Below are 56,623 nucleotides of genomic sequence, written 5' to 3'. Positions count from 1 at the left end.
CATCAAGGACGGCGCGGTGGAACTGTCGCCCTTCACCAACATGCCCGACGACGTGAAGGCCATGGCCGAAGCCACCAAGAAGAAGATCGCTGACGGCTGGAACCCCTTCACCGGTCCGGTCTTCAAGCAGGACGGCTCGCAGTGGCTGAAGGACGGCGAAGTGGCCGACGACGGCACGCTTCTCGGCTTGAACTTCTACGTCAAGGGCGTGGACGACAAGCTGCCTCAGTAAGCAGGCTGCATCAGAAAGCAGGAAAGGGCGCCGGGTGGCGCCCTTTCTTTTGATCGTCCTAGTAATTTACCCGCTGATCGTTGAGATCAGACCGCCTGACCGTAAAGATCGTAGGCGTCGGCGCGGTCGATCTTGACCGTCACGATGTCGCCGGCCCGCACCGGGCGGCGCGACTGGATATGCACGGCGCCATCGATCTCAGGCGCGTCGTATTTCGTGCGGCCCTTCGCGGCGGTGCCGTTGGCCTCGTCGACGATGACGGACAGGCGTTTGCCGACCTTCTTCTGCAACTGCGCGGCCGAGATCTTCTGCTGGCGCTGCATGAAGCGATGCCAGCGGGCCTCCTTGACCTCCTGCGGCACCGGCTCCAGACCCATGTCGTTGGAGCGCGCGCCGGCAACGGGTTCGTACTTGAAGCAGCCGGCGCGATCGATCTTCGCCTCGTCCAGCCAGTCGAGCAGCATCTGGAAGTCTTCCTCCGTCTCGCCGGGGAAACCGACGATGAAGGTCGAGCGGATGGCGAGGTCAGGACAGGTCTCGCGCCATGAGCGGATGCGTTCCAGCGTCTTTTCGCCGTGCGCGGGCCGCCGCATATTCTTCAGCACCTGCGGGGAGGCATGCTGGAAGGGGATGTCGAGATAGGGCAGGATTTTTCCGTCCGCCATCAACGGAATGACGTCGGCGACATGCGGGTAGGGGTAGACATAGTGTAGCCGCACCCAGATGCCGAGCTTACCCAGTTCCTCCGCGAGGTCGAGGAACTTCGCCCGCACTTCGCGTTCGCCGAACAGCGACGTCTGGTACTTGATATCGATGCCGTAGGCGCTGGTGTCCTGCGAGATGACGAGCAATTCCTTCACGCCCGCCCTGGCCAGCTTCTCGGCCTCGCGCAGCACGTCCGCAGCAGGGCGTGAGACGAGATCGCCGCGCAGGGCAGGGATGATGCAGAAGGTGCAGCGATTGTTGCAACCCTCTGAAATCTTGAGATAGGCGTAGTGGCGCGGCGTGAGCTTGACGCCTTGCGGCGGCAGCAGGTCCACAAACGGATCGTGGGCCGGCGGCGCCGCTTCATGCACCGCCTCCATGACGCTTTCATAGGCCTGCGGCCCGGTGATGGCGAGCACGTTGGGGTGCTTGTCACGGATCAGGTCGGGCGTGGCGCCCATGCAGCCGGTGACGATGACCTTGCCGTTCTCCTTCAGCGCCGTGCCGATGGCACCGAGCGATTCCTCGCGGGCGGAATCGAGGAAACCGCAGGTGTTGACGACGACGAGGTCGGCGCCGTCGTGCTTGCGCGCGATCTCGTAGCCTTCCGCTCGCAGCCGCGTGATGATGCGCTCCGAATCCACGAGCGCCTTCGGGCATCCGAGGCTGACGAAGCTGACGCGAGGGGCTGACATCGGCGGGAAACTTTCAGTTTTTCTGGAAACCGCGGCGCAGTACCACAGTTTTTGCCGCTTGTAATTCGTAGCGTGAAAGGATGCGCCGGCTCAGCCCACGACGCCGTTCACATGCGGCCAGACTTCCAGCGCACCGCGATAGATCATGTCGAGCGCCACGTAGAGGATGATGAGCAGGCCGATATAGGCGATCCAGCGGTGGCGGTGCAGCAGCTTGGCGATGAAGGATGCGGCGAGGCCCATCAATGCGATGGACAGGATGAGGCCGATGATAAGCACGGAGAAATGATCGCGCGCGGCGCCGGCGACGGCGAGCACGTTATCCAGCGACATCGACACGTCGGCGATGACGATCTGCGTGGCGGCCTGCATCAGGGTCTTGCGCGGCGCGCGGCCGGCGACCGTCTTGTCGTTGTTCAGGTCGGCATCCGACAGCGCTTCCGTCGCTTCATGCTCATCTTCGTGCGAAGTGCGCAGTTCGCGCCACATCTTCCAGCACACCCACAGAAGCAGGATGCCGCCTGCCAGCAACAGGCCGACTATGGCAAGCAGCTTGACGGTGATGGAGGCAAACAGGATGCGCAGTACGGTGGCGGCAAGGACGCCGATCAGAATTGCCTTCTTGCGCTGATCGACCGGCAGGCCGGCCGCGGCAAGACCGATAACGATGGCATTGTCCCCGGCAAGGACGAGATCGATGGCGATGACCTGAAGGAGTGCCGCGAAACCCGCTGCGGTAAAGACTTCCATCGTCCAGGGCACCCCAAGGTTGTCGTGTCAGTGTTTCAATCGGCTACTGCTTCGCCTTGCCCCCTGTCAAGGAAGTTGACGGCCCCGCCCGCCGTGCGAGACTACAGGGGGATGTTGTCGTGCTTCTTCCAAGGGTTCTGCAAATCCTTGTTGCGCAGCATGCGAAGCGCCCGCGCCACCCGGCGCCGCGTCGAATGCGGCATGATGACCTCGTCGACATAACCGCGCTCGGCCGCCACGAAAGGCGACAGGAAGCGATCCTCGTAGCGCTTGGTATGAGCGGCGATCTTGTCCGCGTCGCCGATATCCTTGCGATAGATGATCTCGACCGCGCCCTTGGCACCCATCACCGCGATCTGAGCCGTCGGCCAGGCGTAGTTCATGTCGCCGCGCAGGTGTTTCGATGCCATGACGTCATAGGCGCCGCCGAAGGCCTTGCGCGTGATCACAGTCACCTTCGGCACCGTGGCCTCGGCATAGGCGAACAGAAGCTTGGCGCCGTGCTTGATGAGGCCGCCATATTCCTGCGCCGTGCCCGGCAGGAAGCCCGGCACGTCGACGAACGTGACGAGGGGGATGTTGAAGCAGTCGCAGAAGCGCACGAAGCGCGCCGCCTTGCGGCTGGCGTCGGAATCCAGAACGCCCGCCAGCACCATCGGCTGGTTGGCGACGAATCCGACCGTGCGGCCCTCGACACGGCCGAAGCCGGTGACGATGTTCCTGGCGAAGGACGGCTGGATCTCGAAGAAATCACCTTCGTCGCAGGTCTTGAGGATCAGCTCCTTGATATCGTAGGGTTTATTGGCGTTCTCCGGGATCAGCCGGTCGAGCGACATATCGTGCTCGGTGATCGGCTCGTAGCATTCGACTTCCGGGATTTCGGCCGTGTTCGACGCCGGTAACAGATCGACCAGCCGGCGCATCTGCAACAGCGCCTCGACGTCGTTGTCATAGGCGCCGTCGGCGATGGAGGATTTCGTCGTGTGCACGGAAGCCCCGCCGAGTTCCTCGGCCGTCACCGTCTCGTTGGTGACGGTCTTCACCACGTCCGGCCCGGTGACGAACATGTAGGACGTGTCGCGCACCATGAAGATGAAGTCGGTCATCGCCGGCGAATAGACGTCGCCGCCGGCGCAGGGGCCCATGATCAGCGAAATCTGCGGGATGACACCGGAAGCCAGCACGTTGCGCTGAAAAATTTCGGCATAGCCGCCGAGCGCCGCCACGCCCTCCTGGATGCGGGCGCCGCCGGCGTCGTAGAGGCCGATGATCGGCGCGCGGTTGCGCAGCGCCATATCCTGCACCTTCATCACCTTCTCGGCGTGCGCTTCCGAAAGCGAGCCACCGAACACGGTGAAATCCTTAGCGAAAAGATAGACCGGGCGGCCGTTGACCGTGCCCCAGCCCGTAACGACGCCGTCACCGGCGATCTTCATTTTCTCCATGCCGAAGTCGGTCGAGCGGTGCTCGACATACATATCGAACTCCTCGAACGAACCCTCGTCGAGGAATATCTCGATGCGTTCCCGCGCCGTCAGCTTGCCCTTCTTGTGCTGGGCATCGATGCGGACCTGACCGCCTCCCGCGCGCGCCATGGCGCGGCGGCGCTCGAGTTCCTGCAACACGTCTTTCATGATGTCCTCCGGGGCGGGTCCTGTCTTGGTAACCACAGGGCGCAGCCTGTGCAAGCGCGGCTTTTGTCCTAGGTCCGGCGTGTTTCGTCAGGCGGGTTTTGCTGCGTTGCAACATAATGCCCTTGCTTTCCGTCGCCGACTCCTCCATATGCACAGGCACAAGGCGCTTGGGCCGGCGAAGGAAGCCGGCTTTCTCTTGAGATTGAGACTGGTTGCGTCTGTTTCCGCCCCGAGAAGATCGGCCGGCGGAAAAGCCCCGCGGCGGGATGCCGTGGGCACGACAGCGCAGCCGAGCGGACAATGCGTCCGCCGCCTTGTCGTTCACAAAATCCATTGCATCCGGCGGGTTGCGCCCCGCCGCGATCCTGTTTGCGGCCATGAGACCGCTTGAAAGAAGAAACGTTTTGACCAACGAAAACAATGCGGAGCCGACAGGCTTCGCCGCACTCGGAATTTCCGGCCAGCTTTTGAAGGCCACTCACGCCGCCGGCTTCACCGAACCGAAGCCGATCCAGGTCGAGGCCATTCCGGCCCAGCTGGAGGGCCGCGACGTTCTCGGCATCGCCCAGACCGGCTCGGGCAAGACGGCCGCCTTCGCACTGCCGATCCTGTCGAAGATCATGGCGCTCGGCACCAGGCGCCGGCCGAAGACGGCGCGCGCGCTGATCCTTGCACCCACACGCGAGCTCGCCGTGCAGATCGAAGATACCATCAAGATCCTGGCCAAAGGCGCGCATGTCTCCACAGCCCTGGTACTCGGCGGCGTCTCCCGCTTCAGCCAGGTCAAGCGCATCGCGCCCGGCGTCGATTTCCTCGTCGCCACGCCCGGCCGCTTGACCGACCTGGTGCGCGAGAAGGACGTCGATCTCTCCGACACCACCTGGCTGGTGCTGGACGAGGCCGACCGCATGCTCGACATGGGCTTCATCAACGATGTGCGCCGCATCGCCAAGGGCACCCATCCGGGCCGCCAGACGGCGCTGTTCTCGGCCACCATGCCGCAGGAGATCGCCGACCTCGCCAAGGGCCTGCTGCGCGACCCGCTGCGTGTCGAGGTCGCCCCGCAGGGCACGACGGCTGCGGAAATCAAGCAGAGCGTCATCCTCGCCCGCACAAAGCAGAAGCGTCGGCTGCTGTCCGCCATGCTGGCCGACGAGGCGATGCGCTCCGTCATCGTCTTTGCCCGCACCAAGCACGGTGCCGACCGTGTCACCAAGGATCTGGAGCGCGACGGCTTTGAAGCCGCCGTCATCCACGGCAACAAGAGCCAGAATGCCCGCCAGAAGGCGCTCAACGGTTTTCGCGACGGTTCGGTGCGCATTCTGGTTGCGACGGACATCGCCGCGCGCGGCATCGACGTGCCCGGCATCAGCCATGTCGTCAACTTCGACCTGCCGGACGAGGCGGAAAGCTACGTCCACCGCATCGGTCGCACAGGCCGCAATGGGCAGGACGGCGTGGCGATCACGCTAGTCGACCCGACCGAGAACGCCAAGCTGCGCCAGGTCGAGAAGATCATCCGCATGAAGCTGCCGGTGATCGCCGATCATCTCGGCGAGCCAGACCCCGCACGCGAACCGCGCCAGGACGGCGAGCGCCGCCTGGAGGCTGCCAACGACCGTCGGCCGCAGCCGCAGGGCCGCAAACCCGGTAATGGCGGACGGAACGAAAGCCGCGGTGAAGCCGGACAGGGCGAGCGTCGTGAGGGCGGGTTCGGCAAGAAGCGCTTCGGCGGCAAGCCGAACGGAAAGCCGGCCTTCGCCAAGAAAAGCGGAGCCGAACGTCCCGTCGACAACGGCAACGCCAAGCCGTTCCGCGGCAAGAAGCGTTTCGGCGGTCGCAACCGGCCGGCGCGCGCGGCCTGACCTGTCGCCCGACATTTCCCGGCGAGATGCGGTTCCTCAGGAACGCGGGCGTCTCGTCCGGGGAAGGCTCGGCCGCGTTTTCCAGCCTGTGAAAGCCGTGATGAGCCGATGGCGAAGCGAACTGGGCAGCAGCGCCAGTCCCTTCAGCCCGTAGACCAGCCGTCCCGGAAAGGCGATTTCGAAACCGCCGCTTGCGATGCCCTTGCGGATACGGTGTGCCGCATCGCCGGCCGCCATCAGGGCGGGGAGCTTGAAATTGGTCCTCTGCGTCAGCGGCGTATCGATGAAGCCGGGATTGACGACCTGAAGGCGGATGTTGACGCGGTCGAAATCGAACCGCAGCGACTGCGCCATGGCGTTGAGGGCGGCTTTGGTCGCGCCGTAGGCGGCTGTGGTCGGCCAACCGAAATAGGCGCTGATCGACCCTATCATGACCACCTGGCCCTTGCCGCGCTGGCGCATGCGCCCGGCGACCGGCACCAGCCCATGCACGACGCCCATGACGTTGACGTCGAAGCTGCGGCTGAACTTACGCACCGAGAGATTTTCCCCGGACACCGGCACGTAGGCGCCGGCATTGAAGACGGCGAGCACGATCGGCTCGCCGCTCGCTTCAATCGCATCGACGGTGGCCGCCATGCCCTGTTCGTCGCAGACATCGCAGGGGTAGGAGAGGACGCGGCCCGGCAGATCCCTCGTTTCCTCGATCAGGGAATCGATGGGGTCTTCCTCCCGCGCCGTGACGGCGACGGTGAACCCTTCCGCGGCGAGCTCTCTGGCCAGCGCACGGCCAATCCCTGAACTACCGCCGGTAATCCAGGCAATGCCGTCCTTCGGGCTGGCCCGGTAGAGTGCCATTCGCTGTCCTGCTGAAGGTTGCCCCACAAGTGCTCTAGCCGGGGACAAGGCGGAAGGAAAGGATTTTTGCCGCGACAAGGATCAAGTCACCACAAGAACGCCTCCAGTGGGATTCCATGGATAGCCATGCCACTGGTCCAGAGAAAATCCTTCCTTGAAACCGCCGCCTCAGGTTTTTAGACCTGTGGTATTGCAGCACGGAAGGAAAAAACATGCATCGTTCGGTTATCGAGGCGATCGGCAACACGCCGCTCATTCGGCTGCGGCGAGCATCGCAAGCGACCGGCTGCGAGATTCTCGGCAAGGCCGAGTTCATGAATCCCGGCCAGTCGGTCAAGGACCGCGCCGGCCTGTTCATCATCCGGGACGCCGAGAAGCGCGGCCTGCTCAAGCCCGGCGGCGTCATCGTCGAAGGCACGGCCGGCAACACCGGCATCGGCTTGACGCTGGTGGCCAAGGCGCTCGGCTACCGGACCGTCATCGTCATTCCCGAGACGCAGAGCCAGGAAAAGAAGGACACCATCCGCCTGCTCGGCGCCGAATTGATCGAGGTCCCGGCGGTCCCGTACAAGAACCCGAACAACTACGTGAAGCTTTCCGGCCGGCTGGCCGAGCAGATGGCGAAGAGCGAACCGAACGGTGCGATCTGGGCCAATCAGTTCGACAACGTCGCCAACCGCGACGGCCATATCACCACCACCGCGCAGGAAATCTGGGACCAGACCGGCGGCAAGGTCGATGGCTTCGTCTCGGCTGTCGGTTCGGGCGGCACCCTGGCCGGCATCGCCGCCGGCCTGCGCGGCCATAGCAAGGACGTGAAGATCGCCCTTGCCGATCCGCTGGGAGCAGCGCTCTACAATTTCTACACCGACGGCGAATTGAAGTCCGAAGGCAGTTCCATCACCGAGGGCATCGGGCAGGGGCGCATCACCGCCAATCTCGAAGGATTCCAGCCGGATTTCTCCTACCAGATCAAGGACGAGGAGGCGCTGCCCATCGTCTTCGACCTGATTCAGGAAGAGGGGCTTTGCGTTGGCGGCTCGACCGGCGTCAACATCGCCGGAGCCATTCGTCTGGCGCGGGAACTCGGCCCCGGCCACACCATCGTGACCATCCTGGCCGACTACGGCACTCGCTACCAGTCCAAGCTGTTCAACCCCGAATTCCTGCGCGGCAAGAACCTGCCGGTACCGACCTGGATGGAAGGCAAGAGCGACATTTCGGTTCCGTTCGCGGAGACGCCGTGATGGCGTTCCGGACCGAGGCGCTGTTTCGCGACGACGCCTACCTGAAAACCACCGAGGCTGAAGTCGTAGCGCTGACCGAGCGCGGCGGCATCGTGCTGGACCGCACGATCTTCTATGCCACGTCGGGCGGCCAGCCGGGCGACACAGGCTCCTTCGAACGCACCGATGGCGGCCGCGTCGCCATCGCCGCCACCGTGACGGGCGAAACGAAGGAGGAGATCATCCATCTGCCGGTGGACGGGCAGGCGTTGCCCGTGGTCGGCGAAAAGGTGAGGCTCTCCATCGACTGGCCGCGCCGACATCTCCTCATGCGCATGCACGCGGCCTGCCATCTGCTCAGCGTCGTCTGTCCGTTCCCGATCACCGGCGCTTCGGTCGCCGAAAACGACTCGCGCGTCGATTTCGACATTCCCGATACCGGCTACGCCAAGGAAGAGGTGACGGCGCGGCTGATGGAACTGGTCCATGCCGACCACCCGATCTTCATCCGCTGGATTTCCGACGAGGAATTCGCCGCCAATCCGGGCCTCGTGAAATCGAAGAACGTGCGCCCGCCAAGCGGCACTGGCCGCATCCGGCTGGTCTGCATCGGCGAGAACGCCACCGTGGACAGCCAGCCTTGCGGCGGCACACATGTGGCGAGCACCGGCGAGGTGGGCGAAATCCACATCGGCAAGATCGAGAAAAAGGGACGCGAGAACCGCCGCTTCCGCATCAGGTTCGGACCGCCACCGGTGAATTGATCCATACCCCGGCTCCTGTGTATGAAGAAGCCTGAAGCAGGAGAACGCACATGGCCGAGGACAGCCCCTTCACCGTCCACGCCGACTGGCTCGAACAACGGCTCGGCCAACCGGGACTGAGCATCGTCGATGCCTCGTGGTATCTGCCCGCGCAAAAGCGCGACGCCCGGGCCGAATACGAGGCCACGCACATTCCCGGCGCCGTGTTCTTCGATCAGGACAACATTTCCGATCCGGACTCGCCCTTGCCGCATACGCTGGCGTCGCCGCAGCATTTTGCCCAGTATGTCGGCGCCAGAGGCATATCGGCCGACGACACCATAGTCGTCTACGACGGTCCCGGTTTCTTCTCGGCGCCGCGCGCCTGGTGGATGTTCCGCATCATGGGCGTTTTCCAGGTCTTCATCCTCGAAGGCGGACTGGACGGCTGGAAGGCGGCGGGACGCAAGGTCACCAACGAGCAAACCAGGATCGCCCCTTGCGTCTTCCACGCGGATTTCGACGCCGGGCGCGTTGCCGGTCTGGACGACATGCGCCGGATCGTCGAGGCCGGTGAGGTCCAGGTGGCGGACGCCCGCTCGCCTGGCCGCTTCGCCGGCATCGATCCGGAGCCGCGCGCTGGCGTGCGTGGCGGCCATATGCCTGGCGCCCGTAACGTGCCGGCCTCCGCGCTTTCGGAAAACGGCATGCTCCTGCCGAAGAGTCGGCTGAGGGAAATTGTCGAAGGCGCCGGCATCGACCTGTCGCGTCCGGTCGTCACCTCCTGCGGTTCCGGCATCACAGCGGCTGCGATCACGCTTGCACTGGAAACGCTCGGGCACACCGATAACCGGCTCTACGACGGGTCGTGGACGGAATGGGGTGGTCGCACTGACACGCCGGTGGCGACCGGACCGGCCACGGCAGGCAAGAAGTGACGAAAGCAGCGATGGACACGCCCGAACCCATTCAGGTGACGGTCACTTTCCTGGAGATGGCGACGCCGCCAGCGCATTACCCGCCGCTGCCCTACGGCCGACAGATCGCACTGCTGCGCACGCACGACATACCGCTGCACTTCTATCGCTACCTGCTGGATCGGGTGGGACGCAAATGGCACTGGGTCAATGCGCTCAGGCTCTCCGACGAGGAACTGGTGGCGGGCCTGCACCGCGAGGATCGCGACATCCGCGTGCTTTATCTCGATGGCGCTCCCGCCGGCTTCTTCGACGTCAAGCCGCACCTGCCGCAAGAGGCCGATCTTGCCTATTTCGGCATGATGGAGCACGCGACGGGACAGGGGCTCGGCCGCTGGTTCCTCGGTGCCGCCATCGAGGCCTGCTGGTCGCATGGGCCGAAGCGGGTCACGGTGCAGACCTGCACCCTCGACCATCCCGCAGCCCTTCCGCTCTACCAGAAGCTCGGCTTCCAGCCCGTCGCGCAGAAAAAGGAAGTCGTCCAGCCGATGACGTTCACCGAGCGCTCGCAAAGCGTGATGCGGTAACCATTCCTTAACCATATCGGGTCAGGATTGATCCTGACCGTCATCGACCTGTAACATTGATGCAGTAGACGGAAAGCGTCGAGGAAATGCCGACCGCGGATGAACCGGCGGCGCCACGACGGACGAGGAAGCGGGGCTTTTGCTCCGCTTTTTTGTTGCCCACTTTCGACCCATGCCCCAAAAAGAAATTGCCCGCCGGAAACCGGCGGGCAACAGGGAGTTGGCTGTATTTGGCGGTCAGGCCGCGAGAACGGCTTTCGGCTCTGCCATTTCATAACCGAGCGATTCGGCAACGGCTCGGTTGGTGATCTTGCCCTTGTGAACGTTCAGGCCGTTGCGCAGGTGCTGGTCGTCGACGATCGCCTTCAGCCCCTTGTCGGCGAGCTGGAGCCCGTAGTGCAGGGTGGCATTGTTGAGCGCATGGGCCGAAGTGACCGGCACGGCGCCCGGCATGTTGGCCACGCAGTAGTGGATGACGCCGTCGACCTCATAGGTGGGGTCGGCGTGGGTGGTGGCATGCGACGTCTCGAAGCAGCCGCCCTGGTCGATGGCGACGTCGACGAGCACGGAGCCCTTCTTCATGCCTGACAGCATCTCGCGGCTGACCAGTTTGGGAGCTGCGGCGCCGGGGATGAGCACCGCACCGACGACGATGTCGGCGGAGAAGCATTCCTCTTCCAAAGCCTCCACAGTCGAATAGCGGGTGTGGACTCGGCCGTTGAAGAGGTCGTCGAGCACACGCAGGCGCGGAATCGAACGGTCGATGATGGTGACGTCGGCTCCGAGGCCGGCCGCCATCTTGGCCGCCTGCAGGCCGACGACACCGCCGCCCAGCACCGTAACCTTGCCCGGCAGCACGCCCGGGACGCCGCCGAGCAGCACGCCGCGGCCGCCATTGGGCTTCTGCAAGGCCGTGGCGCCGGCCTGGATGGCGAGGCGGCCGGCAACCTCCGACATCGGCGCCAGAAGGGGAAGCCCGCCGCGATCGTCGGTCACGGTCTCGTAGGCGACAGCCGTGACGCCCGAGGCGATCAGCCCCTTGGTCTGCTCCGGATCAGGCGCGAGGTGGAGGTAGGTATAGAGGATCTGGCCTTCGCGGAGCTGCGCCCACTCGCCCGGCTGCGGTTCCTTCACTTTGACGATCATGTCCGACTTGGCAAACACCTCCGCCGCCGTCCTGGCGATCTGCGCACCCGCCGCGCGATAGGCGTTGTCATCGGCGCTGATACCGGCGCCGGCGCCCGTCTCGACGAGCACTTCATGGCCGTGCGCGACATATTCGCGGACAGAACCGGGAGTCAGGCCGACGCGGTATTCGTTGTTCTTGATTTCCTTGGGGCAACCGACGCGCATTGCTTTAGTCTCCTCCTGCAGGCCGTTCAGGCCATTTTCTGTATCAACGCATTGGACCATGAAAACGCCCGCATGTGTTTGCGAAATAAGCTTGCATGACGAGCTTTGGATCAATAATCCTTGCGCGAAATTGGAAATTATTCGCAGGATTCACGAAGAATGGCGCTTGATAGGATCGATATCGCTATTCTGGACACACTCCAGAAGGATGGCCGCATTCCCAATGCCGCCCTTGCCGAGAAGATCGGCCTGTCGCAATCGGCCTGCTCCCGGCGGCTCGACAACCTCGAAAAGTCGGGCACCATCCGCGGCTATCACGCCCGTCTTTCCAACGCGGCGCTCGGTCACCAGATGACGGTGATCGTCCATATATCGCTGTCGGGCCAGTTCGAGAAGACGCTGTCCGACTTCGAAGCGGCGATCAAGCGCTGCCCGAACGTCCTGTCGTGCCACTTGATGTCGGGCGAATACGACTATGTGCTGCGCATCGCCGCCCGAGACCTTGCCGACTACGAGCGCATCCACAAGGAATGGCTATCGGCCATGCCGCATGTGACGAAGATCAATTCGTCCTTTGCGTTGCGCGAAATCGTCGATCGCACCGCGCTCGGCCTGAAACCGGAGATGGCCTGACCGCTGTCAGGCCCGGAAAGCTTCGCTGACGAAGCGGTTCATCGGAATATCGTACTGCTGCGGATAGATGGTCGGAATGCGCTGCAATTCGTAGCCGATGCCGATGACCAGCGGCTTGCGCGGCATCGCCGCCAGCGTGCGGTCGTAGAAACCGCCGCCGTAGCCGAGGCGATAATTGTCCGGATCGATGCCGACGACGGGCGAGATGACGATATCGGGCAGGACCGGGTCGCCCTGCGACGGGATTGGGATGTTCCACACGCCCTTTTCCAGCGGCTCGCCCGTCTTCCAGGCGCGGAAGACCAGCGGCCGGCCTTTCTCGACGACGAGCGGCAGGGCGGTGCGGCCGCCGCGCGTATTCACCGAAGCCATCCATGGCCTCATGTCCGGCTCGCCGCGGAACGGCCAATAAAGGCTCACCATCTTGCCGGCGACGTCGCCGATCACCGCATCGAGCCCCTCGGCGATACGGGCTGCCATGGCCGCACGCGCGTCGGCCGACACGGCCAGGCGTGCCTGGATCAGCCGTTCGCGCTCGGCCTTGCGCCAGCGCCGCACCTCGGCCGGCATGGTCGCCGGAGCGCGGAAGGCCGGATCCAGCTCATGCATGAAGCAGGGCGGCGAGGCGTATTGTGCCGGTATGTCGTCGTCGCTTGTTGCCATCTTCGCCTCCCGTTCGTCACCCGAAGCCTATGCCTCCGTCAATGGCGGCGGTTGTCCTATTGCGACATAGGGGCTCGTGTCGGCAGCGCAAAAGCCGTTCTGGCTGGGCGATGCAAAATGCGCTAAAAAGCAACTGGATGTCTTGCTGGTGGCGAACCCCGAGGGATTTCCGGCATGCGCTACGTCATCGTCGTCGTCGGCTTTGCAGCCTTTCTGATCTGGGACGGAGTTTATAACGACAGCCACTACATCGACGCCGGCGTCAGAAGCCTGCGGCACGTCGTTGGCTACGTCGCCAGGTAAGCGTGACCGGCCCCGTATCGACACAATCGCCTAACGAAAGCCGAGGCACGAAAGAACCGTCACCACAACCACGCCGACAACACCGGCATAGAGCGCGTACTGCATTGCAATCTCCGAATTTGGACGAGTTCTCGGAGCTTGTTAGCCGAGCAGCGGCCCGGCCACTTTGATCTGGCGCAAATTTGCTGTTCCGGTCGGAACGCGCTTGCGAAACAAGCGGTTGCGCTGGCGGTGCCACGATAATGGCCGAGCCGCGAGCATTCGAAGGCCAGAACCATCCCCGGCGATTGAGGCCAAAGTGGCCGGCGAGATAATTAAATCATTGTAATCTTGCGCCTATTCTCACCTCAGGACGTTGTCTCTCCACAATGCTGCTGAAATCGCGGCGCCAGTGGTCGCGCGAGTCCATGGCCACGCCATAGAAAAGCAGGAGGGCTACGCCGTGCATAAGAGGATCATTGCGGGCCTGGTTGCCATCGCCCTCGTGCTAGGTCTGGTCGTCGTGGTGGGTCCCGGAATCGCGGCGCGCTATCGGTCCGGTCAGGCGTCAGTCCAAAATGTTCAAGCAAAGAGCGGCCCGAGACCGACCGCAGTCGTCACGGCGGCGGCCGAAACAACGGACTTTCCCGTCATGCGCACCACCACCGGGTTCCTGTCGTCGCCTGCGGTGGTCGATATCGGCTCGCGCATATCCAGCCAGATCATGGAAATTCCGGTCAAGGACGGCCAGACGGTCAAGCCGGGCGACGTGCTGTTCAGGCTCGACGACCGCGCCCTCAAGGCGCAACTCGCCAAGGACCGGGCAGGCCTGGCCAAAGACCAGGCGGCGGCCGTCAGTGCGCAGGCCGATCTCGACCGGGCACGCGATATCCTTGCCAAGGGCGCCGGCACCCAGCAGGCTTACGACGAGCAGCTTGCGACCACCAAAGGGCTGGAAGCGGCGGTGCAGGCGGATCAGGCCGCCATCCAGGTCGACCAGGTACAGCTTGCCTATGCGACGATCGCCGCTCCGACCTCCGGACGCCTCGGCCTCATCAACGCATCGGTCGGCGATCTCGTCGGCTCGGGCAATGGCCAGTCGGGCGCAGGCTCGGGACAGCAATCGAGTTCTTCCCAACCGCTCGTCACCATCACGCAGATGAATCCGCTGACGGTGACCTTCACCCTGCCTGAAACGGATCTCGGCCTTCTGCAGACCGCTATCGCCTCGCCCGGGCAGGCGACGGTGTCGCTTAGCAGCAAGGACGGTGCGCCACTCGCGCAGGGCGTACTGGATTTCCTCGATTCTTCGGTCGACACGGCGTCCGGCACGATCGCCGCCCGCGCCTCGGTGAACAACGCAGACGGCAAGCTGTGGCCCGGCCTTTATGTCGATGTGACGATCCGGTTCGGAACGCTGAAGGACGCGGTGACGGTGCCGACCGTCGCCCTACAAGCCGGTCAGAAGGGACCGTATGTCTTCGTCGTCGGCCCCGATGGCAAGGTCGCCATGAAGACCGTGACGATTGCCATGTCGAACGACCGGCAGACGGCTCTTTCGTCCGGTTTGGGCGCGGGTGAGAAGGTGGTGGTGGAAGGGCAAGGGCGCCTTAAAGACGGCACCCCGGTCACCGAGGACAAGGGAGCGGTCAAGGCGGATGTGACCAAGGCGACCACCGCCGGGGCGGAGAAACGGGGATGATTTCCGAATTCTGCATCCGCCGGCCGGTGGCGACGCTATTGATGTCGATTGCCCTGGTCCTCGCCGGCGCCTTCGCCTACCGGCTGCTGCCGGTGGCGGCACTGCCAAGCGCCGAGTTTCCGGTGGTCAACGTCTCGGCCTCACTGCCGGGCGCTTCGCCCGAGACGATGGCGACCTCGGTCGCCACGCCGCTCATCAAGCAGCTGTCCACCATCGCCGGCATAGACACCATTTCCACCAGCAACACCCTGGGCAACACCTCCATCGCCATCCAGTTCGCGCTCGGTCGCGACATCGACGCGGCCGCCGCCGACGTGCAGGCCGCGCTGGCGCGCACACAGCGCCAGTTGCCGCCGCAGATGACCAGCCCGCCCAGCTATCGCAAGGTCAATCCGGCCGATGCGCCGATCCTCATACTTGCCCTGACAAGCGGGGTTACGCCGCTGACCCAGTTGGACGCTTTCGCGCAGAACGTCATTTCGCCTGCGCTGTCGACAATCGACGGAGTCGCCCAGGTACAGCTTTTCGGCAGCCGCGAATACGCGGTGCGCATCCAGGTCGATCCCAACCTGCTGGCCGCCCGCAACATCTCCGTCTCGCAGTTGCAAGCCGCCATCTCCAACGCCAACAGCCAGACGCCTCTCGGCACACTCAGCGACAAGCAGCAGCAGCTGACGATCACCGCCAACACCGAGCTCGAGAACGCAGCCCAATTCGGCAAACTGGTCATCGCCGATACCAACGGCAAGCCGGTGCATCTGGCCGACGTCGCCCGCGTCATCGATTCCGTCGCCGTCACCACCTCGGGAAGCTGGTACGACGGAACACCGTCCATCCTCATGGCCGTGCAGCGCCAGCCCGACGCCAACACCGTCGATGTCGTGCGGCGCGTCAAGGCGATGCTGCCGAGTTTCGCCGACCAGCTGCCGCCCCAGGCGGACCTGAAAACGCTGAACGATCGCTCCACCTCGATCCAGTCGGCAGTCAGCGACGTGCAGTTCACCCTGACGCTGACAATCATCCTGGTGATCGGCGTCATCTTCCTGTTTCTGCGCCGCGTCGCCGCCACCGTCATCCCGGCGGTCGCCGTGCCGATCTCGCTGATCGCCACGCTGGCGGTGATGTATCTGCTGGGCGCGTCGATAGACAATATCTCGCTCATGGGCATGACGCTGTCGGTCGGCCTTGTCGTCGACGATGCCATCGTCATGCTGGAGAACATCTTCCGGCACATGGAAGAGGAAGGCCTTTCGGCCTTTGAGGCCGCGCTGAAGGGCTCCCGCGAAATTGGTTTCACCATCATCTCGATCTCGATTTCGCTGGTCGCCGTATTCCTGCCCATCTTGTTGATGGGCGGCGTCGTCGGCCGCATCCTCAACGAGTTCGCGCTGGTCGTCACGGTCGCCATCCTGGCGTCCATGGTCGTGTCGCTGACCCTGACGCCGATGCTGTGCTCGCGCCTGCTCCGCGCGCCGAAGAAAAAAACGGGCAAGAAAGAATACGGGCTGGTCCTGCGCGGCTACGGCGCGGCACTCGGCTTCTGCCTGAGGAACACCGCGCTGATCGGCCTGCTCTTTATCGCGACAACGGCCATGTCCATCTGGCTGCTCGAAAGCTCGCCAAAGGGCTTTTTCCCGCAGGAAGACATCGGCCAGCTGTCCGTCAGCACGCAGGCGCGGCAGGACATTTCCTACGACCAGATGGTGGCCTTGCAGACTCGCGTCGCCGCGATCTTTTCCAAATTGCCTTATGTGGCACATGTCGCCCAGTCGGCCGGTTCCAACAATGGCGGCGCGCTGAACAACGGCCGTTTATTCGTAGAGCTGAAGCCGAAGGACCAGCGGCCGCCGCTCGAACAGGTGCTGTCGGAACTGCGTCGCCAGACCAGCCAGGTCGCCGGCATCAACGTCTTCATGACGCCGGTGCAGAACCTCCGACTCGGATCGCGAGCTTCGGCCAGCCAATATCAGCTCGTCGTACAGGCGCTGGACAACGGCACGACGGACGAATGGGCAGGCAAGATAGCCGACGCCATGAGCGAGGACCGCGCGCATTTCGTCGATGTCGCGACCGATCTCAGCAACAACGCGCTGCAGGCAACCGTCAAGGTCGACCCCGACAAGGCGGCTGCGCTCGGCGTCTCCAACGACGTCCTGCGCTCGACGCTCTATTCGTCCTTCGGCACGCAGCAGGCCGCAACCATCTTCGAAAGCGCCGACAGCTATCCCGTCATCCTGGAAGCCGATCCGCGCATTCCGTGGTCGCCGGATTCGCTGCTCGGCCTGAAGGTGGCCGGCGCCAATGGCAATCTCGTTCCGCTCGGCGCCTTCGCCACCGTGGAGCGCACCGCCGGTCCGCTGGCCGTCAACCAGCTCGGCCAGTTGCCGGCCGTGACCATTTCCTTCAACCTGCCGGCGGGCGTGTCTCTGGGAACCAGCACCGACCGCATCGAGGCGATCAAGGCGGAACTGCATCTGCCGCAGACCGTGTCCACGACCTATGCCGGCACGGCCAGGACGTTTCAGGATTCCGCCGCCAACCAGGGCCTGCTCATCCTCGCCGCCATCCTGACGATCTACATCGTGCTCGGCATGCTCTACGAGAGCTTCGTCCACCCGCTGACGATCCTCTCCGGCCTGCCTTCGGCGGTGCTGGGCGCGCTGCTGGCACTGAGACTGGCCGGCATGGACATCTCCATCATCGCACTGATTGGCATCCTGATGCTGATCGGCATCGTCAAGAAGAACGGTATCATGATGGTCGACGTGGCAATCGAGTTGCGCCGCGGCGGCATGCCTCCCGTCGATGCGATCCACCGCGCCTGCCTGATGCGGTTCAGGCCTATCCTGATGACGACGCTGGCGGCGCTGATGGGCACGCTGCCGATCGCGCTCGGCGCCGGGGCCAGCGCCGAATTGCGCCAGCCGCTCGGCGTCGCGGTGGTCGGCGGCCTTCTGGTGTCGCAGCCGCTGACGCTGTTCGTGACGCCGGTCATCTATCTCTATCTGGAGCGCCTTTCCAACTGGCTGGGTCGCGGTTTCGCGCGCCGCGAAGAAGGGGCAGGCGAGACAAAGCCGGCGTAGCGACAGCGCGACCCGACGGCTCCTGGATGTCCGATGCCTGTCGTGCCGGGTAGGGCGGCCTACCGCGAATCTCCCTGGCTCAACCGCACATGGCGCGAACGATCTTCCCGGTTTTCGGATCGGTTTCGATCGTCACCCGCTCCCGCCTGTAATCCATGGTGACACCTTGGCCCGGCTTTATCTGGCGAACGATAGTCGCGCCGGTCAGCCGTTTCGCCCGGCTATCGGTGATCCGGCGCTTGCCGGCCAGTGCCTCGGCCGCCGCCCGGTTGCAGACGCCGGCCTTCGGCGCTGCATTGACGGTCTCGCTTTGACCGACGGCGAAAATCAAGCCGATCACTGCGAGAAAGAGAATTCTGCGTCGATCCATGTCATCACTCCATGGTTTGCACCGTGGCACCATTCGACAGCATGGAAGATGACTGTTTCCTGAACGGCAAACGGAAGCCGCTGACAATGTATGTCTGAGAGGCGGGAACCTGTGCAATCGCCGGATTCCGAGGATTCTGGCGGCAAATGGCTCCCCGGGCCGGATTCGAACCAGCGACCAACCGGTTAACAGCCGGTTGCTCTACCACTGAGCTACCGGGGAACGGAGGCTCGTCGTGCGGGGCAGCCTATAGCAAACCCATTTCGGCTTTGCAAAGCGACAATCCGCATTTTTTTGCAAAGCTTAGCGCTTTTATCCGACAAGCGGCTCGGGCATAAATTTCCGAGCCGAGCTTGCAGTGGCGCAACCGCTGCCCACATTGAGCCTCCATGAAACCGGATAGATCGTCCGAGATGAGTGCAGATATCGAAACGGACGCCATTCCGGCGCGCAAGATCGCCGTTTTCGGCCGCGAATTCACCATGCCGCGTTCGCGTGGCCTGCGCATCGCCATCGGCGTCGTACTGGTTATCCTCGGCATCTTCGGCTTCCTGCCGATCCTCGGCTTCTGGATGATTCCCCTCGGCCTGCTCGTGCTGTCCTACGAATTCGCCATGGTGCGCCGCTGGCGCAGGCGCGTGGTCGTATGGTGGGAACGGCGCCGGCGCCCGCGCGAGTAGGCGCGGAATTGGGTGAGGTAAGAGAATCTTCGCCTTTCCTACGCCTTTCAGGGGAATGTTTCGGTCAGCGGGTTTGCGTTCTTGACTGGCATTGCGGCCCAACCTATTGAGTTCGCCGGAAACGCCGGGAGCGATGAGGCCTCGTGGCGGAGTGGTTACGCAGAGGACTGCAAATCCTTGCACCCCGGTTCGATTCCGGGCGAGGCCTCCAAACGCCCCCGGAATTCCGCGCTTGCTGCAGCGATGCGGCATGTGTGTATGATGCGGAAAGATTCGGGGCGCGCGCGGACTGAACCATGAAGGCTGATTTTTCCGAACGTCGCGCCAAGATGGTGGACGGCCAGATCCGCACCGTCGACGTGACCAATGCCGCTCTGCTGGAAGCGCTGCTGACCGTGCCGCGCGAGGCTTTCATAGGCACCGCCAATCCCGATCTCGCCTATATCGACGAGGATTTACGCATCGCCGACGGTCCGGACGGCGCGCGCTACCTGATGGAACCCGGCCCGCTTGCCCGCCTGATCCAGCTTGCCAACGTCGGCCCCCAGGACAATGTGCTCGATGTCGGCGCAGCAACCGGCTACGCCTCGGCGCTCCTGTCGAAGCTCGCGCGCTCGGTCGTGGCGCTGGAAAGTGATTCGGCTCTGGCCGCGCAGGCTGCCGAAATCCTTGCGGCACAGGGGTGCGACAATGTCACCGTCGTAACCGGGCCATTGCGCGAAGGTCATTCCGCCAACGCTCCTTACGACGCGATCGTCTTCGGCGGCAGCGTCGAAGAAGTCCCCCAGGCACTGCTGGACCAGCTCGCGGAAAACGGTCGTCTGGTTGCCGTCGAAGGACATGGCAACGCCGGAATCGCCCGTCTGTTTTTGAAGACTACTGGCGTGGCGACCGGGCGACGTGCATTTAATGCGGCAATAAAGCCACTACCCGGTTTTGAACGTATTCGCGTTTTCGAGTTCTGAGTGATTTTGCCTTGCAGCCGACGCGTTGTCATGTTGGCTAAAGCATAATGATCGTTGCTGAGGCGGTTCTCTTCTCGAGCGGGGCCGCGCAGCAGGAACCGTAGACGCGACATTGGCCCGCCCTTGCGAAGCCGAGGTCGCGTGGTTCCCATGAAACGAATGAGGGACAAGCCGTGCCGTCTGTAACCAAGAGTCTCGCTGCCGTCCTGCTTGTTTCAGCAAGCCTGTTTCCTGCCTTGCCGGCATCCGCCGAAACAATCCTCGGGGCGCTCGCCAAGGCCTATCAGAACAATTCGCAGCTCAATTCAGCTCGCGCCGGTGTTCGCATCACCGACGAGGGCGTCGCCATCGCCAAGTCCGGCTATCGCCCCACCGTCGCCGGTTCGGCCAGCATCGATTATTCCAACACAAGAACCGCCGGACAGACGGTGCGCCTGGGAACAGCCAATTTCGGCATCCAGCTCAACCAGACGCTGTTCGACGGCTTCCAGACCCGCAACAACGTCGCCGCCGCCGAGGCGAAGGTGCAGGCCTCGAACGAAAGCCTGCGCAACACCGAGCAGAACATCCTTCTCGCCGCCGCGACCGCCTATATGGACGTCATCCGCGACCGGCAGATCGCCGCGCTGACGGAGCAGAACCTGAAGGCCCTGACCGAGCAGGTGCGCGCCGCGCGCTCGCGGCTGGAAGTGGGCGAGGGCACGCGCACCGACGTCGCCCAGGCCGATGCGTCACGTTCGGCCGCCGTCGCCAAGGCGAGTGCGGCGCGCGCACAGGCTCTGGCAAGTGCTGCCGCCTACCATCAGCTCGTCGGCGAAGATCCGGGCAAGCTGAAAGCCGCGTCGCCGCTCGCCAGGCTGCTGCCCAGGAGCCTCGAATCGGCGATCGGCATCGCCGCCGCCGAGCATCCGGCGATCCTTGCCAACGAACATCTGGTCGATGCGGCGTCTTTCTCGGTGGAGTCTTCCGAGGGCGCTCTGCTGCCGCAGGTCACCGCCTCTGCCGGCGTCTCGCAACTCTATCGCGACCAGTCGCCACCCGGAGGAACGCCCAACGGCGATTCCACTTCCGCCAGCATCGGCGCCACGCTGACGATCCCGATCTATACCGGCGGCCGCGGCGATGCGCAGGTGCGCCAGGCCAAGGAGACGCTCGGCCAGGCTCGCATTGAGGTCGATGTCAGCCGCGACCAGGTCCGCAACGCGGTCGCTTCCGCCTGGACCCAGTACACGGCCGCCCGCGAGGGCGTCGACGCCAACCGCGCGCTGGTGTCGGCCGCGCAGCTCGCGCTCAACGGCGTCATCGAGGAGCGCAATGTCGGCCAGCGCACGACGCTGGATGTCCTGAACGCCCAGAACGACGTCATCACCGCCCGGATCAACCTGGCGACGTCCGAGCATGACGTCGTGGTGGCGAGCTACTTCATCCTCAACGCCGTCGGCCATCTGACGACGGAGCGGCTCGGCCTGCAGGTGGCCAAGTACCACCCCGAGGAGCACTACAACGCCGTCAAGGACAAGTGGTTCGGCCTGCGTACGCCTGACGGCCGCTGACACCCGCGACGGGCGGCGGCCCATGCGTGACACCAAGGGCATCCTGCTAATCTGTTGAAATCCGAAGCCCACCGAGATTGGGGATTCTCGGTCGGCGATCCGTCGAGTACGCTTACCGAAATGATTCGAGTCGGCCACCGGCCGGGCCGAAATCGGCAATACGGTCACAAGGGCGGCGGATGTGACGATGGCGACGGCAAGCAGCGTACAGCGCGAACCTTCCATGGAAGAGATTCTGGCTTCCATCCGAAGGATCATCGAAGACAGCGATTCTGGCCGCAAGCAGGCCGACGAAGCGATTGAAGCCATCCATGAGCGGGCCGAGGACGAAGTGGTCGCGCCCGTGGTCGAAGCCTTTCGTGCCGAATTGCATGAAACGCACGCCGAAGCTGGAGTGACCGCACATACCGTCGCGCAGGCCGGGCTTTCGGCCGCCAATTCGGCGGAGTCGACGCCACGTCCAGCTATTACGCTGGCCGAAGTAGGCGCCCGCATAGCCGCCGAGCAGGCGGAAACCCCGAAGGAAACCGCCAGTGCCGATGCGATCACGGCGGACTGGCAGCGTGACATCGCGGTCGCCGGCAACTCTTCGCCGGGCGCGGCTCGCCAGGCACCCGTAGAGTTCGACACGAACGAGACCGTCGACGAGCAGGTTTCACCCGAGGTCGTGCAGCAGGTCGCACCGCCGCAGGTGGCGGCAGCAGACGAGACACCGGCGAGATCGGCGCTCGTTTCGGAACAGACCAGCCGGCAGGTCGCCGCCGCCTTTGGCGAATTGTCGGAGGCTTTCGCTTCGCGCAGCCGCAAGAGTTTCGACGAGATGGCCGAAGAGATGCTGCGGCCGATGCTTCAGGATTGGCTGGACAACAACCTGCCCACGCTGGTCGAGCAGCTGGTGCGCGAAGAGATCGAGCGCGTCGCCCGCGGCAGCTGAAGCCGCCGGTTATCGGGGCAGGGGCTCAACCCTGCCCACCATTTCATTACCTGTCCGGATTCACCCGCTTCATCAGCGCCTGAGCGCCAAAAGGCGCTCGAACCTTGCCTTCGGTGATGAAGTAGACGAACACGTCGCGCGGTTTTTCCGGCGCCGTGGTGTCGGTGTCCGCCTTCGGCAGGTCGGCGGGTTCCTTGCCTGCCGCCCAGCTTTTCACCCTGTCTGCCCACTGGTCGAGTCGTGCCGGTTCATAGCAATCCGGGTTGTCGTCCTTGCCGGTCTGCAGACGGGCATAGACGAAATCACCGGTGACGTCGGCGATGTCGGGATAGGCCGCATGGTCGGCATAGACGATCGCGGCTCCGTACTTTCGGACAAGCTCCGGAAACGTGGGCGTCACGAAGCTGTCGTGGCGGACTTCCAGCGCATGCCGCAACGCCACGCCGTCCTGCTTTTGCGGCAGCAGCTTCAGAAAGGCTTCGAAATCGTCGGGGTCGAAGCGCTTGGTCGGAGCGAACTGCCACAGGATCGGGCCGAGTTTCTCGCCGAGCGCCGCAACTCCGGAGTCCAGGAAACGCATCATCGATTCACCGGCCTCGCCGAGCACGCGCCGGTTGGTGACGAAACGGTTGCCTTTGAGCGAAAAAACGAATCCGTCCGGAGACTCGTTCGCCCATTTGACAAACGTCGGCTCCTTGAAGCTGGAATAATAGGTGCCGTTGACTTCAATGGTCGGCACCTGCCGGGACGCATAGTTCAACTGCTTGGCCTTCGGCAATTTGTCGGGATAGAAGGAGGTTTCCCACGGCTCGAAGGTCCAGCCGCCCATGCCGGCGCGGATCGTTCCGTTTTTGCTCATCGAATTCGTCCTTCTGCCGTCAATCCTCGACTTCGTTTGAAGTCACAATGCGTCCCGCGCGGCCGCAGCAAAATCCCGTAGCCGTCCATAGAAACCACGACAGGCCCCGCATCACCATCCGAAAACATTTTTCGTCGTGATGCTCCTGCCAATTCTGGAAGAGGGGCCTCATGGCCGATTGTCTTTGCGACTGGATCGTAAGGCATAAAAGAAGCCAAGTAACCCAAATGGGGTATGCGCAACTTTCCGTTGCACCTTAAAGGTTGATTCTTACGATCCCGGTTCTTTGGCTCGGGGGCATCGCACAGTTCCCAACGGCTGTGCCGGTTGCTATACGCCGGGGGGCGAAACGGGCGGGTCGAAAGGCTCGCCCGTCCTTTTTCAGGACCGGCCGATCACCAACGAGCCCGCCGACAACGGCCGCAGCTATTCAGCCGCTTCGCGCTTGCCTTTCGGCCGCCGCTCCAGAAGTTCCTTCAGGAATTCCCCGGTATAGCTGCGCGGCTCGGCCACGATGTCCTCAGGCGTGCCGCTGGCGACCAGCTCACCACCGCCGTCGCCGCCTTCGGGACCGAGATCGAGAATCCAGTCGGCGGTCTTGATGACCTCCAGATTGTGCTCGATGACGACCACCGTATTGCCCTGGTTGACCAGTTCCTGCAGCACTTCCAAAAGCTTGGCGACATCATGGAAATGCAGGCCGGTCGTCGGCTCGTCGAGGATATAGAGCGTCTTGCCGGTCGCCTTGCGCGACAGTTCCTTGGCCAGCTTGATGCGCTGCGCCTCACCGCCCGACAGCGTGGTCGCCTGCTGGCCGATGTGGATGTAGCCGAGGCCGACATCCTTCAGCGTCTGCAGCTTGTCGCGCACCGCCGGCACGGCCGAGAAGAAGTCGACGCCTTCCTCTACCGTCATGTCGAGCACGTTGGCAATCGACTTGCCCTTGAAGGTCACGTCGAGCGTCTCGCGATTGTAGCGCTTGCCGTGGCAGACGTCGCAGGTGACGTAGACATCAGGCAGGAAGTGCATCTCGATCTTGATGACGCCGTCGCCCTGGCAGGCTTCGCAACGCCCGCCCTTGACGTTGAAGGAGAAGCGGCCGGGCTGGTAGCCGCGCGCCTTGGCTTCAGGCAGGCCGGCGAACCAGTCGCGGATCGGCGTGAAGGCGCCGGTATAGGTGGCCGGGTTGGAGCGCGGGGTGCGGCCGATCGGCGACTGGTCGATGTCGATGACCTTGTCGAGGAATTCCAATCCTTCGATGCGGTCATGCTCGGCCGGATGCTCCCGGCTGCCCATGATGCGTCGCGAGGCCGCCTTGAACAGCGTCTCGATTAGGAAGGTGGACTTGCCGCCGCCCGAAACGCCGGTCACGCAGGCGAAGGTGCCGAGCGGGATTTCCGCCGTGACGTCCTTGAGGTTGTTGCCTCGCGCGCCGACCACCTTGATGCGCTTGCCTTTCTTGCCTGAGCGCCGCTGGTCCGGCACCGCGATCTCCAGTTCGCCCGACAGATATTTGCCGGTGATGGAATTAGGATTGGCCATGATTTCGCGCGGCGTGCCCTGGGCGATGACGCGGCCGCCGTGGATGCCGGCCGCCGGCCCGATATCGACCACATAGTCGGCATGCAGGATTGCATCCTCGTCATGCTCGACGACGATCACCGTATTGCCGATGTCGCGCAGGTGCTTGAGCGTATCGAGCAGGCGGGCATTGTCGCGCTGATGCAGGCCGATGGACGGCTCATCCAGCACGTAGAGCACGCCGGTCAGGCCGGAGCCGATCTGCGAGGCGAGCCGTATGCGCTGGCTCTCGCCGCCCGACAGGGTGCCGGAATTGCGCGCCAGCGTCAGGTAGTCGAGGCCGACATCGTTAAGGAAGCGCAGACGCTCGCGGATCTCCTTGAGCACGCGCACGGCGATCTCGTTCTGCTTTTCGCTCAGTTGCTTCGGCAGTTCTGTGAACCACTGGTCCGCCTTGCGGATCGATTGCTCGGTCACCTCGCCGATATGCTTGCCGGCGATCTTCACTGCCAGCGCTTCAGGCTTCAGACGGTAGCCGTTGCAGGCAGGGCAGGGGGTGGCCGACATGAAGCGCTCGATTTCCTCGCGCATCCAGGCCGATTCCGTCTCCTTCCAGCGCCGTTCGAGGTTCGGGATCACGCCCTCGAAGGTCTTGGTCGTCTTGTAGGAGCGCAGGCCGTCATCGTAGTTGAACGTCACCTCGCGCTCGCCGGTGCCGCGCAGGATGGCGTCCTGCGCTTCCTTCGGCAGATCGGCAAACTTGTCCCCGAGCTTGAATCCGTAGACTTTGCCGAGCGCCTCCAAGGTCTGCACGTAATAGGGCGACGTCGATTTGGCCCACGGTGCGATGGCGCCGTTGCGCAGCGTCGCATTCTCGTCCGGGACCACCAGGTTCGGGTCGATGGCGCGCTGGCTGCCGAGGCCATCGCAGGTCGGACAGGCGCCGAACGGATTGTTGAAGGAGAACAGGCGCGGCTCGATCTCCGGAATGGTGAAGCCGGAGACCGGGCAGGCGAACTTTTCCGAGAACAGGATGCGTTCGTGCGTGTCGTTGGCCGATTTGTTGGCAGCACCGCCTTCAGCGGTCTCTTCCTTCGGCAGCGGGCGGTCGGCGAATTCCGCCACGCACAGGCCGTCCGCCAGTTTCAGTGCCGTCTCGACGGAATCGGCGAGCCGCGTGCCCAGATCCGGCCGCACCGCGATGCGGTCCACCACGACGTCGATGTCGTGCTTGTACTTCTTGTCGAGCGCGGGCACGTCGGCGATCTCGTAGAAGGTGCCATCCACCTTGACGCGCTGAAAGCCCTTCTTCTGCAACTCCAGCAGTTCCTTGCGGTATTCGCCCTTACGGCCGCGCACGATGGGGGCCATGATGTAGAGGCGCGTGCCTTCCTCCAGCGCCAGCACCCGGTCGACCATCTGCGACACGGTCTGGCTCTCGATCGGCAGGCCGGTCGCCGGCGAATAGGGAATGCCGACGCGCGCGAACAGAAGGCGCATGTAATCGTAGATCTCGGTGACGGTGCCCACCGTCGAGCGCGGATTGCGGCTGGTCGTCTTCTGCTCGATGGAGATAGCCGGCGACAGCCCGTCGATCTGGTCGACATCCGGCTTCTGCATCATCTCCAGGAATTGTCGCGCATAGGCAGAAAGGCTCTCGACATAGCGCCTCTGGCCCTCGGCATAAATGGTGTCGAAGGCGAGCGAGGATTTTCCGGACCCCGAAAGGCCGGTCATCACCACCAGCGAATCCCGCGGCAGGTCGATATCGACGTTCTTGAGATTGTGTTCGCGCGCGCCGCGAATGGAAATGAACTTGTGGTCGGCCATAGCCGGTCCGCCGCCTCGATTTTCGCATTGTCGGGATGGCGGGGAGCCCCAGCCAGCCCTTCATGTAGGTATTTTCGCCGCCGCGTCGAGTGACGCCAGCCTCCGGAAAGGGTTTAACCGCCTTTGCCGCGCCCCGGCAAGCACAAAGAACAAAGGCCGAACGAGCTGCTGACAAGGTTATGGCAGGAATGGCGGCGAACCGGCGCGTCCACGGCACGGGAACGAAATCGTTTCGATCACAATTTTGTCGGCTGGCCATCTTCCGGTTGACGCAACGGCATTGCGGTATCAAACTGCAGGCAGTCGATGAAGCCGAGCCTCCGCGAGGCGCTCCGAGCCGACCGGCGGCTTGCGAGGCGCCGCAAGCCACGAAGCAGGCTTCAGACGGCAGACGCGCAACGGACAGAAGGAGCGAGGCATGACTCCACCGGACAGTCCCGAAAGGCTCCGCGTCTAGCTGGAGCCGCGGCGGAAACGGATGCCGTAGCCCAAGGCAAGCGGCGTGATCCATCTGCCGATTTCCCTACAATCAGAGACTGCTGTCGGATCGTCGGCTGAGTGCCGCGAAGCATCCGAATTCGAAAGCCGGTAAAACATTCCCGGCGAAATATTGGGTTGACCCCAGAGAGGCCCCGTCCGCATTGCCAAGGCAGCGGCGGGGCCAATTCATGTCCATCGCCGGCCATTTGGCGAGACGCGGGAACGGACAGGCCGTCGATCCGTAGCGAACGTTACCGCCGAGGCCGCGGCAGCGAACCGACGCCGATATCGATCGTCACGCTTCCGCCGATCCGCACATCCATGTCGCCGATCTTGAACTGGCCGGTTGGTGCGGAAGCGGCATCGTCGTCGGGCTCCGGCGCAGGCCGGACGATCCGATAGTCGCCCTGCACGCCGGGCAATTCCGTCTGCGTGGGGCGTTTAGCCGTCCCAGCGGCGAAAGCCGCCGGCACCATGGCGAAGATCAGGATTGCCGCGAGCGGAAAGGGCGTGGAAAGCGATTTGCCGATCATGGATGAAGTATAGCGCCGAACCAGCGGGCGAGCCAATGGCGGCAGTCGACGATCATCGCGACGCAACCATGTTGGACGCAAGCTGTTCTTGACACTATGCCTCGGCAGAACTAGAACATACAGAGAACAAAAACACTGTGGGTAAGCAGCGGCAGAACAGGCAGGCCAAGCCCTCAAGCTGTATGGTGCCAGAAAATTGGTTTCGGACGAGCGTGGAGAAAGTTCATGGCTGGCAGCGTCAACAAGGTCATTCTGGTCGGTAATCTCGGTGCCGATCCGGAAATCCGCCGGCTGAATTCCGGCGATCCGGTCGTCAATTTCCGCGTCGCCACATCGGAGACGTGGCGCGACAAGAGCTCCGGCGAGCGCCGGGAAAAGACCGAATGGCACAACGTCGTCGTCTTCAACGACCAGTTGGCCAAGGTCGCCGAGCAGTATCTGAAGAAGGGTATGAAGGTCTATGTCGAGGGTCAGTTGCAGACCCGCAAATGGCAGGACCAGAACGGCCAGGACCGTTACACCACCGAGGTGGTGCTGCAAAAGTTCCGCGGCGAGCTGCAGATGCTCGACGCGCGCGGTCAGGGCGGCGAAGGCGGCCAGGTCGGCTATTCCGGCGGCAACCGCGACAGCTTCGGCCAGTCGGACAGCTATGGCGGCCGCGGCGGCGGAAGCCCGGCCCGCAGCGGCGGGGGTGGTGGCGGTGGCGGTGCCTCCCGCGAACTGGATGACGAGATCCCGTTCTGATCACGGCCGTTTTGAAGGCAGGCGGCAACGTTCCGGATAAGGGGATCGACAGTGAGAGCTCGAGTCAAATGGGTCGAGGAGCGCACCTTCGTCGGTGAATCCGGCAGCGGCCATAAGCTCGTCCTGGGGACCGCTTCCAGTCCCGAGGGACACACGCCGGGGCCGAGCCCGATGGAACTGGTGCTGATCGGCACCGGCGGCTGCTCGGCCTATGACGTCGTGCATATCCTGGAAAAGGGACGCGAGGCGATCGAGGATTGCGTTGTCGAACTTGACGCCGACCGCGCCGAGACCGAGCCGAAGGTTTTTACCCGCATCCACATGCACTTCATCGTCAAGGGCAGGGCGCTTTCGCATGACAAGGTCAAGCGGGCCATCGACCTGTCCATCGAGAAATACTGCTCCGCTTCGGCGATGATGGCCAAGACGGCGACGATCACGCACGATTTCGAAGTGGTCGATACGGCCGCGAAATAGTGCCGCCGGCGGCGCTCTATCCCGCCGCCAGTGCCTTGATGCCGTCCGCCACGAACTGCACCGCAAGGGCGGCCAGGATGACGCCGAGCAGGCGCGTCAGGATCGAGCGGCCGGTCTGGCCGAGCGCCTTGTCGATCCATTCGGAGAGCACGAACACCAGATAGGTGATGACCAGGCACAGGAAGATGATGCCGACCAGAACCGCGCGTCCGCCCACGCCGTGAAAGGAATCGGACAAAAGCACCGTCGCTGAGATCGCCCCCGGCCCGGCGATCAGCGGAATCGCCAGCGGGAAGGCGGCGATGTTCTGGATGTGATCGCGGGTGATCGCCACGTCCGAGATCTTCTCCTTGCGGTCCTGCCGCCGCTCGAACACCATTTCGAAGGCGATGAAGAACAGAAGGAAGCCGCCGGCGACGCGGAAGGCCGGCAGCGTGATACCGAACACCGTCAGGATCGAGGCGCCGGCGATGGCGAACAGCGCGATCACGGCGAAGCCGATGATCGAGGCGCGGATCGAGACCTGGCTGCGCTGCTCGCGGTTCATGCCGCGCGTCACGGCCAGGAACAGCGGCGCCAGACCGGGCGGATCGATCGTCACCAATATGGTGACGAAGGCATTGAACAGGCTGTCGAAATTCGGCATGGACGCCCCGCCGGCCTTTTTCCTCGCATCCCATTCGTAAAGCAAAGCGCCGGCCGTGAAAACAAGCTCGCCTGCGAATTCCGCTCCGCCGGGTGGAGTGCCGCACCTGTTCGATAACGGCCGCGCCCGGAGCGGCCGGCTATCTCCGTAAGGGACGTTGCGCGTGATTTCCGACGCCGGATTCACCCTCTCGATCGGTATCGCTATCCAGCGTCGTTCCGAGGCTTGTCGAAGCTTTTTGATTGCCGGCCATATCCTCTTGAAAGAAAAGGCGAAATGAGCGTTGGAAAACCATCGGTTTGAGGGCTGAAAAAGCCCTCTCGCATTGGAGAAACGGGCCGCGTTCCTATATAAGGATCAAGTGATTCCCTTTTCCGTGTGATCCGTTTTGACCGACCAGAAGACACCGCGCGGGCCGGATGGCCCTTCCGGCATAGAACCGGTTTCCATCGTCGAGGAAATGCAGCGCAGCTACCTCGATTACGCCATGAGCGTGATCGTGTCGCGCGCGTTGCCGGACGTGCGCGACGGCATGAAGCCGGTGCACCGGCGCATCCTCTATGCCTCGCACGAGAGCGGCTATCACTGGAACCGCAAGCATGTGAAGTCGGCGCGTCCCGTCTCCGACGTGATGGGTAAATACCATCCGCACGGCGACGCCTCGATTTACGACGCCCTTGTGCGCATGGCGCAGGACTGGTCGTTGCGCGTGCCGCTCATCGACGGGCAGGGCAACTTCGGCTCCATCGACGGTGATCCGCCGGCGGCCATGCGCTATACCGAGGCGCGGCTGACCAAGGTGGCGCACGAGCTCCTGGAGGATATCGACAAGGACACCGTCGATTTCCAGGAGAATTACGACGGCACAGACAGCGAGCCGCGCGTCCTGCCGGCGCGTTTCCCAAACCTGCTGGTCAACGGTGCCGGCGGCATCGCCGTCGGCATGGCCACCAACATCCCGCCGCATAACCTTTCCGAGGTCTGCGACGGCGCGATCGCCGTCATCGACAATCCGGCGATCGACCTGCCGGACCTGATGGACATCATTCCGGGCCCCGACTTCCCGACGGGCGGCCTCATCCTCGGCCGTTCCGGCATCTATTCGGCCTATTCCACCGGCCGTGGCTCCATCGTCATGCGTGGCAAGGTGCATGTGGAGGAGAGCCGCGGCGACCGCGAGGCCATCGTCGTCACCGAGGTTCCCTACCAGGTGAACAAGGCCACGATGATCGAGAAGATGGCCGAACTGGTGCGCGAAAAGCGCATCGAGGGCATCTCCGACATTCGCGACGAGAGCGACCGGCAGGGCTACCGCGTCGTTATCGAGTTGAAGCGCGACGCCAACGCCGAGGTCATCCTCAACCAGCTCTATCGCTTCACGCCGCTGCAAACCTCCTTCGGCGCCAACGTGGTTGCGCTGAACGGCGGCAAGCCGGAGGTGATGACGCTCATCGACATGCTGAAGGCGTTCGTCACCTTCCGCGAGGAAGTGGTGAGCCGCAGGACGAAATACCTGCTCAGGAGGGCGCGTGAGCGCGCCCATGTGCTGGTCGGCCTGGCGATCGCCGTCGCCAACATCGACGAGGTCATAAAACTGATCCGCAGCGCGCCGGACCCGCAGACGGCGCGCGACCAGTTGATGACGCGGCGCTGGCCCGCCGCCGATGTCGAGGGGCTGATCCGGTTGATCGACGACCCCCGTCACCGGATCAACGACGACGGCACCTACAACCTTTCAGAGGAACAGGCGCGCGCCATCCTCGACCTGCGCCTGCAAAGGCTGACGGCGCTGGGTCGCGACGAGATCGCCGACGAATTGAACAAGATCGGCGCCGAAATCGCTGATTTCCTTGACATATTAGCCTCGCGCGCACGCATCCAGCAGATCGTCAAGGACGAACTGGCCGCCGTGCGCGACGAGTTCGGCACGCCGCGCCGCACGGAGATTTCCGACGCCGGCTCCGACATGGAGGACGAGGATCTCATCCAGCGCGAGGATATGGTCGTCACCGTCACCCACGCCGGCTACATCAAGCGCGTGCCGCTGTCGATCTACCGGGCGCAGAACCGCGGCGGCAAGGGCCGCTCCGGCATGGCGACCAAGGACGAGGATTTTGTTACCCGCCTGTTCGTCGCCAACACGCACACGCCGGTGCTGTTCTTCTCCTCGCGTGGCATCGTCTACAAGGAAAAGGTCTGGCGCCTGCCCATCGGCAATCCGCAATCGCGCGGCAAGGCGCTCATCAACCTCCTGCCGATCGAGAGCGGCGACCGCATCACCGCCATCCTGCCGCTGCCGGACGAGTCCGAGTGGGACAAGCTGGACGTGATGTTCGCCACAACGCGCGGCACGGTGCGGCGCAACAAGCTGTCCGATTTCGCCGACGTCAAGCGCAACGGCAAGATCGCCATGAAGTTCGAGGAGGAAGGCGATTCCATCCTTGCGGTCGAGACCTGCACCGACAACGACGACGTGCTGCTCACCGCCGACACCGGCCAGTGCATACGGTTCCGCGTTTCCGACGTGCGCGTTTTCGCCAGCCGCGCTTCGCAAGGCGTGCGTGGCATCACGCTCGGCGAGGGCGATCGCGCCATCTCCATGACCGTGATCGAGCATGTCGAGGCAAGCCCGGCCGAGCGCGCCGCCTATCTGAAGCGTTCGGCGCTGGAGCGGCGCGCCTCGTCCGCAGAGGCCGAGGAAGAGGTGACGCTGACCAACGAGGAGATCGGCGAGGAAGCGGAGCTTTCCGACGACCGCTACGAACTCCTCAAGGCGCATGAGCAGTTCGTGCTGACCGTCACCGAATTCGGCTACGGCAAGCGCTCGTCCTCCTATGATTTCCGCCTGACCAATCGCGGCGGCAAGGGCATCCGCGCCACCGATGTATCCAAGGTGGACGAGATCGGCCGCCTGGTGGCGACCTTCCCGGTCGGCAACGACGACCAGATCATGCTGGTGTCGGACGGCGGCACGGTCATCCGCGTGCCGGTATACAACATCCGCTTCGCTAGCCGCGCCACCAAGGGCGTGACGATCTTCAACACGGCCGATGGCGAAAAGGTAGTGTCGGTCGAGCGCATTTCCGAGCCGGAAGACGAGGACGACGAGACGTCGGCCGAAGGCAATGAAGCGGCCGGACCGGACGGAGCCGAAGGTGCATGAACAAGGCGCTCGGGGCGGACAGCGACGCCAAGATCCGGCTCGCCGGCCCTGACGACCGTGTCGCCATCGAAGCCCTGACCGAGGAAGCCTATCGGCCCTATACCGAAGTGTTCGATGCGCCTCCGATACCGGTGACGGAAGATTATCGGCCGCACATCGCCGCCGGCGGCGTCTGGCTCCTGGAAAGCGAGGGACGCTTGGCGGGCGTGATTGTCCTGGAAAACGAACCTGACCATCTGATGATCTTCAGCGTGGCGGTCTCGCCACATTTTCAGGGCAGGGGGTTCGGCATCCGATTGTTGCGCTGGGCCGAGGAGCGGGCGAGAGCAGCCAATCTGCCGGAAGTCCGCCTCTACACCAATGCCCGCATGGAAAAGAACATCGCGCTCTACAGCGCTTTCGGATTTACCGAGACGGGCCGGCGGGCCAATCCCATGCGGCCCGGCTGGACGCTTGTCGACATGGCGAAGCGGCTGGAAGGATAGCCGCGAGCCACGACTCCTTACGGGAATTCAAAGCGGGCGGGATCAGAAGCGACGATGGCCGAAACGGTCGATGCGCTTCGGTTCATATTTGAGGCGCTGGGCCTCCTGATGCATGCCGAACACGGTAGCGATCAGCATGGCGACGGTCATTGCGGCGGCGAGCATGAAGATCATCATGGTTTGGTTCTCCTGGTCCCAATAACGGCCGGGCCGCGAATTGGTTTCACCCCACGCGATCATGAGTATGTGAGCAGGGTTTAACCGCTCCTGACCGGATCGTTCATCCGCGGTTCATCATTTCCGACATGGTTTCCAAAAGGTTCATGCCAGGCCACCGCCTGACCTTCGTGGCGTCGACGATGCCGTCTTTTCTTTTTGCCGTCCGCGCCTAAGCTTATGCACATGGCTGAGATTCTGGAAATTCATCCAAGATTGGTATTGCCGGCGGAGGCACGCCTCGCGGCGATCGTCGATTCTTCGTCTGACGCGATTGTCGGCAAGGATCTGAACAGCATCATCACGGACTGGAACCCGGCCGCGGAGAAGATGTTCGGCTATACGGCCGAGGAAGCGATCGGCCGTTCGGTGCTCATGTTGATACCCGACAGCCTGCGCAGCGAAGAGATCGACATCATCGACAGGATAAAGCGGGGCGAGCGCCTCGCCAGCTTCGACACCATCCGGCAACGCAAGGACGGTTCGCTCATTTTTGTTTCGCTCACCATATCCCCGATCAAGGATGCGGCGGGAAAGATCGTGGGAGCCTCCAAGATCGCCCGCGACATCACCGAGAAAAGAGAATCCGAACGGCGCATCCGCACGCTGCTTCGCGAGGTCAACCACCGGGTGAAGAACCAGTTCGCCGTCATCCTGTCCATCATCCGCGAAACGGCGAACCGCACCAGCGACAAGGACGACTTCATCGAGCACGTGCGCGAGCGCATCACCGGCCTGTCGCGGTCGCACGACCTGCTGGTGTCTTCCGACTGGTCGGGCGCCAGCCTGTTCGAACTGCTGCAGGAACACCTGAAGCCGTTCGGCCATGAGGAACGGATCACACTTTCGGGGCCGCTGGTGATGCTGGCGCCGAACACGGTGCAGTATCTCGGCATGGCGATCCATGAACTCGGTACCAATTCCGCCAAATATGGCGCGCTCGCCGATGCGGTCGGACGCATATCCATCACATGGCGGCTGCTGAAGCGCCCGGACGCGAACGAGGAATTCCAGTTGGTCTGGGAAGAAACCTCGGTGCCGCGGCAGACGGAAGCCGATATGTCAAGGCGCGGCTTCGGCAATGTCGTGCTTCAGCGCATAGCACCTCAATCGATGAACGGCACGAGCACGATCACGCGCGAGCCCGGGCATGTACGATGGGAACTCCAGGCGCCTGCGACCGCCGTGCTCGTCCAGCCAGCGACGGCGGCGGCTGAAGACACCGGCGATTTTGTGCTGTGAGCGCATGGCGTCCGGCGTACAAAGCCCGACGAGGCGAATTGCCTTTGAAAGATCGCCCGGCTAGAAGCCTGCCATGAGCGAACGCACCGCCCTTTACGCCGGCTCCTTCGACCCGTTGACCAACGGCCACCTCGATGTGCTCAAGGCCTCGCTTGCGGTGGCCGACACCGTCTATGCGGCTATCGGCATCCATCCCGGCAAGAAGCCGCTGTTTTCCTTCGAGGAGCGCGTGGCGCTGATCGAAGCCGTCTCGAAAGCGGAATTGGGCTCCGACCACACCCGCATCAAGGTCGTCGCCTTCGACGGTCTGGTGGTGGATGCGGCCCGCAAGCATGGCTGCACGATCATGATCCGCGGCCTGCGCGACGGCACCGATCTCGACTATGAGATGCAGATGGCGGGTATGAACGAGACGATGGCGCCGGACCTGCAGACCGTGTTTCTGCCGGCAAGCCCCTCGGTGCGCACCATTACCGCCACACTCGTGCGCCAGATTGCCTCGATGGGCGGCGACATCCGCCCCTTCGTGCCGGCTGCCGTTGCCGGCGCGCTTACCGCCAAGTTCGCGAAATAAGTTTCACTGGAGACACTCCATGAAGTTCACGGGCCTTGCCGCCTTCGTCGTTCTCGCCGGCCTTGCCGCCGGTTCCGTTTCGGCGCTCGCCGCCGATGCGGAAAACACCATGGTCATCACGCTGAAGGACGGCGACGTGACGGTCGCGCTACGGCCCGACCTCGCGCCCAAGCACGTCGCGCAGATCAAGAAGCTGGTGCGTGAGCATGCCTACGACAACGTCGCCTTCCACCGCGTCATCGACGGCTTCATGGCGCAGACCGGCGACGTCAAGTTCGGCAACATGAAGAAGGGATTTGATCCGAATCGTGCCGGCACCGGCGGCTCGGACCTGCCGGACCTGCCAGCCGAATTCACCACCAAGGCACATTTCGTGCGCGGCGTCGTCGGCATGGCGCGCGCACAAGACCCGAATTCGGCCAACTCGCAGTTCTTCATCATGTTCGCGCCGGCGCCGCCGCTCGATGGCCAGTACACCATCGTCGGCGAGGTCGAGAGCGGCATGGATGCCGTCGACAAGATCAAGAAGGGCGATGACGCGCAGAACGGTGCCGTGGCCGACCCGGACCGCATGATCAAGGTCCGCATCGCGGCGGATAAGTAGTTTTCGATCCAATCACGAAGGGATTTTCATATGGCTGAGATCAAGGACCGCGAGAACGCGCTCATCATGGAGACGACCAAGGGCAAGGTCGTCATCGAAATGTTCCCGGAACTGGCGCCGGGCCATGTCGCCCGCATCAAGGAACTGGCACGTGAGGGCGCCTATGACGGCGTCGTGTTCCACCGCGTCATCGACGGCTTCATGGCGCAGACCGGCGACGTCAAGTTCGGCAATTCGAGCAAGCCGTCTTTCGCGCCGTCGCGCGCGGGCATGGGCGGATCCGACAAGCCGGACCTGAAGGCCGAATTCTCCAACATCAACCATGGCCGCGGCACCTGCTCGATGGCGCGCGCACAGAACCCGAACTCGGCCAATTCGCAGTTCTTCATCTGCTTCGACGACGCCTCCTTCCTGAACCGCCAGTATACGGTCTGGGGCCAGGTGATCGAAGGCATGGAGAATGTCGACAAGATCGAGCGCGGCGAGCCGGTCAAGAACCCCGACAAGATCGTGTCGATGAAGGTCGCGGCGGACGTCCCGGGCTGATCACGGTTCGGGAAAATCAATGATGGCGCTCGTCTGGTCGCTGCTCGGCATTCTGTCGGGCGCCTTCATCGCCATTCAGGCGCCGATCAACGCGCAGTTGGCGCGCGGCCTCGGCCTGCCGGTGGCAGCCGCCTTCTTCTCCTTCCTCTCCGGCAGCGTGGTCCTCGGCATCGTCACCGTTGCCATGACACGCGCCGGAGGGATTTCGCTCGACTGGAAGGCGCCGGCGCCGTGGCTGTTCGTGGCCGGCGGTGTCCTGGACGGCTTCTATGTCACCCTTTCGACAATCCTGATCCCGCGCCTCGGCGCGGCAGCTCTGATGGCCTTCCTGGTCGCCGGGCAGCTCATGCGGGTATGCTGCTGGACCGCATCGGCTTCCTCGGCTTTGCCGTGCGGGAAATATCGCTCGGCCGCATCGCCGGGGCGGTTCTGCTGCTCGCCGGCGCGCTGCTGGTTCGGTTTACCTGAGAAGCTGGTTCTACTGCTTCGTCACCATGACATGCGTGGCGTTTTCCGTGGCTTCCTTCGAGGCGACGGCATAGCCGAGTGCGCGAAGGTCCAGCCCGGCGAACAGGTTTTCGCCCTCGCCAAGCAGCACCGGGCTGACGGCAAGGTGCATCTCGTCGATAAGCCGTTCCTCAAGATACTGCCGCACGGTCGAGACGCCGCCGCCGATCTTCACGTCCAGCGTTCCAGCCGCCGCCTTGGCCTGTTCGAGCGCCGATCTGATGCCGTCGGTGATGAAATAGAACGTCGTTCCCCCTTCCATCACGATCGGATCGCGCGGGTAGTGGGTGAGGACGAAGGTCGGCGCGTGGTAGGGCGGGTTGTCGCCCCACCAGCCTTTCCATTGATCGTCCGGCCATTCGCCGCGGATCGGGCCGAACATGTTGCGGCCGAGGATGAAGGCACCGAAGCCGTCCATCGAGCGAAAGGCATATTCGTTGTCGACGCCGTCCGTTCCTTCCGGACCGCCCGGTTCGGCGTGCATGGCGCGGAACGTCCTGGTGGGAAAGAACCACTGGAAAATTTCCGGCCCGCGCTTGCCGAGCGGGAATTCCAGGCTCTGGTCGGTTCCGGCTGAAAAGCCGTCGAGTGAAACGCCGAAGCCGGCGACGCGTACCTTACCCACAACGCTCTCCCATGGCTGATCGTTTTCGAAAGCAGCAGAAGTCTATCGATCTGATTGCATTTTGCAATTAGTTAGATGGTGCCTCCTGACATGGCGCGGCAACAAGGCGGTGGCGGGAGGACGTGGATCGGGCTATGCCGCAGCCATGAAAGTGGACCTGTTCGATTTCGACTTGGCCGAAGACCGCATCGCCCTGCGCCCCGCCGACCCGCGCGACACAGCGCGGCTTCTGGTGGTGAAGCCCGGCGAGAAGCTGGCGGACCGCACCGTGCGCGACCTTCCTTCGCTGCTGCGGGCCGGTGACGTGCTGGTGTTCAACGACACCAAGGTCATCCCGGCGCAGTTGCGCGGGCTTCGCTGGCGTGGCGACAACGTCGCCCAGGTCGAGGCGACGCTGCACATGCGCACCGCGCCGGACCGATGGCTGGCCTTCATGCGGCCGGGCAAGCGCATCGCTGCCGGCGACCGCATTCATTTCGGCCATGACGGCAATTCCTGCTTCCTAGGTCAACTCGATGCCACGGTGCTGGAAAAGCATGACGGCGGCGAGGCGCTGCTCGGCTTCGACCTTTCCGGCGCATTCCTGGACGAGGCGCTGCACGCGGTCGGCCACATCCCGCTGCCGCCCTATATCGCTTCCAAGCGGGACGACGACGCGCGCGACCTGAAGGACTACCAGACCGTCTATGCGCGGGAGGAGGGGGCAGTGGCGGCGCCTACCGCCGGCCTGCATTTCACGCCGGACCTGATGGCCGCGCTGGACGCCGCCGGCATCGAACGGCGCTTCGTCACCTTGCACGTCGGCGCCGGCACCTTCCTGCCGGTCAAGGCCGACGATACCGCAGACCACAAGATGCATGCCGAGGTCGGCACCGTGTCGCCGGAAACGGCGGCGGCGCTGAATGCGGCCCGAGCGAGGGGCGGGCGCATCGTCGCCGTCGGCACCACCTCGCTGCGCCTGCTGGAAAGCGCCGCAAGGGAAGACGGCAGCATCGCCCCATGGTCCGGCCCCACGGATATCTTCATCACGCCGGGCTACCGGTTCCGCACGGCGGACATGCTGATGACCAACTTCCACCTGCCGCGCTCGACACTGTTCATGCTGGTATCGGCATTCTCGGGATTGGATACGATGCGCGGGGCTTACCGCCATGCCATCGAGACCGGCTACCGTTTCTATTCCTACGGCGATTCCAGCCTGCTGTTCCGGAGCGACAGCGCGGCGCCATCCGGCATTCAGAACCAGTAATCGGCGACGCGTTTGCCGTCGCGCGGCAGGTCCTCGAAGGTATTCAGGCCGTCGAAATGATCGATGGGAATATTGGCGACCGCTTCCGGTTCGGCCAGCCTGACGTTCACCGCCATGCGACGGCGGCCGCTTTTCTTGCCCGTCCGGTTCGCCCGCCACGAAACGACGCAGCCGCATTCGGGACAGAAATTGAAATCCAGGTGCTTCTCGCCGCGCGCATAGGCTTTCGTCGGGCCGAACACGCTGACGTCCTCGCCCTCGTGACCGTAGATCCACAGAACGCCGTAGCGGCGGCAGACCGTGCAGTTGCAGGCCGTCGCGCCTTCCGGCGTCGCCTCGAAGCGCCAGCGCACGGCGCCGCAGTGGCAGGAACCCTCGATCATGCCTCGATCCTCGGTTCTTTGATCGTACACGCCGGCAGCGTATGCGGGCGGGCTTAGCCCGGCAAGCCATGGCGATATGCCGCGCGTCCGCAGCCTCCCGATTGTCTTGGAACGCCATCGCCGCTAAGGGCAGGGCATGAGCCAGTCCTTCACGTTTTCCGTTCTCGCGACCGACGGCAAAGCCCGCCGCGGTGAAATCTCCATGCCGCGTGGCACCATCCGCACGCCGGCCTTCATGCCCGTCGGCACCGGCGGCACCGTCAAGGCCATGTATATGGAGCAGGTGCGCGGCGTCGGCGCCGACATCATCCTCGGCAACACCTATCACCTGATGCTGCGACCGGGCGCTGAGCGGGTGGCGCGGCTGGGCGGCCTGCACGAATTCGCCCGCTGGCCGTGGCCGATTCTGACGGATTCCGGCGGCTTCCAGGTCATGTCGCTGTCGAAACTCAGGAAGCTCACCGAAACCGGTGTCACGTTCCGTTCGCATGTCGATGGCGTGCGCTACGAACTGACGCCGGAACGCTCCATCGAGATCCAGGGCCTGCTCGATTCCGATATCCAGATGCAGCTCGACGAATGCGTGGCGCTGCCAGCGGAAAGGAAGGAGATCGAGCGCGCCATGGAGATGTCGCTGCGCTGGGCCGAACGCTGCAAGGCGGCTTTCGGCGACCAGCCCGGCAAGGCGATGTTCGGCATCGTGCAGGGCGGCGACGATGCGGCGCTGCGCGTACGGTCGGCGCAGGCGCTGGCCGCCATGGACCTCAAGGGCTACGCCGTCGGCGGCCTTGCCGTCGGCGAGCCGCAGGCGGTGATGTTGGAAATGCTCGACATCACCTGTCCCGAACTGCCGGCGGACAAGCCGCGCTATCTGATGGGCGTCGGCACGCCGGACGATATCCTGAAATCGGTGGCCCGCGGCATCGACATGTTCGATTGCGTGATGCCGACGAGGGCAGGGCGGCACGGCCTCGCCTATACGCGGCGCGGCAAGGTGAACCTGCGCAACGCCCGCCATGCCGAGGACCACCGCCCGCTGGACGAGGAGAGCGCCTGCCCTGCGACGCGGGACTATAGTCGCGCCTACCTGCACCACCTCGTACGTTCGCAGGAAGCGCTCGGCGCCATGCTGCTGACCTGGAACAATCTCGCTTATTACCAGAGCCTCATGCAGGATATCCGTGCCGCTATCGAGGCGCGAAACTTTGCGGCGCGAGCCGCCGAAATCACAGAGGGCTGGGCGCGCGGCGATATCCCGCCGCTTGCCTGACAGAAAGTTGATATTAAACGTCATCTTTGTGAATTGCCTGCGGTGATCAAATCACCGAGATGCCCGATCACGCATCCAGAACCATCAACGCAAAGCGAGGACGAATGATTTCGGAAAACCAACTCGGCACCGTGTGGGCGCCGCGGCTGCTGTCGGTGCTGCGCATCATGGCGGCCCTGCTGTTCATGGCGCACGGCACGATGAAGCTGTTCGGCTTTCCCGATTCCGGCAGGCCAAGTCCCGAGCTGTTTTCGCTGATGGGGTTCGCCGGCACGCTGGAAATTGTCGGCGGCGCGCTCCTCGTGATCGGCCTTTTCACGCGCCCCGTCGCTTTCATCCTGTCGGGCATGATGGCAGTCGCCTACTTCATGGCGCACGCGCCGCAGGGCTTCCACCCGATCCAGAACGGCGGCGAAAGCGCCATCCTGTTCTGCTTCGTCTTCCTCTATCTGGTCGCCGCCGGCGCGGGATCGTGGAGTATCGACGCCGCGCGCCGGCAGGCCAGCTGAAACGTCCGATACTGGCGCTTGAAAGGCCGGCGCCTGTCTGCCACAAGGCCTGACGGCGGTGCGTTCAAGGCACCACCGATAGCCAGCGAGGCGAGACGATGAAGACGTTTTTCGTGCAGTTCAAATGCGAACTCGGCAAGGCCTACGAGGTCGCCAGCGCGCTGGCAGATGCCGAGATCGCCTCCGAGATCTATTCGACCGCCGGCAATTTCGACCTGATGGCCAAGTTCTACATCAGTGACGATGAGGACGTCGGCCACTTCGTCAACGAGAAGGTGCAGGTCATTCCCGGCATCAAGGACACCTTCACGACGGTGACCTTCCGCGCCTTCTGACCGCGCGCCAGATTGCCGTTTCCGTGGGCACGGCGTGCCTGCGATCCGGCTTTTGCGCCCACCGGTTGGGCAAGACGCCCGCCGCCGGTATTCTTGTCCGGCAAATCATCGAATACGCTTGATTTTTCCGCACTTCCGCCCTTCAAATGGAGAAGAGGGGAGTGCGCGATTGGCAGCATTCGACGAAATGCTTCCGGAATCTTCCGGACCGAGGCGGCCTTACACGGCCTACGATCGCTGGCTGAAAGAACAGGACCCCGCCAGACTTACCCAGAAGACGCAGGATGCCGAGCGCGTCTTCCGCAAGACGGGCATCACCTTCGCCGTCTACGGCGAACAGGAAGCGTCCGAGCGCCTGATTCCCTTCGATATCGTGCCGCGCATCATTTCCGGCCAGGAGTGGCGGCGGCTGACGCAGGGCATCGAACAGCGCGTCCAGGCTCTCAACGCCTTCCTTGACGACATCTATCATCGCCAGGAGATCCTCAGGGCAGGGCGCATACCGAAGGAACTGATAGCCGGTAACGAGGCGTTCCTGCCGGAGATGATCGGAGTGCGGCCACCGGCCGGTGTCTACACCCACATCATCGGCGTCGACATCGTGCGCACTGGCGAGAACGATTTCTTCGTGCTTGAGGACAATGCCCGCACCCCCTCCGGCGTTTCCTACATGCTGGAGAACCGCGAGACGATGATGCAGCTCTTCCCCGAGCTGTTCCAGAAGATCAAGGTGCGGCCGGTTGAGAACTATCCGGCATTGCTGCGCCGCTCGCTGGCGGCGGTGAAGCCGGAAAGCACGAGCGGCACTCCTACCGTCGCGGTGCTGACGCCCGGCAGCTACAACTCCGCCTATTTCGAGCACGCTTTTCTCGCTGACCAGATGGGTGTCCAGCTTGTCGAGGGACCGGACCTGCGCGTCGTCGACGGTCACGTCGCCATGCGGACCACGGAAGGGTTCAAGCAGATCGACGTGCTCTACCGCCGCGTCGACGATGCTTTCCTCGATCCGCTCACTTTCCGGCCGGATTCGGCGCTGGGTATCCCCGGCATCATGGACGTCTACCGCGCAGGCAACATCACCATCGCCAATGCGCCGGGCACGGGCATCGCCGACGACAAGGCGATCTATTCCTACATGCCCGAGATCGTCGAGTTCTACACTGGCCGCAAGGCGATCCTCGGCAACATCCCGACCTGGCGCTGCTCGGAGCCGGACAGCTTGAAATACGTGCTGGAACACATCGCCGAACTGGTGGTGAAGGAGGTGCACGGTTCCGGCGGCTACGGCATGCTGGTCGGCCCGGCCGCGTCGAAGAAGGAATGCGAGGCCTTCACCGAGAAACTCAAGGCAAAGCCCTCCAACTACATCGCCCAGCCGACGCTGGCGCTGTCGACCTGCCCGATCCTGACCGAAAAGGGCCTGGCGCCCCGCCATGTCGATCTACGCCCCTACGTACTGGTGTCCGACCGCATCCAGATCGTGCCGGGCGGCCTCACGAGAGTTGCGCTGAAGGAAGGCTCGCTGGTCGTGAACTCGTCGCAAGGCGGAGGAACGAAGGATACGTGGGTGCTGGATGATTAGGGCAGTAAGGCAGTAGGGCAGTATGGCAATGGGTCTCTTCGAAAAGCGGAGGAAAGTAGCGCTGCAAACCGCAGGGGAAGGCAGTCCGTGGCCGCTTCTTCAATCGGTATTTTCTTGTCCTACTGCCCTATTGCCGTACTGCCCTACCGCCCTCCTTGGCAGAGCGAACTGACCATGCTTCTCGGCCGCAACGCCAACGGTCTTTACTGGATGAACCGCTATATCGAGCGGGCCGAGAACATGGCGCGGCTTGTGGATGCAGGGCTGCGCATGGCGCTGACCCGCACGCAGGGGGCAGCCGAGGAATGGGCCTCCGTCGTCATCAGCGCCGGTTCCGATGTCGCTTACGGCCAGAAGTACCAGGAGCATTCGGCAGCCAACGTTTCCGATTTCCTGCTTCGCGACACGTCGAATCCCTCAAGCGTCATGGCCTCGATCGAGACGGCCCGTTTCAACGCCCGCATGGTGCGAACGGCACTGACGCGCGAGACATGGGAATCGATCAATGAAGCCTGGATGGCGCTGAAGCGCATGCTGGCCAAGCCGATCGACGAGCGCGACCTGCCGACCGTGCTCGACGCCATCAAGCGCGAGACGGCGCTGATCCGCGGTGCCTTCTATGGCACCATGCTGCGCAACGAAATCTTCGACTTCTCGCAGCTCGGCACCTATGTCGAGCGCGCCGACAACACCGCCCGCATCCTCGACGTCAAATACTACGTGCTGTTGCCGTCGATCTCCTGGGTCGGCTCGACGCTCGACAACTATCAGTGGGAGTCCATCCTGCGCTCGGTCTCGGCGCATCGTTCCTATCGCTGGGTCTACGAGGCCGAATACAAGCCCACCAACATAGCCGACTATCTCATCCTCAACGCGCGCATGCCCCGCTCGCTCACCTTCTGCTACCGCTTCGTCATCGAGCATCTCGATTTCCTCGCCCGCGACTACAGCGCCCGCCATGCCTGTCACGACACCGCCGAGTGTATCCACAAGATGCTCAAGGTCGGATCCATCAAGGACATCTTCGACGCCGGCCTGCACGAATTTCTGACGGGCTTCATCCGCGAGAACACGCGGCTCGGCGATCAGATCGCCCTCGACTACCGGTTCTACTAGCATGCAGCTGAGGATCACCCACCGTACCGAGTACAGCTACGACGCGCCGCTGGCCTATGCCCTGCAAAGGTTGCGCCTCGTTCCGGCAGACGGACCGACCCAGACCGTGAAGTCATGGAGCTTGAGTATCTACGGGGCGGGCGAGGAACTGCGTTTCCAGGACCATTTCGGCAACGATACCAGGCTGCTCAGCGTCGAGGGCACGCCGCACACCATCGCCATCGAAGTCGGTGGCGAAGTCGACACCCACGACAAGGCCGGCGTGGTCGGCCCGCACCGTGGCTTCGCGCCGCTCTGGCTGTTCCGCCGCGAGACACCGCTGACCACGGCAGGCGAGGGGGTCCGCGATCTCGTTTCCTCCCTGCCGGACGGGTCCGAACTCGATCGGCTGCACGCCCTGATGACGACGGTCGGCGCCCGCGTGCGGTATACGTCCGGAACCACCAGCACAGAGACCTCGGCCGAGGAAGCGCTGAAGCTCGGGGCAGGGGTGTGTCAGGATCACAGCCACGTCTTCGTCTCGGCCGCGCGGACGATGGGAGTTCCCGCGCGCTACGTCAGCGGCTACCTGATGATGGACGGCACCACCGTCCAGGCGGCGAGCCATGCCTGGGCCGAGGCGCATGTCCAAGGGCTGGGCTGGGTCGCTTTCGACGCCGCCAATGGCATTTCGCCCGACGAGCGCTATGTACGGGTGGCGACAGGTCTCGACTATCGTGATGCCATGCCCGTTTCCGGCATCCGTCTCGGGCAGGCTCAGGAACAGCTTGCGGTCACGATCACCGTAGAGCAGTAATCCCCCACCGAAGGATGCCAAGAGGGATTCGATGACCTATTGCGTCGGATTGAAGATCGACCGTGGCCTCGTGTTCATGTCGGACACGCGCACCAACGCCGGCATGGATTCGATCTCCACCTTCCGAAAGATGCATGTCTGGGAGCAGCCGGGCGAGCGGGTGATCGTGCTGATGTCGGCGGGCAACCTGGCAACGACGCAAGCGGTGGTCAGCCTGCTCGACGAGCGCTGCAAGGCGATTTCCGAGCGTCACCAGACTGTGTTGGAAACGCCGTCGATGTACCAGACGGCGCGTCTCGTCGGCGACACGGTGAAGGAGGTGATCGCCTCGGCGGCGCCCGTCGGCGAGAAGGCGGATTCCTATTTCAATGCGTCCTTCGTTCTCGGCGGCCAGATCAAAGGCAGCGAGCCGCGCCTGTTCATGATCTATCCGGAAGGCAATTTCATCGAATCGACCGAAGACACCCCTTTCTTCCAGATCGGCGAGACAAAATACGGCAAGCCCATCATCATCCGCGCTTACGATCGCGAAATGACCGTTGCCGAGGCGGTCAAGCTGATGCTGGTGTCCTTCGATTCGACGCTCAAATCCAACCTTTCCGTCGGCCTTCCCCTCGATCTTCTGTTCTATGCACGCGACAGCTTCAAGATCGAGTTGCAGCAGCGCATCGGGCAGGACGATCCCTATTACCGCACGATATCCGACGGCTGGTCGAAGGCGCTCAAGGCGGCTTTCCAGCAATTGCCGGATTTCCCCGGCTGAGCGTATGCCTTCGTTGGCAGTTAGCTCGACGATAATTTATGTGTTAATTATATAGCGTTGCCGCCGAGCCGGCGGACATGGCGATCCAGGCGGAGGACGGCGATGGACGGCAAGGAATTTCATGACTGGTCGTTGCGCGCGGCCGAATGGGGCGCCGCCTATCGTGCCTCCCTGCGTGACCGGCCGGTGCGCCCACCGATGAATCCCGGCGCGATTTTCGACAGCATCGAAGCCTCGCCGCCCGAGCATCCGCAGCCGATGGAAGCGATCTTCGCCGATTTCGAAGAGAAGATCGTGCCGGGCATGACGCATTGGCAGCACCCGCGCTTCTTCGCCTATTTCCCGGCCAATGCCGCCCCCGTCTCGGTGGTTGCCGAATATCTGGTCTCAGCTATGGCGGCCCAGTGCATGCTGTGGCAAACCTCGCCGGCGGCGACCGAACTGGAGACGCGCACGGTCGACTGGATGCGACAGGCGCTTGGGCTGCCTGAAGGCTTTGCCGGCGTCATCCAGGATTCGGCATCCTCCGCGACGCTCGCCGCCGTGCTGACCATGCGTGAGAAGGCGCTCGACTGGCAGGGCAACGGCAAGGGGTTGGCCGGCCAGCCGGCGGTTCGGATCTATGCTTCCGATCAGGTGCACACCTCGATCGACCGCGCCATATGGGTGGCCGGCATCGGCGAGGCCAATCTGGTCCGCATTCCCACCAAGGGGCGCTGGCGGGCGATGGACACGCAAGCGCTGGAAGCGGCCATTGCCGCCGACCGCGCCGCCGGCCTGCTGCCGGCGGGCATCGTCGCCTGCGTCGGCGGCACCAGCACCGGGGGAACCGACGACATCGCGGCAACCGCCGAGGTGGCGCGACGCCACGGGCTCTACCTGCATGTCGACGCCGCCTGGGCCGGTTCGGCGATGATCTGCCCGGAATTCCGGCATTTCTGGACCGGCATTGAGCGGGCCGATTCCATCGTCTTCAACCCGCACAAGTGGCTCGGCGCGCAGTTCGACTGCTCGATCCAGTTCCTGCGCGATCCCGCAAGCCATGTGCGAACGCTGGCGATCAAGCCCGACTATCTGAAGACGCACGGTCATGACGGCATCGTCAACTATTCCGAATGGTCGGTGCCGCTCGGCCGCCGCTTCCGGGCGCTGAAACTGTGGTTCCTGCTGCGCGCGCACGGGCTGGAAAATCTCAGGCAGATGATCCGCAACCATGTCGCCTGGAGCGAGGCGCTCGCCGCTCGCCTGGCGCGCGAGCCGGATTTCGAGATCGTCACCGAACCGATGCTGTCGCTGTTTTCCTTCCGCCATCGCACACCGGCTGAGGCGGATAGTGACGCTCACAACCTCTCACTCGTCAATGCCATCAACGACGACGGCCGCATCTACCTTACCCAGACAAAAGTCGAGGGGCGCGTCGCCATCCGCTTCCAGGCCGGCCAGTTCGAAGCGACGGAGGCCGACGTGGCGGGAGCGTTCGACGTCATCACCGAAATCGCCCGGCGTACCGCCTGAACCGCGACACCATGCAGCGACAAGGTTTTCCTCGTCGGCAGCGCTTTCCAACAGCCGTCTCAAGCCTTCCCAATGCTTTCGTTTTCAACTATGAATCCGGAAAACGAAAACGGGAGGGATTCAATGTATCTGCCGCCGCGCCATGCCGAGATCGTCCAGATGGCCAAGGACAACGGCCGGGTATTGGTGGAAGAACTGGCGGCGCATTTTTCGGTGACGCCGCAGACGATCCGCAAGGACCTCAACGACCTGTGCGAACAACGGCAGCTTACCCGCATTCACGGCGGCGCACTGTTTCCTTCCGGCATCGAAAATGTCGAGTACGAAGCGCGCCGCAAGATCGCCGCCGACGAGAAGGAGGCGATCGGCCGCGCCGCCGCACGGCTGATCCCCGACAACGCCTCGCTGTTCATCAACATCGGCACCACGACGGAAGCTGTAAGCAAGGCGCTTCTGGACCACAGCGGCCTTATGGTCATCACCAACAACATCAATGTTGCCAACAGGATGCGCGTCTATCCTTCGATAGAGGTGGTGATCGCCGGCGGCGTCGTTCGCGGGTCGGACGGCGGCATCGTCGGCGAGGCGGCGGTCGACTTCATCAAGCAGTTCAAGGTCGATTATGCCGTCATCGGCGCCTCGGCTATCGACCATGACGGCGCGCTGCTCGATTTCGACTTTCGCGAAGTGAAAGTGGCGCAGGCGATCATCGCCAACACACGCCACGTCATCCTGGTCGCCGACCAGACGAAGTTCGAACGGACGGCGCCAGTACGCATCGGCCATCTCAGCCAAGTCAACACCTTCATCACCGACACCTGCAGCATTGCCTCGGTTCGCAAAGTCTGTCAGGAGGCCGAGGTGAATCTGATCGAAACCTCGCATTCCTGACGGCATTTGCGGTCGCAGGCACCGAGGTTCACGATTTCGTTTGATATTCGTTATAAGCTCGAAATAATTCCCTTTAGGTTTCGAGGTGGCCGGAAAGGCTGCGATACGAAATCGCGGGAGGCAAAGGTGGGCGAGTCGCCGATCCCCGAATCTTCGTCATCGGCGGCGGCATGACGCGGTGAGACGTACGCTCAGCGACGCTGATCCCCACCGGCGCGAAAAAGCCCGCGCTACAGCGCGGGCTTCACTACATGCTATGCTATCGCCTCAATAAGGCGACACACACTGCTGGCGCGGCCCATGATAGGGCTGGAAGGTATTGTCATACGCACGATAGGAGCGATAGCGATCATAGCACCAGCGCACATGCGCGCTGTCGCCGCGGTAGACGCGCGGGGGCGGCCGGTCATTGGCAATGGCACCGCTGATGATGGCGCCGGTCGCGAACGCCGCGAGGGGGAACCAGAAGTCGCCATGACGGCGATAGCCGGGACGCCAGCGATCGTAGCCGCGATGGCCGCGCCAGTAATGAGTGCGGCCGCGGTCGCCACGCCAATGCCTGTTATGATGCCTGCGCCAGACATAGTCAGCGGAGTCGACCTTCACCACGTCCGAAGCCGAAGGCGTAGCACCCTGCATCTGTGCGGGAAGGGGAACGGCAGCGGCAGGGGCCATCGACGCGACGGCGAAGCTGGCTACCAGAGTGGTCGCCAAAAGACCCGATACGAATTTGTTCATCGTCTTCTCCTGAGGGCTTGATGGATGTCCCTTTGGTCACGAAACGATCCAACGATCTTATTGTTCCGGTTGCTCCGGCTGGCGCCTCCACGTCGAGCGGCCTTCCGCCAGGCTGACGCAGCGACGCTGGAGCAAAGTTGCGGGGCGGATTCGTGCCTTGATGGAACGGCGCTTTTTCGATTGACCCGCCATGGCACTCTCCCTATGTTCCGCCGCAATTTCGCGGGCGGTTTTTCCCTTGCGAAAGCGCGGCACGGCGGCCCGCCCGGGCGGTGATGCGCAAAGGTTCAGGCATCTTTTTGCGATCGGGGATCGCCCGAAGTCTTGCAGGAACGGGCCGGTAGCTCAGCGGTAGAGCACGTGACTTTTAATCATGTGGTCGAGGGTTCGATCCCCTCCCGGCTCACCATCGCAACAGTCTTGATTGTATCCCGTACAAGACCCGTATCAATTGTACTGAGATTTGCCATCGCTGCGACCGGCGCTCCGGGCCATAATCTTGCCGGTTTCCCGCCACAATCGGTTAATAGCGTGATAAACAATTCCTGCGCACAAGGAGCGGAGTGGGCATCGACCTCCTTGTGACGCGATCGTTAAGGCTCGGCTGACGTCCATGCGGCGGCCAACAGGGAATGGCAGGGGACAATTCCAACATGCAGACCAAGGCGCGCAAGCCCCTTCGCCGTGCGTCGACTTATCTGGTACTGGCCGCGGCGGCCGGGATGCTCGCCGCCTGCGCCACGCCCGAGCCCAAGGCGATGGTGCACAAGAAGCGCTCCAAGGAATACTTCTCCGAAACCGATTACGGCGTGAAGGCGAGCCCCTATGTCGGCAACCGCAAGCTGGTCGGGCGCGACCAGCTGGGCAAGCCCTACCAGGTCCGGGGCAAGTGGTATTACCCGAAGGAAGACAAGAAATACGCCAAGGTAGGCACGGCCTCCTGGTATGGCGATGCCTTCCACGGCCGGCTGACCGCCAACGGCGAGGTCTACAACGTCGCCGACATCACCGCCGCCCATCCAACCATGCCGCTGCCCAGCTATGCCCGCGTCACCAATCTTGGTAACGGCAGTTCCGTGATCGTACGGGTTAATGACCGCGGTCCTTTCCACGACGGCCGGCTGATCGATTTGTCGAAACGAGCTGCGGATATGCTGGGCTATTCCAACGTCGGTACCGCCAAGGTTAAGGTCGAGTATGTCGGCCGCGCGCCGCTGGCGGCGCATGACGAGCAATATCTCGTGGCCTCCTATCACCCCGGCAATCGGGCCCCCGATCCGTCCGTCGGCCTGCCGACAGGCGTGATGATCGCCATGAACGGTTCGTCGCCCAGCCAGCCGGTGAATGCGGCGGCGGTGCCATTCCCGGGTCAGTTGCGGGATTCCGCGCCGGTTCCGACTATGCAACCAGTGATGACCGCCGACGCGCAACTGTCCGGCTTCCCGTCTCTGCCCGATTTCGGCCCCATCGTGCCGTCGCGGCCCGATGCGGAGATGCCGTCACAGATTCCGTTCTCCGTCGCGTCGCTGTCCTATGCCGACGAGCGGGTCAACCAGGCGGCGCAGGCTTTCGCCGCTCTAGATTCGGGAATGACGTCCAGCGACGTGGAACAGGCCTGGAAGCGGCTCAATCCCGGTGCCGGTGCTTCGGCTGATTACATCGCCGCCGGCTCCTACCGGAATGCCGATGAAGCCCGCTCGGTCGCCGCGCGCCTCGGCGCTTACGGCAAAGTGGAAGTCGAGCGCACCACTCTCGATGGCGACGACTGGTACTCCGTCAATCTCTATCCGAACGGGCAGGGTAGCCTGGACGATATGCTGAGCGCGGCATGGTCACACGGTGCGCCGGACGCGCTGGCCGTTCGCGGCTGACAGGCGTTTGCGTCGCCGGCCGGCGATGAGCCGGACGGTTGATCCGGCGCCGACAAGCCTGATAGCTTTGCCGGGCACGCCGCATATCCGGCCCAACAGGGCATCTCCTATGATGTTTCGCCGCTTCCTGCCGCTCTTTGCGGCTTTCAGCCTCGTCCTGTGGGCTTTCGGCATATCTCCGGCCGCCGCGCAGCTTTTCGAGACGAAGGCGACGCAGGCCTACATGATCGACGCCGACACCGGCACCGTGCTCTTCTCCAAGGATGCGGACGCATCGATCCAGCCCGCCTCGCTTGCCAAGCTGATGACCATGGAAGTGACCTTCAACGCCATCAAGTCCGGGCGGCTGAAGCTGGACGACACCTTCGTCGTTTCAGAGCACGCCTGGCGCACCGGCGGCGCGCCGTCCGGCACCTCGACCATGTTTGCCGCGCTCAAGTCGGCGATCCGGCTGGAAAACCTCATCCAGGGCGTGGCGGTGCAGGCCGCCAATGACGGCTGCATCATCATCGCCGAGGGCATGGCAGGCTCGGAGGCGAACTTTGCCCTGCAGATGACCGAGCGCGCGCGCCAGATCGGCCTGACCGCGTCGACCTTCGTCAACGCCACCGGCCTGCCGGCAGACGGCCAGAAGACGACGGTAAAGGACCTTACGAACCTGGCGCTGCGACTGTGGCGGGACTACCCCGACTTCTACCGTTATTTCGGCCAGAAGGAGTTCACCTGGAACAAGATCAGGCAGTTGAACCGCAATCCGCTGCTCGCCACGGACATCGGCGGTGACGGACTGGCCGTCGGCGCCAGCGAGGAGAACGGTTTCGGCATCGTCGGTTCGATCGCCAAGGACGGCAAGCGGGTGATCGCGGCCATGAGCGGGTTGGCCAACGACCGCGAGCGGGCCGAGGAAGCGCGCAAGCTGCTGGAATGGGGCCTGCGTTCTTTCCAGAAGTCGGAAATATTCGCCAGGGACGAGATCGTCGGCGAGGCCGAGGTCTTCGGCGGCGAAAAGTCCGGCGTGGCGCTGAAAGCCAAGGGGCCGGTGGATATCTTCTTGCCGATCACCAACCGCGACCGACTGACGGCGCGCATCGTCTACAACGGGCCGCTGCCGGCACCGGTGGAGGAAGGCCAGCCGGTCGGCGCACTCAAGGTGTGGATCGGCGACACGCTCAGCCAGGAAACGCCGCTCTATGCGGCCGAATCCGTAGGCGTCGGCTCGCTGCCCCGGCGCGCACTCGATGCCGTCGAGGAACTGGCCATCGGCTGGCTGCGTTGAAGCGTGGATTTTTCGGCGCACCGAGACTATGACGGCGTTCGCGAGATACGGGAACCGCCAGTGGCCAAGGGATTCTTCATCACGTTCGAAGGCGGGGAGGGAGCCGGCAAGTCGACGCAGATCCAGCGGCTTGCGCGCAAGCTCCGCGCCAAGAAATATGACGTGGTGGTTACCCGCGAACCCGGCGGCTCGCCCGGCGCCGAGGCCGTGCGGCATGTCCTGCTTTCGGGTGCGGCAGAGCCGTTCGGCCCGAAGATGGAGGCGCTGCTGTTCGCCGCCGCCCGCTCCGATCATGTCGAGCAGGTCATTCGGCCCGCGGTGGAGCGCGGCGCCAACGTGTTGTGCGACCGCTTCATGGATTCCTCGCGTGTCTACCAGGGCGTGACCGGCGGACTGGACCCGGCCTTCATGCAGGAGCTGGAGGCCGTAGCGATCAATGGCATGGTGCCGGACCTGACGCTGATCCTCGACCTTGATGCGGCGGAGGGATTGCGCCGCGCCAATGCCCGGCGTGCGGCGGCCGACGGGCCGGACCGGTTCGAGAAGGAAACGCTGTCCATCCACGAACGCCGTCGCGAGGCTTTCCTGGCCATCGCGAAAGCGGAGCCCGAACGCTGCAGGGTGATCGATGCGGCCGCGAGCGCGGACGCCGTCGAGGACGCTATCACCGACAGCGTGTTCGCCGCACTGGCCGCAAGACTGCCCGCCCGGCAGGCGGCGCCGGCATGATTTTCGAACGCCTAGCCCCGCAGCAGCACGACACGCTGGACGGCGTTCCCGAGCCGGCCGAGAACCCGCGTCTGGTCGGCCACGCCGCCGTCACAGCGATGCTGGCCCAGGCCTATCGTGCCGGCAAGCTGCCGCATGCGCTGATCCTCGCCGGACCGCCGGGCATCGGCAAGGCGACGCTGGCCTTCCATCTGGCGCACCATCTTCTGAAATATCCGAAGGCAGCGGAGGCGCCAGCCGAGCTGGCGTCACCCGACCCGGCCTCCTCACTGTTCCGACAGATCGCCAGCGGCGCTCACCCTTCAGTGCTGCATCTGACCCGGCCGTTCGACGAGCGGAGCAAGCGTTTCAAGACCGTCGTCGCCGTCGACGAGATACGCAAGGTCGGCCAGTTCCTGTCGCTGACTTCGCACGACGGCGGCTACCGGGTCGTGATCGTCGATCCGGCAGACGACATGAATACCAATGCTGCCAATGCGTTGCTAAAGAATCTTGAAGAACCGCCTGCACGCACGGTGTTCATCCTGATCGTCCATGCGCCGGGCAGCCTGTTGCCGACGATCCGCTCGCGCTGCCAGATGGTGCGGCTCGGTCCGCTCGGGGAGGGCGACCTGCTGTCCGTGCTGGAGGCCACCGAGGCGCCGCCGCCGGACGATCCGGCCGCTCGCACAACACTCGCCGAGCGGGCAGGGGGTAGTGCGCGTGCCGCCATCCTGCTCACGCAATATGGCGGACTGGAGATCGCGCAGGCTCTGGACGCGCTGACGGGAGCGAAACGGCCTGATATCGCCGGCGCACACCGATTGGCGGATGCCGTCGCCGGCCGCGATCAGGCGATCCAGTTCGACATCTTCAACCGCCGCGTCCTCGACCTGTTGTCGGAGAAAGCGAGCGAAGCTGCCATAGCGGGCGACCTCGGCCTGGCGAAATCGCTGTCCGACGCTTGGCACGACGCGGCAAATGCCATATCTGAAACCGAGACATACAACCTCGACAAGAAGCAGCACGCACTCGGCATGATCGACCGCCTGAATTCCGTAATGCGCCCGGATTTCTCGGGGCGAATGTGACGCTTCCGTCGGGATGGCAATCGCCGTCCCGATGCGATACTTCACGCTCAACTTCATTCAGGCATTCATGACGGCCCCTCCATGTCCCGCGAAACCTTCTACATCACCACGGCCATTTCCTATCCCAACGGCAAGCCGCATATCGGTCATGCCTACGAGCTGATCGCGACCGACGCGCTGGCCCGCTTCCAGCGTCTCGACGGCAAGGACGTCTTCTTCCTTACCGGTACCGACGAGCACGGCATCAAGATGCTCCAGACCGCGCGCAAGGAAGGCATTTCGGCGCGCGAACTGGCCGACCGCAACGCCGCCGAGTTCCAGCGTATGGCGAAAGCCCTGAACTCGTCCAACGACGACTTCATCCGCACCACGGAAAAGCGCCACTACGCCGCCTCGCAGGCGATCTGGAAGGCCATGGCGGACAACGGCGACATCTACAAGGGCGGCTATGCCGGCTGGTATTCCGTGCGCGACGAAGCCTATTACGGCGAGGAGGAAACGGAAGTCCGCGCCGACAACGTGCGCTACGGGCCACAGGGCACGCCGGTGGAGTGGGTGGAGGAGGAGAGCTATTTCTTCCGCCTTTCGGCCTATCAGGACAGACTTCTGGCCCTCTACGACAGCCAGCCGGATTTCATCGGCCCATCCGAGCGCCGCAACGAGGTCGTCAGCTTCGTCAAGGCCGGCCTGAAGGATCTGTCGATATCGCGCACCACCTTCGACTGGGGCGTGCCGGTGCCGGGCGACGAAAAGCATGTGATGTATGTGTGGGTCGACGCCCTCACGAATTACATCACGGCCGCCGGATATCCGGATGAAAACGCTGACAAATGGCGTTTCTGGCCAGCGGACGCCCACATCATCGGCAAGGATATCGTGCGCTTCCACGCCATCTACTGGCCAGCGTTCCTGATGTCGGCCGGCATCGAATTGCCGAAGCGCGTCTTCGGCCATGGCTTCCTGTTCAACCGCGGCGAGAAGATGTCGAAGTCGCTCGGCAACGTCATCGACCCGTTCACCATGGTCGAGCATTACGGGCTCGACCAGGTGCGCTATTTCTTCCTGCGCGAGGTGCCGTTCGGCCAGGACGGCAGCTACAGCCATGAAGCGATCGTCAACCGCACCAATGCCGACCTCGCCAACGACCTCGGCAACCTGGCGCAGCGCTCGCTGTCGATGATCGCCAAGAACTGCGGCGGTGTCGTGCCGAAACAGGGCGAGTTCGCCGACGCCGACAAGGCGATCCTGACGCAGGCCGAGGCGGCGCTGGCCACGGCGCGAGAGGCGATGGCGGAGCAGGGCATCCATCACGCGCTGGCGGCCATCTTCGGCGTCGTCGCGGAGGCCAACCGCTATTTCGCCGCGCAGGAACCGTGGGCGCTGAAGAAGACCGACCCGGCGCGCATGGAAACGGTGCTGTGGACGACGGCCGAGACGATCCGGCGGGTGGCGATCCTTTGCCAGCCCTACATTCCCGGATCGGCGGAAAGGCTGCTCGACCTGCTGGCGGTGCCGGCCGGCAGGCGCCAGTTCGAGCATGTCGCAGCCGGCCACGCCCTGACTGCCGGAACGGCTCTGCCGACGCCGCAGCCGGTTTTCCCGCGTTACGTCGAGCAGCCGGAAGCGAGCGCGTGATGCTGGTCGACAGCCATTGCCATCTCGACTTTCCGGACTTTGCCGAGGAGCGGGCGGCGATCGTCGCCCGCGCCCTCGCCGCTGGTGTCGGGCGCATGGTAACGATCTCGACGCGCGTGAAGCGATTTTCACAACTCCTTGAAATCACGGACACTTACGACGTAGTCTATTGCTCCGTCGGCACTCATCCGCACAACGCCGCCGAGGAACTCGACGTCACGGCCGAGGATCTTGTGCGGCTCTCCGCGCACCCGAAGGTCGTCGCCATCGGCGAGGTTGGCCTGGACTATCATTACGACCACGCGCCGCGCGCCGCACAAGCGGCCGGCTTCCGCACCCACATCGCTGCCGCTCGCGAGACGGGCTTGCCGCTGGTCATCCATGCGCGCAGCGCCGACGACGACGTCGCCGCCATCCTCGAGGAGGAAACGGGGAAGGGGGCTTTCCCCTTCATCCTGCATTGCTTTTCCTCAGGGCGGCGGCTTGCCGAAGTGGGCGTGGCGCTGGGCGGCTACGTTTCCTTTTCCGGTATCCTGACCTTCAAGAATTCCGCCGGGCTGCGCGCCATCGCGACGCAGGTTCCGCGCGACCGCCTGCTGGTCGAGACGGATGCGCCTTACCTTGCGCCGGTGCCGCATCGCGGTCAGCGCAACGAACCATCCTTCGTGGTGGAAACGGCGAAGGTGCTGGCCGAGACGATCGGCGTCACGGCCGACGAGATCGCCCGGATCACCACGGAGAATTTCTTCCGGCTGTTCTCAAAAATGCCGAAGCCGCCCATATCCGGACCGGGCGGGCAGGGCGCCTGAGCATGGTCGCCCAAGGTAGAGATCGCCTGCGCCTGACGATTCTTGGCTGCGGCTCCTCGCCCGGCACGCCGCGCATCACCGGCGACTGGGGTAATTGCGATCCGGCCAATCCGAAGAACCGGCGCATGCGCTGCGCTGCGATGGCCGAGCGCGTCTCGGCAACCGGCACCACGCGCGTCGTCATCGACACCGGCCCGGATTTCCGCCAGCAGATGCTGATGGCCGAAGTCGATCGCATCGATGCTGTCATCTACACGCATCCGCACGCCGACCATATCCACGGCATCGACGACCTGCGCAGCTTCGTGCTGGAGCAGCGCAGGATGATGGATATCCATGCCGACAGGCCGACGCTGGCGCGGCTGCGCGAAGGCTTCGGCTATTGCTTCGAGACGCCGCCGGGCAGTTCCTATCCGCCGATCCTGCTGGCCCATACGATCGAGCACGACCGGCTGCTGACAATAGAAGGAGAGGGCGGTCCCCTCACCTTCGAGCCGCTGCCGCAGGTCCACGGTGACATCGTCTCGCTCGGCTTCCGCATCGGTAATCTGGCCTACTGTCCTGATGTCAGCGCCTTTCCCGACGCGACCGCCCCGCGCCTGAC

Annotated in this window: 54 protein-coding genes, 3 tRNA genes and 1 pseudogene (2 of these 58 cut by a window edge); 42 read left to right on the top strand and 16 right to left on the bottom strand. The window is 63.6% G+C overall.

Annotation, left to right across the window (positions count from 1 at the left end; genetic code table 11):
* Window positions 1–232 carry the 3' end of a BMP family ABC transporter substrate-binding protein gene (locus E6C48_RS03220; RefSeq protein WP_136353900.1) on the top strand. The gene continues 836 nt to the left of window position 1, outside the view, so 232 of the gene's 1,068 nt are visible here — the last part of the coding sequence; its start codon lies beyond the left edge, outside the window; its stop codon occupies window positions 230–232.
* An 86-nt stretch (window positions 233–318) separates the two neighbouring features.
* Here E6C48_RS03220 and rimO read toward each other — a convergent pair whose 3' ends face one another.
* The 3 genes from rimO to E6C48_RS03205 form a co-directional block, all read right to left on the bottom strand.
* The gene (gene rimO, locus E6C48_RS03215) at window positions 319–1,632 is read right to left on the bottom strand and encodes a 30S ribosomal protein S12 methylthiotransferase RimO (protein ID WP_136353898.1); all 1,314 of its coding nucleotides are present in this window, start codon (window positions 1,630–1,632) and stop codon (window positions 319–321) included.
* Between the two features lie 90 nt (window positions 1,633–1,722).
* A complete protein-coding gene (locus tag E6C48_RS03210; RefSeq protein WP_136353896.1) occupies window positions 1,723–2,382 on the bottom strand; it encodes a TerC family protein in 660 nt (219 codons plus the stop codon).
* 101 nt (window positions 2,383–2,483) lie between these two features.
* A complete protein-coding gene (locus tag E6C48_RS03205; RefSeq protein WP_136353894.1) occupies window positions 2,484–4,016 on the bottom strand; it encodes an acyl-CoA carboxylase subunit beta in 1,533 nt (510 codons plus the stop codon).
* A 404-nt stretch (window positions 4,017–4,420) separates the two neighbouring features.
* On the opposite strand from E6C48_RS03205, the gene E6C48_RS03200 reads away from it, so the two are divergent.
* Window positions 4,421–5,881, top strand: a complete 1,461-nt coding sequence (locus tag E6C48_RS03200) for a DEAD/DEAH box helicase (protein ID WP_230978645.1) — start codon at window positions 4,421–4,423, stop codon at window positions 5,879–5,881.
* 36 nt (window positions 5,882–5,917) lie between these two features.
* On the opposite strand, the gene E6C48_RS03195 is transcribed toward E6C48_RS03200, so the two are convergent.
* Complete coding sequence (locus tag E6C48_RS03195) at window positions 5,918–6,739, bottom strand: SDR family NAD(P)-dependent oxidoreductase (RefSeq protein WP_136353889.1); 822 nt, start codon at window positions 6,737–6,739, stop codon at window positions 5,918–5,920.
* Between the two features lie 212 nt (window positions 6,740–6,951).
* Between E6C48_RS03195 and E6C48_RS03190 the strand changes: the two genes are divergently transcribed.
* Genes E6C48_RS03190 through E6C48_RS03175 form a run of 4 tightly spaced genes read left to right on the top strand, consistent with a single transcriptional unit; the run spans window position 6,952 to window position 10,212 of the window.
* The gene (locus E6C48_RS03190) at window positions 6,952–7,986 is read left to right on the top strand and encodes a cysteine synthase A (RefSeq protein WP_136353887.1); all 1,035 of its coding nucleotides are present in this window, start codon (window positions 6,952–6,954) and stop codon (window positions 7,984–7,986) included.
* Window positions 7,986–8,729 carry an alanyl-tRNA editing protein gene (locus tag E6C48_RS03185; RefSeq protein WP_136353885.1) on the top strand — a complete coding sequence of 248 codons (744 nt, stop codon included), beginning with the start codon at window positions 7,986–7,988 and terminating at the stop codon, window positions 8,727–8,729. Before E6C48_RS03190 ends, E6C48_RS03185 begins: the two co-directional genes overlap by 1 nt.
* Window positions 8,730–8,779: 50 nt before the next feature.
* Complete coding sequence (gene sseA, locus E6C48_RS03180; RefSeq protein WP_136353883.1) at window positions 8,780–9,646, top strand: 3-mercaptopyruvate sulfurtransferase; 867 nt, start codon at window positions 8,780–8,782, stop codon at window positions 9,644–9,646.
* An 11-nt stretch (window positions 9,647–9,657) separates the two neighbouring features.
* Complete coding sequence (locus E6C48_RS03175; protein WP_136353881.1) at window positions 9,658–10,212, top strand: GNAT family N-acetyltransferase; 555 nt, start codon at window positions 9,658–9,660, stop codon at window positions 10,210–10,212.
* 237 nt (window positions 10,213–10,449) lie between these two features.
* Here the strand turns inward: E6C48_RS03175 and ald are convergent, their stop codons facing one another.
* A complete protein-coding gene (gene ald / locus E6C48_RS03170) occupies window positions 10,450–11,565 on the bottom strand; it encodes an alanine dehydrogenase (RefSeq protein ID WP_136353879.1) in 1,116 nt (371 codons plus the stop codon).
* A 159-nt stretch (window positions 11,566–11,724) separates the two neighbouring features.
* Between ald and E6C48_RS03165 the strand changes: the two genes are divergently transcribed.
* Window positions 11,725–12,198 carry an Lrp/AsnC family transcriptional regulator gene (locus E6C48_RS03165; protein ID WP_136353877.1) on the top strand — a complete coding sequence of 158 codons (474 nt, stop codon included), beginning with the start codon at window positions 11,725–11,727 and terminating at the stop codon, window positions 12,196–12,198.
* 6 nt (window positions 12,199–12,204) lie between these two features.
* Here the strand turns inward: E6C48_RS03165 and E6C48_RS03160 are convergent, their stop codons facing one another.
* On the bottom strand, window positions 12,205–12,861 hold the full coding sequence (locus E6C48_RS03160; RefSeq protein ID WP_136353875.1) for a 5-formyltetrahydrofolate cyclo-ligase: 657 nt from the start codon (window positions 12,859–12,861) through the stop codon (window positions 12,205–12,207).
* Between the two features lie 174 nt (window positions 12,862–13,035).
* Here E6C48_RS03160 and E6C48_RS23010 point away from each other — a divergent pair, with 174 nt between their 5' ends.
* The 3 genes from E6C48_RS23010 (at window position 13,036) to E6C48_RS03150 (ending at window position 17,928) form a co-directional block, all read left to right on the top strand.
* On the top strand, window positions 13,036–13,164 hold the full coding sequence (locus E6C48_RS23010; RefSeq protein WP_269142496.1) for a hypothetical protein: 129 nt from the start codon (window positions 13,036–13,038) through the stop codon (window positions 13,162–13,164).
* A gap of 391 nt (window positions 13,165–13,555) precedes the next feature.
* Window positions 13,556–14,845, top strand: a complete 1,290-nt coding sequence (locus E6C48_RS03155) for an efflux RND transporter periplasmic adaptor subunit (protein ID WP_330998547.1) — start codon at window positions 13,556–13,558, stop codon at window positions 14,843–14,845.
* Window positions 14,842–17,928, top strand: coding sequence for an efflux RND transporter permease subunit (locus E6C48_RS03150; protein ID WP_136353871.1), 3,087 nt, complete (start codon window positions 14,842–14,844; stop codon window positions 17,926–17,928). Before E6C48_RS03155 ends, E6C48_RS03150 begins: the two co-directional genes overlap by 4 nt.
* Window positions 17,929–18,007: 79 nt before the next feature.
* On the opposite strand, the gene E6C48_RS03145 is transcribed toward E6C48_RS03150, so the two are convergent.
* Both E6C48_RS03145 and E6C48_RS03140 read right to left on the bottom strand, forming a co-directional pair.
* On the bottom strand, window positions 18,008–18,298 hold the full coding sequence (locus tag E6C48_RS03145) for an I78 family peptidase inhibitor (RefSeq protein WP_136353869.1): 291 nt from the start codon (window positions 18,296–18,298) through the stop codon (window positions 18,008–18,010).
* A gap of 147 nt (window positions 18,299–18,445) precedes the next feature.
* Window positions 18,446–18,520: transfer RNA gene (locus E6C48_RS03140), tRNA-Asn, on the bottom strand.
* 191 nt (window positions 18,521–18,711) lie between these two features.
* On the opposite strand from E6C48_RS03140, the gene E6C48_RS03135 reads away from it, so the two are divergent.
* The 5 genes from E6C48_RS03135 (at window position 18,712) to E6C48_RS03115 (ending at window position 22,430) form a co-directional block, all read left to right on the top strand.
* Complete coding sequence (locus E6C48_RS03135) at window positions 18,712–18,978, top strand: PGPGW domain-containing protein (protein WP_136353867.1); 267 nt, start codon at window positions 18,712–18,714, stop codon at window positions 18,976–18,978.
* A gap of 137 nt (window positions 18,979–19,115) precedes the next feature.
* A tRNA-Cys gene (locus E6C48_RS03130) sits at window positions 19,116–19,189 on the top strand.
* Window positions 19,190–19,274: 85 nt separating this feature from the next.
* Window positions 19,275–19,943 (top strand): protein-L-isoaspartate O-methyltransferase family protein, encoded by a 669-nt coding sequence (locus tag E6C48_RS03125; RefSeq protein WP_136353865.1) that lies wholly within the window; start codon window positions 19,275–19,277, stop codon window positions 19,941–19,943.
* Window positions 19,944–20,116: 173 nt separating this feature from the next.
* Window positions 20,117–21,496 carry a TolC family outer membrane protein gene (locus E6C48_RS03120; protein WP_136353863.1) on the top strand — a complete coding sequence of 460 codons (1,380 nt, stop codon included), beginning with the start codon at window positions 20,117–20,119 and terminating at the stop codon, window positions 21,494–21,496.
* Window positions 21,497–21,683: 187 nt separating this feature from the next.
* Window positions 21,684–22,430 (top strand): PopZ family protein, encoded by a 747-nt coding sequence (locus E6C48_RS03115; RefSeq protein ID WP_136353861.1) that lies wholly within the window; start codon window positions 21,684–21,686, stop codon window positions 22,428–22,430.
* A gap of 46 nt (window positions 22,431–22,476) precedes the next feature.
* Here E6C48_RS03115 and E6C48_RS03110 read toward each other — a convergent pair whose 3' ends face one another.
* The 3 genes from E6C48_RS03110 to E6C48_RS03100 form a co-directional block, all read right to left on the bottom strand.
* The gene (locus E6C48_RS03110; RefSeq protein ID WP_136353859.1) at window positions 22,477–23,289 is read right to left on the bottom strand and encodes a DUF72 domain-containing protein; all 813 of its coding nucleotides are present in this window, start codon (window positions 23,287–23,289) and stop codon (window positions 22,477–22,479) included.
* Between the two features lie 426 nt (window positions 23,290–23,715).
* Window positions 23,716–26,640: an excinuclease ABC subunit UvrA gene (gene uvrA / locus E6C48_RS03105; RefSeq protein ID WP_136353857.1), complete on the bottom strand. Its 2,925-nt coding sequence runs from the start codon at window positions 26,638–26,640 to the stop codon at window positions 23,716–23,718.
* 731 nt (window positions 26,641–27,371) lie between these two features.
* Window positions 27,372–27,734 carry a hypothetical protein gene (locus E6C48_RS03100; RefSeq protein ID WP_206086427.1) on the bottom strand — a complete coding sequence of 121 codons (363 nt, stop codon included), beginning with the start codon at window positions 27,732–27,734 and terminating at the stop codon, window positions 27,372–27,374.
* A 144-nt stretch (window positions 27,735–27,878) separates the two neighbouring features.
* Here E6C48_RS03100 and ssb point away from each other — a divergent pair, with 144 nt between their 5' ends.
* Together ssb and E6C48_RS03090 are read left to right on the top strand one after the other, a co-directional pair.
* Window positions 27,879–28,397, top strand: coding sequence for a single-stranded DNA-binding protein (gene ssb / locus E6C48_RS03095; RefSeq protein WP_136353853.1), 519 nt, complete (start codon window positions 27,879–27,881; stop codon window positions 28,395–28,397).
* A 51-nt stretch (window positions 28,398–28,448) separates the two neighbouring features.
* On the top strand, window positions 28,449–28,874 hold the full coding sequence (locus tag E6C48_RS03090) for an OsmC family protein (RefSeq protein WP_136353851.1): 426 nt from the start codon (window positions 28,449–28,451) through the stop codon (window positions 28,872–28,874).
* Between the two features lie 16 nt (window positions 28,875–28,890).
* Here the strand turns inward: E6C48_RS03090 and E6C48_RS03085 are convergent, their stop codons facing one another.
* A complete protein-coding gene (locus E6C48_RS03085) occupies window positions 28,891–29,520 on the bottom strand; it encodes a MarC family protein (protein WP_136353849.1) in 630 nt (209 codons plus the stop codon).
* A 388-nt stretch (window positions 29,521–29,908) separates the two neighbouring features.
* On the opposite strand from E6C48_RS03085, the gene gyrA reads away from it, so the two are divergent.
* Both gyrA and E6C48_RS03075 read left to right on the top strand, forming a co-directional pair.
* Window positions 29,909–32,683, top strand: coding sequence for a DNA gyrase subunit A (gene gyrA / locus E6C48_RS03080; protein ID WP_136353847.1), 2,775 nt, complete (start codon window positions 29,909–29,911; stop codon window positions 32,681–32,683).
* Window positions 32,680–33,168 carry a GNAT family N-acetyltransferase gene (locus tag E6C48_RS03075; RefSeq protein ID WP_136353845.1) on the top strand — a complete coding sequence of 163 codons (489 nt, stop codon included), beginning with the start codon at window positions 32,680–32,682 and terminating at the stop codon, window positions 33,166–33,168. The genes gyrA and E6C48_RS03075 overlap by 4 nt, the downstream gene beginning before the upstream one ends.
* A 42-nt stretch (window positions 33,169–33,210) precedes the next feature.
* Here E6C48_RS03075 and E6C48_RS23005 read toward each other — a convergent pair whose 3' ends face one another.
* Complete coding sequence (locus E6C48_RS23005) at window positions 33,211–33,345, bottom strand: hypothetical protein (protein WP_269142495.1); 135 nt, start codon at window positions 33,343–33,345, stop codon at window positions 33,211–33,213.
* Window positions 33,346–33,570: 225 nt separating this feature from the next.
* Between E6C48_RS23005 and E6C48_RS03070 the strand changes: the two genes are divergently transcribed.
* The 5 genes and pseudogenes from E6C48_RS03070 to E6C48_RS03050 all read left to right on the top strand — a co-directional run bounded on the left by E6C48_RS03070 (window position 33,571) and on the right by E6C48_RS03050 (window position 36,818).
* On the top strand, window positions 33,571–34,626 hold the full coding sequence (locus E6C48_RS03070) for a PAS domain S-box protein (protein WP_136353843.1): 1,056 nt from the start codon (window positions 33,571–33,573) through the stop codon (window positions 34,624–34,626).
* A 73-nt stretch (window positions 34,627–34,699) separates the two neighbouring features.
* Window positions 34,700–35,200, top strand: a complete 501-nt coding sequence (gene coaD / locus E6C48_RS03065; RefSeq protein ID WP_136353841.1) for a pantetheine-phosphate adenylyltransferase — start codon at window positions 34,700–34,702, stop codon at window positions 35,198–35,200.
* 19 nt (window positions 35,201–35,219) lie between these two features.
* Complete coding sequence (locus E6C48_RS03060; protein ID WP_136353839.1) at window positions 35,220–35,804, top strand: peptidylprolyl isomerase; 585 nt, start codon at window positions 35,220–35,222, stop codon at window positions 35,802–35,804.
* 30 nt (window positions 35,805–35,834) lie between these two features.
* Window positions 35,835–36,350 (top strand): peptidylprolyl isomerase, encoded by a 516-nt coding sequence (locus E6C48_RS03055; protein ID WP_136353837.1) that lies wholly within the window; start codon window positions 35,835–35,837, stop codon window positions 36,348–36,350.
* A 19-nt stretch (window positions 36,351–36,369) separates the two neighbouring features.
* Window positions 36,370–36,818: pseudogene (locus E6C48_RS03050) on the top strand (DMT family transporter).
* A gap of 10 nt (window positions 36,819–36,828) precedes the next feature.
* Here the strand turns inward: E6C48_RS03050 and E6C48_RS03045 are convergent.
* Window positions 36,829–37,482 carry a dihydrofolate reductase family protein gene (locus tag E6C48_RS03045; RefSeq protein WP_136353835.1) on the bottom strand — a complete coding sequence of 218 codons (654 nt, stop codon included), beginning with the start codon at window positions 37,480–37,482 and terminating at the stop codon, window positions 36,829–36,831.
* A gap of 145 nt (window positions 37,483–37,627) precedes the next feature.
* Between E6C48_RS03045 and queA the strand changes: the two genes are divergently transcribed.
* Window positions 37,628–38,731: a tRNA preQ1(34) S-adenosylmethionine ribosyltransferase-isomerase QueA gene (gene queA, locus E6C48_RS03040; RefSeq protein WP_136353833.1), complete on the top strand. Its 1,104-nt coding sequence runs from the start codon at window positions 37,628–37,630 to the stop codon at window positions 38,729–38,731.
* Here queA and E6C48_RS03035 read toward each other — a convergent pair.
* Entirely contained in the window at window positions 38,719–39,114 is a 396-nt protein-coding gene (locus E6C48_RS03035) for a GFA family protein (RefSeq protein ID WP_136353830.1), read from the bottom strand. The genes queA and E6C48_RS03035 overlap by 13 nt on opposite strands.
* Window positions 39,115–39,250: 136 nt before the next feature.
* Between E6C48_RS03035 and tgt the strand changes: the two genes are divergently transcribed.
* From tgt to E6C48_RS02990, 9 genes are all read left to right on the top strand, one after another.
* Entirely contained in the window at window positions 39,251–40,384 is a 1,134-nt protein-coding gene (gene tgt / locus E6C48_RS03030) for a tRNA guanosine(34) transglycosylase Tgt (protein ID WP_136353828.1), read from the top strand.
* Window positions 40,385–40,488: 104 nt separating this feature from the next.
* The gene (locus E6C48_RS03025) at window positions 40,489–40,893 is read left to right on the top strand and encodes a DoxX family protein (RefSeq protein WP_136353826.1); all 405 of its coding nucleotides are present in this window, start codon (window positions 40,489–40,491) and stop codon (window positions 40,891–40,893) included.
* Between the two features lie 98 nt (window positions 40,894–40,991).
* Entirely contained in the window at window positions 40,992–41,228 is a 237-nt protein-coding gene (locus E6C48_RS03020; RefSeq protein ID WP_136353824.1) for an Lrp/AsnC ligand binding domain-containing protein, read from the top strand.
* 169 nt (window positions 41,229–41,397) lie between these two features.
* Window positions 41,398–42,810, top strand: a complete 1,413-nt coding sequence (locus tag E6C48_RS03015; protein ID WP_168734424.1) for a circularly permuted type 2 ATP-grasp protein — start codon at window positions 41,398–41,400, stop codon at window positions 42,808–42,810.
* A 174-nt stretch (window positions 42,811–42,984) separates the two neighbouring features.
* The gene (locus tag E6C48_RS03010) at window positions 42,985–43,926 is read left to right on the top strand and encodes an alpha-E domain-containing protein (protein ID WP_136354015.1); all 942 of its coding nucleotides are present in this window, start codon (window positions 42,985–42,987) and stop codon (window positions 43,924–43,926) included.
* A gap of 1 nt (window position 43,927) precedes the next feature.
* Complete coding sequence (locus E6C48_RS03005) at window positions 43,928–44,722, top strand: transglutaminase family protein (RefSeq protein WP_136353822.1); 795 nt, start codon at window positions 43,928–43,930, stop codon at window positions 44,720–44,722.
* Window positions 44,723–44,753: 31 nt separating this feature from the next.
* Window positions 44,754–45,485 (top strand): proteasome-type protease, encoded by a 732-nt coding sequence (locus tag E6C48_RS03000; protein WP_136353820.1) that lies wholly within the window; start codon window positions 44,754–44,756, stop codon window positions 45,483–45,485.
* Between the two features lie 102 nt (window positions 45,486–45,587).
* Entirely contained in the window at window positions 45,588–47,000 is a 1,413-nt protein-coding gene (locus E6C48_RS02995) for a pyridoxal phosphate-dependent decarboxylase family protein (protein WP_136353818.1), read from the top strand.
* A gap of 123 nt (window positions 47,001–47,123) precedes the next feature.
* On the top strand, window positions 47,124–47,891 hold the full coding sequence (locus tag E6C48_RS02990) for a DeoR/GlpR family DNA-binding transcription regulator (protein ID WP_136353816.1): 768 nt from the start codon (window positions 47,124–47,126) through the stop codon (window positions 47,889–47,891).
* Between the two features lie 267 nt (window positions 47,892–48,158).
* On the opposite strand, the gene E6C48_RS02985 is transcribed toward E6C48_RS02990, so the two are convergent.
* Window positions 48,159–48,629: a BA14K family protein gene (locus E6C48_RS02985; protein ID WP_136353814.1), complete on the bottom strand. Its 471-nt coding sequence runs from the start codon at window positions 48,627–48,629 to the stop codon at window positions 48,159–48,161.
* Between the two features lie 334 nt (window positions 48,630–48,963).
* Here E6C48_RS02985 and E6C48_RS02980 point away from each other — a divergent pair.
* The 8 genes from E6C48_RS02980 to E6C48_RS02945 form a co-directional block, all read left to right on the top strand.
* Window positions 48,964–49,038 (top strand) — tRNA-Lys (locus E6C48_RS02980).
* A 244-nt stretch (window positions 49,039–49,282) separates the two neighbouring features.
* Window positions 49,283–50,500, top strand: coding sequence for a septal ring lytic transglycosylase RlpA family protein (locus E6C48_RS02975; protein WP_136353812.1), 1,218 nt, complete (start codon window positions 49,283–49,285; stop codon window positions 50,498–50,500).
* Window positions 50,501–50,609: 109 nt separating this feature from the next.
* Window positions 50,610–51,776 carry a D-alanyl-D-alanine carboxypeptidase family protein gene (locus tag E6C48_RS02970; protein ID WP_136353810.1) on the top strand — a complete coding sequence of 389 codons (1,167 nt, stop codon included), beginning with the start codon at window positions 50,610–50,612 and terminating at the stop codon, window positions 51,774–51,776.
* A 60-nt stretch (window positions 51,777–51,836) separates the two neighbouring features.
* Entirely contained in the window at window positions 51,837–52,505 is a 669-nt protein-coding gene (tmk, locus tag E6C48_RS02965) for a dTMP kinase (protein WP_136353808.1), read from the top strand.
* Window positions 52,502–53,575 (top strand): DNA polymerase III subunit delta', encoded by a 1,074-nt coding sequence (locus tag E6C48_RS02960; protein WP_136353806.1) that lies wholly within the window; start codon window positions 52,502–52,504, stop codon window positions 53,573–53,575. The genes tmk and E6C48_RS02960 overlap by 4 nt, the downstream gene beginning before the upstream one ends.
* A gap of 81 nt (window positions 53,576–53,656) precedes the next feature.
* On the top strand, window positions 53,657–55,210 hold the full coding sequence (gene metG, locus E6C48_RS02955; RefSeq protein WP_136353804.1) for a methionine--tRNA ligase: 1,554 nt from the start codon (window positions 53,657–53,659) through the stop codon (window positions 55,208–55,210).
* On the top strand, window positions 55,210–56,019 hold the full coding sequence (locus E6C48_RS02950; RefSeq protein ID WP_136354013.1) for a TatD family hydrolase: 810 nt from the start codon (window positions 55,210–55,212) through the stop codon (window positions 56,017–56,019). Before metG ends, E6C48_RS02950 begins: the two co-directional genes overlap by 1 nt.
* 2 nt (window positions 56,020–56,021) lie before the next feature.
* Window positions 56,022–56,623: the 5' portion of an MBL fold metallo-hydrolase gene (locus E6C48_RS02945; protein WP_136353802.1), read on the top strand. 226 nt of this gene lie beyond the right edge of the window; 602 of the gene's 828 nt are visible here — the first part of the coding sequence; the start codon lies at window positions 56,022–56,024; its stop codon lies off the right edge, out of view.

It is taken from the genome of Ollibium composti (assembly GCF_004801285.1).
In the GTDB taxonomy this organism is placed as follows: Bacteria; Pseudomonadota; Alphaproteobacteria; order Rhizobiales; family Rhizobiaceae; genus Mesorhizobium; species Mesorhizobium composti.
The sequence above is the reverse complement of the archived record's forward strand: the minus strand, read 5'-3'. Positions and strand labels throughout refer to the sequence as shown.

Coding starts and splice junctions, on each gene's coding strand:
- rimO (WP_136353898.1), bottom strand. CDS start 1,632: ATGTCAGCCCCTCGCGTCAGCTTCGTCAGCCTCGGATGCCCGAAGGCG.
- E6C48_RS03210 (WP_136353896.1), bottom strand. CDS start 2,382: ATGGAAGTCTTTACCGCAGCGGGTTTCGCGGCACTCCTTCAGGTCATC.
- E6C48_RS03205 (WP_136353894.1), bottom strand. CDS start 4,016: ATGAAAGACGTGTTGCAGGAACTCGAGCGCCGCCGCGCCATGGCGCGC.
- E6C48_RS03195 (WP_136353889.1), bottom strand. CDS start 6,739: ATGGCACTCTACCGGGCCAGCCCGAAGGACGGCATTGCCTGGATTACC.
- E6C48_RS03190 (WP_136353887.1), top strand. CDS start 6,952: ATGCATCGTTCGGTTATCGAGGCGATCGGCAACACGCCGCTCATTCGG.
- E6C48_RS03185 (WP_136353885.1), top strand. CDS start 7,986: ATGGCGTTCCGGACCGAGGCGCTGTTTCGCGACGACGCCTACCTGAAA.
- sseA (WP_136353883.1), top strand. CDS start 8,780: ATGGCCGAGGACAGCCCCTTCACCGTCCACGCCGACTGGCTCGAACAA.
- E6C48_RS03175 (WP_136353881.1), top strand. CDS start 9,658: ATGGACACGCCCGAACCCATTCAGGTGACGGTCACTTTCCTGGAGATG.
- ald (WP_136353879.1), bottom strand. CDS start 11,565: ATGCGCGTCGGTTGCCCCAAGGAAATCAAGAACAACGAATACCGCGTC.
- E6C48_RS03165 (WP_136353877.1), top strand. CDS start 11,725: ATGGCGCTTGATAGGATCGATATCGCTATTCTGGACACACTCCAGAAG.
- E6C48_RS03160 (WP_136353875.1), bottom strand. CDS start 12,861: ATGGCAACAAGCGACGACGACATACCGGCACAATACGCCTCGCCGCCC.
- E6C48_RS23010 (WP_269142496.1), top strand. CDS start 13,036: ATGCGCTACGTCATCGTCGTCGTCGGCTTTGCAGCCTTTCTGATCTGG.
- E6C48_RS03150 (WP_136353871.1), top strand. CDS start 14,842: ATGATTTCCGAATTCTGCATCCGCCGGCCGGTGGCGACGCTATTGATG.
- E6C48_RS03145 (WP_136353869.1), bottom strand. CDS start 18,298: ATGGATCGACGCAGAATTCTCTTTCTCGCAGTGATCGGCTTGATTTTC.
- E6C48_RS03135 (WP_136353867.1), top strand. CDS start 18,712: ATGAGTGCAGATATCGAAACGGACGCCATTCCGGCGCGCAAGATCGCC.
- E6C48_RS03125 (WP_136353865.1), top strand. CDS start 19,275: ATGAAGGCTGATTTTTCCGAACGTCGCGCCAAGATGGTGGACGGCCAG.
- E6C48_RS03115 (WP_136353861.1), top strand. CDS start 21,684: ATGGCGACGGCAAGCAGCGTACAGCGCGAACCTTCCATGGAAGAGATT.
- E6C48_RS03110 (WP_136353859.1), bottom strand. CDS start 23,289: ATGAGCAAAAACGGAACGATCCGCGCCGGCATGGGCGGCTGGACCTTC.
- uvrA (WP_136353857.1), bottom strand. CDS start 26,640: ATGGCCGACCACAAGTTCATTTCCATTCGCGGCGCGCGCGAACACAAT.
- ssb (WP_136353853.1), top strand. CDS start 27,879: ATGGCTGGCAGCGTCAACAAGGTCATTCTGGTCGGTAATCTCGGTGCC.
- E6C48_RS03085 (WP_136353849.1), bottom strand. CDS start 29,520: ATGCCGAATTTCGACAGCCTGTTCAATGCCTTCGTCACCATATTGGTG.
- E6C48_RS03075 (WP_136353845.1), top strand. CDS start 32,680: ATGAACAAGGCGCTCGGGGCGGACAGCGACGCCAAGATCCGGCTCGCC.
- E6C48_RS23005 (WP_269142495.1), bottom strand. CDS start 33,345: ATGATGATCTTCATGCTCGCCGCCGCAATGACCGTCGCCATGCTGATC.
- E6C48_RS03070 (WP_136353843.1), top strand. CDS start 33,571: ATGGCTGAGATTCTGGAAATTCATCCAAGATTGGTATTGCCGGCGGAG.
- coaD (WP_136353841.1), top strand. CDS start 34,700: ATGAGCGAACGCACCGCCCTTTACGCCGGCTCCTTCGACCCGTTGACC.
- E6C48_RS03060 (WP_136353839.1), top strand. CDS start 35,220: ATGAAGTTCACGGGCCTTGCCGCCTTCGTCGTTCTCGCCGGCCTTGCC.
- E6C48_RS03055 (WP_136353837.1), top strand. CDS start 35,835: ATGGCTGAGATCAAGGACCGCGAGAACGCGCTCATCATGGAGACGACC.
- queA (WP_136353833.1), top strand. CDS start 37,628: ATGAAAGTGGACCTGTTCGATTTCGACTTGGCCGAAGACCGCATCGCC.
- E6C48_RS03035 (WP_136353830.1), bottom strand. CDS start 39,114: ATGATCGAGGGTTCCTGCCACTGCGGCGCCGTGCGCTGGCGCTTCGAG.
- tgt (WP_136353828.1), top strand. CDS start 39,251: ATGAGCCAGTCCTTCACGTTTTCCGTTCTCGCGACCGACGGCAAAGCC.
- E6C48_RS03025 (WP_136353826.1), top strand. CDS start 40,489: ATGATTTCGGAAAACCAACTCGGCACCGTGTGGGCGCCGCGGCTGCTG.
- E6C48_RS03020 (WP_136353824.1), top strand. CDS start 40,992: ATGAAGACGTTTTTCGTGCAGTTCAAATGCGAACTCGGCAAGGCCTAC.
- E6C48_RS03010 (WP_136354015.1), top strand. CDS start 42,985: ATGCTTCTCGGCCGCAACGCCAACGGTCTTTACTGGATGAACCGCTAT.
- E6C48_RS03005 (WP_136353822.1), top strand. CDS start 43,928: ATGCAGCTGAGGATCACCCACCGTACCGAGTACAGCTACGACGCGCCG.
- E6C48_RS03000 (WP_136353820.1), top strand. CDS start 44,754: ATGACCTATTGCGTCGGATTGAAGATCGACCGTGGCCTCGTGTTCATG.
- E6C48_RS02995 (WP_136353818.1), top strand. CDS start 45,588: ATGGACGGCAAGGAATTTCATGACTGGTCGTTGCGCGCGGCCGAATGG.
- E6C48_RS02990 (WP_136353816.1), top strand. CDS start 47,124: ATGTATCTGCCGCCGCGCCATGCCGAGATCGTCCAGATGGCCAAGGAC.
- E6C48_RS02985 (WP_136353814.1), bottom strand. CDS start 48,629: ATGAACAAATTCGTATCGGGTCTTTTGGCGACCACTCTGGTAGCCAGC.
- E6C48_RS02975 (WP_136353812.1), top strand. CDS start 49,283: ATGCAGACCAAGGCGCGCAAGCCCCTTCGCCGTGCGTCGACTTATCTG.
- E6C48_RS02970 (WP_136353810.1), top strand. CDS start 50,610: ATGATGTTTCGCCGCTTCCTGCCGCTCTTTGCGGCTTTCAGCCTCGTC.
- E6C48_RS02960 (WP_136353806.1), top strand. CDS start 52,502: ATGATTTTCGAACGCCTAGCCCCGCAGCAGCACGACACGCTGGACGGC.
- metG (WP_136353804.1), top strand. CDS start 53,657: ATGTCCCGCGAAACCTTCTACATCACCACGGCCATTTCCTATCCCAAC.
- E6C48_RS02950 (WP_136354013.1), top strand. CDS start 55,210: ATGCTGGTCGACAGCCATTGCCATCTCGACTTTCCGGACTTTGCCGAG.